Annotated in this window: 50 protein-coding genes (1 of these 50 running past the window's edge); 26 read left to right on the top strand and 24 right to left on the bottom strand. The window is 61.2% G+C overall.

Annotated features, from left to right (window positions below; all coding sequences use genetic code 11):
- Positions 1-92: the beginning of an ABC transporter ATP-binding protein gene (locus VIM98_RS01175; RefSeq protein ID WP_331991256.1), read on the bottom strand. It extends 724 nt beyond the left edge of the window; 92 of the gene's 816 nt are visible here — the first part of the coding sequence; it begins with the start codon at positions 90-92; its stop codon lies off the left edge, out of view.
- A complete protein-coding gene (locus VIM98_RS01170) occupies positions 89-301 on the bottom strand; it encodes a hypothetical protein (protein WP_331991255.1) in 213 nt (70 codons plus the stop codon). Before VIM98_RS01170 ends, VIM98_RS01175 begins: the two co-directional genes overlap by 4 nt.
- A 128-nt stretch (positions 302-429) precedes the next feature.
- On the opposite strand from VIM98_RS01170, the gene VIM98_RS01165 reads away from it, so the two are divergent.
- On the top strand, positions 430-1,212 hold the full coding sequence (locus tag VIM98_RS01165) for an SDR family oxidoreductase (RefSeq protein ID WP_331991254.1): 783 nt from the start codon (positions 430-432) through the stop codon (positions 1,210-1,212).
- Here VIM98_RS01165 and VIM98_RS01160 read toward each other — a convergent pair.
- A complete protein-coding gene (locus VIM98_RS01160) occupies positions 1,200-2,078 on the bottom strand; it encodes a LysR family transcriptional regulator (RefSeq protein ID WP_331991253.1) in 879 nt (292 codons plus the stop codon). The two genes, VIM98_RS01165 and VIM98_RS01160, sit on opposite strands and share 13 nt — an antisense overlap.
- Before the next feature lie 120 nt (positions 2,079-2,198).
- Here VIM98_RS01160 and VIM98_RS01155 point away from each other — a divergent pair, with 120 nt between their 5' ends.
- Positions 2,199-2,588 (top strand): carboxymuconolactone decarboxylase family protein, encoded by a 390-nt coding sequence (locus VIM98_RS01155; RefSeq protein ID WP_331991252.1) that lies wholly within the window; start codon positions 2,199-2,201, stop codon positions 2,586-2,588.
- Positions 2,589-3,013: 425 nt separating this feature from the next.
- On the opposite strand, the gene VIM98_RS01150 is transcribed toward VIM98_RS01155, so the two are convergent.
- Complete coding sequence (locus VIM98_RS01150; RefSeq protein ID WP_331991251.1) at positions 3,014-3,652, bottom strand: DUF4124 domain-containing protein; 639 nt, start codon at positions 3,650-3,652, stop codon at positions 3,014-3,016.
- Positions 3,652-4,596 carry a DegV family protein gene (locus VIM98_RS01145; protein WP_331991250.1) on the bottom strand — a complete coding sequence of 315 codons (945 nt, stop codon included), beginning with the start codon at positions 4,594-4,596 and terminating at the stop codon, positions 3,652-3,654. The genes VIM98_RS01150 and VIM98_RS01145 overlap by 1 nt, the downstream gene beginning before the upstream one ends.
- A gap of 199 nt (positions 4,597-4,795) precedes the next feature.
- Here VIM98_RS01145 and VIM98_RS01140 point away from each other — a divergent pair, with 199 nt between their 5' ends.
- Positions 4,796-5,587 carry an AMP nucleosidase gene (locus VIM98_RS01140; RefSeq protein ID WP_331991249.1) on the top strand — a complete coding sequence of 264 codons (792 nt, stop codon included), beginning with the start codon at positions 4,796-4,798 and terminating at the stop codon, positions 5,585-5,587.
- A 115-nt stretch (positions 5,588-5,702) separates the two neighbouring features.
- On the opposite strand, the gene VIM98_RS01135 is transcribed toward VIM98_RS01140, so the two are convergent.
- From VIM98_RS01135 to VIM98_RS01115, 5 genes are all read right to left on the bottom strand, one after another.
- A complete protein-coding gene (locus VIM98_RS01135) occupies positions 5,703-8,774 on the bottom strand; it encodes a TonB-dependent receptor (RefSeq protein WP_331991248.1) in 3,072 nt (1,023 codons plus the stop codon).
- Positions 8,775-9,316: 542 nt separating this feature from the next.
- Complete coding sequence (gene grxD / locus VIM98_RS01130) at positions 9,317-10,240, bottom strand: Grx4 family monothiol glutaredoxin (protein WP_331991247.1); 924 nt, start codon at positions 10,238-10,240, stop codon at positions 9,317-9,319.
- Between the two features lie 218 nt (positions 10,241-10,458).
- Positions 10,459-11,316: a UDP-2,3-diacylglucosamine diphosphatase gene (locus tag VIM98_RS01125; protein WP_331991246.1), complete on the bottom strand. Its 858-nt coding sequence runs from the start codon at positions 11,314-11,316 to the stop codon at positions 10,459-10,461.
- A gap of 250 nt (positions 11,317-11,566) precedes the next feature.
- On the bottom strand, positions 11,567-12,166 hold the full coding sequence (locus VIM98_RS01120) for an SGNH/GDSL hydrolase family protein (protein WP_331991245.1): 600 nt from the start codon (positions 12,164-12,166) through the stop codon (positions 11,567-11,569).
- An 8-nt stretch (positions 12,167-12,174) separates the two neighbouring features.
- Positions 12,175-13,422 carry an aminotransferase class I/II-fold pyridoxal phosphate-dependent enzyme gene (locus VIM98_RS01115; protein ID WP_331991244.1) on the bottom strand — a complete coding sequence of 416 codons (1,248 nt, stop codon included), beginning with the start codon at positions 13,420-13,422 and terminating at the stop codon, positions 12,175-12,177.
- Positions 13,423-13,588: 166 nt separating this feature from the next.
- Between VIM98_RS01115 and rsgA the strand changes: the two genes are divergently transcribed.
- The 3 genes from rsgA to VIM98_RS01100 all read left to right on the top strand — a co-directional run bounded on the left by rsgA (position 13,589) and on the right by VIM98_RS01100 (position 17,271).
- Positions 13,589-14,644 carry a ribosome small subunit-dependent GTPase A gene (gene rsgA, locus VIM98_RS01110; protein WP_331991243.1) on the top strand — a complete coding sequence of 352 codons (1,056 nt, stop codon included), beginning with the start codon at positions 13,589-13,591 and terminating at the stop codon, positions 14,642-14,644.
- Positions 14,645-14,793: 149 nt separating this feature from the next.
- A complete protein-coding gene (locus VIM98_RS01105) occupies positions 14,794-16,065 on the top strand; it encodes a flavohemoglobin expression-modulating QEGLA motif protein (protein WP_331991242.1) in 1,272 nt (423 codons plus the stop codon).
- Between the two features lie 786 nt (positions 16,066-16,851).
- A complete protein-coding gene (locus VIM98_RS01100; RefSeq protein ID WP_331991241.1) occupies positions 16,852-17,271 on the top strand; it encodes a hypothetical protein in 420 nt (139 codons plus the stop codon).
- 141 nt (positions 17,272-17,412) lie between these two features.
- On the opposite strand, the gene VIM98_RS01095 is transcribed toward VIM98_RS01100, so the two are convergent.
- On the bottom strand, positions 17,413-17,922 hold the full coding sequence (locus VIM98_RS01095; protein WP_331991240.1) for a DUF2165 domain-containing protein: 510 nt from the start codon (positions 17,920-17,922) through the stop codon (positions 17,413-17,415).
- 812 nt (positions 17,923-18,734) lie between these two features.
- On the opposite strand from VIM98_RS01095, the gene VIM98_RS01090 reads away from it, so the two are divergent.
- The 4 genes from VIM98_RS01090 (at position 18,735) to VIM98_RS01075 (ending at position 26,777) form a co-directional block, all read left to right on the top strand.
- A complete protein-coding gene (locus VIM98_RS01090) occupies positions 18,735-21,026 on the top strand; it encodes an NADP-dependent malic enzyme (RefSeq protein ID WP_331991239.1) in 2,292 nt (763 codons plus the stop codon).
- A gap of 590 nt (positions 21,027-21,616) precedes the next feature.
- Complete coding sequence (locus VIM98_RS01085; protein WP_331991238.1) at positions 21,617-23,215, top strand: RICIN domain-containing protein; 1,599 nt, start codon at positions 21,617-21,619, stop codon at positions 23,213-23,215.
- A 208-nt stretch (positions 23,216-23,423) separates the two neighbouring features.
- Positions 23,424-26,117 (top strand): pyruvate dehydrogenase (acetyl-transferring), homodimeric type, encoded by a 2,694-nt coding sequence (aceE, locus tag VIM98_RS01080; protein ID WP_331991237.1) that lies wholly within the window; start codon positions 23,424-23,426, stop codon positions 26,115-26,117.
- Positions 26,118-26,204: 87 nt separating this feature from the next.
- On the top strand, positions 26,205-26,777 hold the full coding sequence (locus VIM98_RS01075; protein ID WP_331991236.1) for a hypothetical protein: 573 nt from the start codon (positions 26,205-26,207) through the stop codon (positions 26,775-26,777).
- Between the two features lie 231 nt (positions 26,778-27,008).
- Here the strand turns inward: VIM98_RS01075 and VIM98_RS01070 are convergent, their stop codons facing one another.
- From VIM98_RS01070 to VIM98_RS01060, 3 genes are all read right to left on the bottom strand, one after another.
- A complete protein-coding gene (locus VIM98_RS01070; protein WP_331991235.1) occupies positions 27,009-27,341 on the bottom strand; it encodes a hypothetical protein in 333 nt (110 codons plus the stop codon).
- 76 nt (positions 27,342-27,417) lie between these two features.
- Positions 27,418-28,314, bottom strand: a complete 897-nt coding sequence (locus VIM98_RS01065; RefSeq protein ID WP_331991234.1) for a sulfotransferase — start codon at positions 28,312-28,314, stop codon at positions 27,418-27,420.
- Between the two features lie 151 nt (positions 28,315-28,465).
- Positions 28,466-29,386 carry a LysR family transcriptional regulator gene (locus tag VIM98_RS01060; protein ID WP_331991233.1) on the bottom strand — a complete coding sequence of 307 codons (921 nt, stop codon included), beginning with the start codon at positions 29,384-29,386 and terminating at the stop codon, positions 28,466-28,468.
- Positions 29,387-29,476: 90 nt separating this feature from the next.
- Between VIM98_RS01060 and VIM98_RS01055 the strand changes: the two genes are divergently transcribed.
- A complete protein-coding gene (locus tag VIM98_RS01055) occupies positions 29,477-30,715 on the top strand; it encodes an MFS transporter (RefSeq protein ID WP_331991257.1) in 1,239 nt (412 codons plus the stop codon).
- Between the two features lie 326 nt (positions 30,716-31,041).
- On the opposite strand, the gene VIM98_RS01050 is transcribed toward VIM98_RS01055, so the two are convergent.
- Positions 31,042-32,103 carry an NAD(P)-dependent alcohol dehydrogenase gene (locus VIM98_RS01050; RefSeq protein ID WP_331991232.1) on the bottom strand — a complete coding sequence of 354 codons (1,062 nt, stop codon included), beginning with the start codon at positions 32,101-32,103 and terminating at the stop codon, positions 31,042-31,044.
- A 233-nt stretch (positions 32,104-32,336) separates the two neighbouring features.
- Here VIM98_RS01050 and VIM98_RS01045 point away from each other — a divergent pair, with 233 nt between their 5' ends.
- Complete coding sequence (locus tag VIM98_RS01045) at positions 32,337-33,275, top strand: AraC family transcriptional regulator (protein WP_331991231.1); 939 nt, start codon at positions 32,337-32,339, stop codon at positions 33,273-33,275.
- Between the two features lie 77 nt (positions 33,276-33,352).
- Here the strand turns inward: VIM98_RS01045 and VIM98_RS01040 are convergent, their stop codons facing one another.
- Positions 33,353-34,615, bottom strand: a complete 1,263-nt coding sequence (locus VIM98_RS01040) for an MFS transporter (RefSeq protein ID WP_331991230.1) — start codon at positions 34,613-34,615, stop codon at positions 33,353-33,355.
- A gap of 147 nt (positions 34,616-34,762) precedes the next feature.
- On the opposite strand from VIM98_RS01040, the gene VIM98_RS01035 reads away from it, so the two are divergent.
- A complete protein-coding gene (locus tag VIM98_RS01035) occupies positions 34,763-35,065 on the top strand; it encodes a DUF3247 family protein (protein WP_331991229.1) in 303 nt (100 codons plus the stop codon).
- Positions 35,066-35,146: 81 nt separating this feature from the next.
- Here the strand turns inward: VIM98_RS01035 and VIM98_RS01030 are convergent, their stop codons facing one another.
- Positions 35,147-36,367, bottom strand: a complete 1,221-nt coding sequence (locus VIM98_RS01030; RefSeq protein WP_331991228.1) for an acyltransferase family protein — start codon at positions 36,365-36,367, stop codon at positions 35,147-35,149.
- Positions 36,368-36,566: 199 nt separating this feature from the next.
- Here VIM98_RS01030 and VIM98_RS01025 point away from each other — a divergent pair, with 199 nt between their 5' ends.
- The 3 genes from VIM98_RS01025 to VIM98_RS01015 are packed head-to-tail and all read left to right on the top strand — an operon-like array spanning position 36,567 to position 38,710.
- Complete coding sequence (locus tag VIM98_RS01025) at positions 36,567-37,451, top strand: LytTR family DNA-binding domain-containing protein (protein WP_331991227.1); 885 nt, start codon at positions 36,567-36,569, stop codon at positions 37,449-37,451.
- Positions 37,452-37,498: 47 nt separating this feature from the next.
- Positions 37,499-38,230 carry a hypothetical protein gene (locus VIM98_RS01020; protein ID WP_331991226.1) on the top strand — a complete coding sequence of 244 codons (732 nt, stop codon included), beginning with the start codon at positions 37,499-37,501 and terminating at the stop codon, positions 38,228-38,230.
- Positions 38,231-38,272: 42 nt separating this feature from the next.
- Complete coding sequence (locus VIM98_RS01015; RefSeq protein ID WP_331991225.1) at positions 38,273-38,710, top strand: DUF6491 family protein; 438 nt, start codon at positions 38,273-38,275, stop codon at positions 38,708-38,710.
- 101 nt (positions 38,711-38,811) lie between these two features.
- On the opposite strand, the gene VIM98_RS01010 is transcribed toward VIM98_RS01015, so the two are convergent.
- The 3 genes from VIM98_RS01010 to VIM98_RS01000 all read right to left on the bottom strand — a co-directional run bounded on the left by VIM98_RS01010 (position 38,812) and on the right by VIM98_RS01000 (position 40,638).
- Positions 38,812-39,633 (bottom strand): ferritin-like domain-containing protein, encoded by an 822-nt coding sequence (locus tag VIM98_RS01010; protein ID WP_331991224.1) that lies wholly within the window; start codon positions 39,631-39,633, stop codon positions 38,812-38,814.
- A gap of 212 nt (positions 39,634-39,845) precedes the next feature.
- Positions 39,846-40,262 carry a universal stress protein gene (locus VIM98_RS01005; RefSeq protein WP_331991223.1) on the bottom strand — a complete coding sequence of 139 codons (417 nt, stop codon included), beginning with the start codon at positions 40,260-40,262 and terminating at the stop codon, positions 39,846-39,848.
- A 52-nt stretch (positions 40,263-40,314) separates the two neighbouring features.
- Positions 40,315-40,638 (bottom strand): glycine zipper 2TM domain-containing protein, encoded by a 324-nt coding sequence (locus tag VIM98_RS01000; RefSeq protein WP_331991222.1) that lies wholly within the window; start codon positions 40,636-40,638, stop codon positions 40,315-40,317.
- A gap of 216 nt (positions 40,639-40,854) precedes the next feature.
- On the opposite strand from VIM98_RS01000, the gene VIM98_RS00995 reads away from it, so the two are divergent.
- The 7 genes from VIM98_RS00995 (at position 40,855) to VIM98_RS00965 (ending at position 45,708) form a co-directional block, all read left to right on the top strand.
- On the top strand, positions 40,855-41,316 hold the full coding sequence (locus VIM98_RS00995; protein WP_331991221.1) for a hypothetical protein: 462 nt from the start codon (positions 40,855-40,857) through the stop codon (positions 41,314-41,316).
- A 102-nt stretch (positions 41,317-41,418) separates the two neighbouring features.
- Positions 41,419-41,964: a peroxiredoxin gene (locus tag VIM98_RS00990; RefSeq protein ID WP_331991220.1), complete on the top strand. Its 546-nt coding sequence runs from the start codon at positions 41,419-41,421 to the stop codon at positions 41,962-41,964.
- Complete coding sequence (locus VIM98_RS00985; protein ID WP_331991219.1) at positions 41,964-42,455, top strand: hypothetical protein; 492 nt, start codon at positions 41,964-41,966, stop codon at positions 42,453-42,455. The genes VIM98_RS00990 and VIM98_RS00985 overlap by 1 nt, the downstream gene beginning before the upstream one ends.
- A 49-nt stretch (positions 42,456-42,504) precedes the next feature.
- Complete coding sequence (locus VIM98_RS00980) at positions 42,505-43,251, top strand: DUF2884 family protein (RefSeq protein WP_331991218.1); 747 nt, start codon at positions 42,505-42,507, stop codon at positions 43,249-43,251.
- Positions 43,252-43,368: 117 nt separating this feature from the next.
- Entirely contained in the window at positions 43,369-43,818 is a 450-nt protein-coding gene (locus VIM98_RS00975; RefSeq protein ID WP_331991217.1) for a PA2169 family four-helix-bundle protein, read from the top strand.
- Positions 43,819-43,966: 148 nt separating this feature from the next.
- Positions 43,967-44,377 (top strand): hypothetical protein, encoded by a 411-nt coding sequence (locus tag VIM98_RS00970; protein WP_331991216.1) that lies wholly within the window; start codon positions 43,967-43,969, stop codon positions 44,375-44,377.
- Between the two features lie 110 nt (positions 44,378-44,487).
- A complete protein-coding gene (locus tag VIM98_RS00965; RefSeq protein WP_331991215.1) occupies positions 44,488-45,708 on the top strand; it encodes a low temperature requirement protein A in 1,221 nt (406 codons plus the stop codon).
- A 15-nt stretch (positions 45,709-45,723) separates the two neighbouring features.
- Here the strand turns inward: VIM98_RS00965 and VIM98_RS00960 are convergent, their stop codons facing one another.
- Positions 45,724-46,761, bottom strand: coding sequence for a 2-dehydropantoate 2-reductase (locus VIM98_RS00960; RefSeq protein ID WP_331991214.1), 1,038 nt, complete (start codon positions 46,759-46,761; stop codon positions 45,724-45,726).
- A complete protein-coding gene (locus tag VIM98_RS00955) occupies positions 46,758-48,416 on the bottom strand; it encodes an FAD-binding dehydrogenase (protein WP_331991213.1) in 1,659 nt (552 codons plus the stop codon). The genes VIM98_RS00960 and VIM98_RS00955 overlap by 4 nt, the downstream gene beginning before the upstream one ends.
- Before the next feature lie 219 nt (positions 48,417-48,635).
- On the opposite strand from VIM98_RS00955, the gene VIM98_RS00950 reads away from it, so the two are divergent.
- Positions 48,636-49,439 carry a DUF2884 family protein gene (locus tag VIM98_RS00950; protein ID WP_331991212.1) on the top strand — a complete coding sequence of 268 codons (804 nt, stop codon included), beginning with the start codon at positions 48,636-48,638 and terminating at the stop codon, positions 49,437-49,439.
- A gap of 794 nt (positions 49,440-50,233) precedes the next feature.
- A complete protein-coding gene (locus VIM98_RS00945; protein ID WP_331991211.1) occupies positions 50,234-51,076 on the top strand; it encodes a mechanosensitive ion channel family protein in 843 nt (280 codons plus the stop codon).
- A 93-nt stretch (positions 51,077-51,169) separates the two neighbouring features.
- Here the strand turns inward: VIM98_RS00945 and VIM98_RS00940 are convergent, their stop codons facing one another.
- Both VIM98_RS00940 and VIM98_RS00935 read right to left on the bottom strand, forming a co-directional pair.
- Complete coding sequence (locus tag VIM98_RS00940; protein ID WP_331991210.1) at positions 51,170-54,748, bottom strand: ABC transporter permease/M1 family aminopeptidase; 3,579 nt, start codon at positions 54,746-54,748, stop codon at positions 51,170-51,172.
- A gap of 25 nt (positions 54,749-54,773) precedes the next feature.
- Positions 54,774-55,658, bottom strand: coding sequence for an ABC transporter ATP-binding protein (locus VIM98_RS00935; protein ID WP_331991209.1), 885 nt, complete (start codon positions 55,656-55,658; stop codon positions 54,774-54,776).
- A 428-nt stretch (positions 55,659-56,086) separates the two neighbouring features.
- Here VIM98_RS00935 and aceF point away from each other — a divergent pair.
- On the top strand, positions 56,087-57,671 hold a 1,585-nt coding region (gene aceF / locus VIM98_RS00930; RefSeq protein WP_331991208.1), incomplete at its 3' end, for a dihydrolipoyllysine-residue acetyltransferase.

Below are 57,671 nucleotides of genomic sequence, written 5' to 3'. Positions count from 1 at the left end.
GGCAAATCCAGCAGGATGCGTCCGCCGCGCAGCACAGTGGCATTGCGGATTTCCAGCAGCGGCGCAGCCGGCGCGATCGACAGCTGGTTCATTGGCCGGCCGCGTCCAGCGCTTTTTGCTCGCGCTCGGCTTGCTGGTCGCTGAGCTTCTGCACGTCCTTGGCTTTCTGTTCGGCTTTCTTCATGCCGTCCCATGGTGTGGTCGTGCGTGCCGCCGGGGCATCGGCGGCTTGCGGTTGCGGCGGTTTGCCCGAGCAGGCAGTCAGGGCGAGCATGCACAGCAACACAGCGAACTGTTTCATGAACGTTGCATCCTCGAGGGCGGCAGAAGATACAGTGTCCCGCTCTGCGGTCGCGGCGCGCAAGCGGAGGCGTTGGGGTTGTTAACGCGGACTACGCAAATCGCATGAACTGGCCTTAAGCTACGGCTATGAACAACCGCATCGATGCATGGCAACTGCAAGGCCATACCGCGCTGATTACCGGCGCAAGCAAGGGAATTGGCTACGCCACGGCGCGTGAACTGGCAGCGCTGGGCGCCAACCTCCTGCTGGTCGCGCGTGATGAGGATCAGCTCGAACAGGTCCGCGTGGATCTGGCGGACGATTTCGAGCATATCGATGTGCTCGCCTTCGGTGCCGATATCGGCGATCACGAGGATCGCATGGCGGTTTTCGACTGGATCGCCGATCTCGGTGCGCCGTTGTCGCTGCTGGTCAACAACGCCGGCGGCAACCGGCCCGATGCCACGCTCAACTACGACAGCCAGACCTATCGCGAGCTGTTCGAGCTGAACCTGTTTTCGGCTTTCGAGATGTGCCGTCTGGCGCATCCGCAATTAGTGCAGCATGCCAATGCGGCTATCGTGAATGTGGGCTCGGTATCGGGCATCACCCATGTACGTACCGGTTCGCCTTATGGCATGACCAAGGCGGCGCTGCATCAACTCACGCGCAATCTTGCGGTGGAATGGGCGGTCGACGGCATTCGCGTCAACGCCGTGGCGCCTTGGTACATCCGCACCCAGCGGTCGGAGCCTGCCTTGGCCGACGAGGATTACCTGGACGAAGTGCTGGACCGCACGCCGCTGCGGCGCATCGGCGAACCGGAAGAGGTCGCCGCAGCCATCGCTTTCCTCTGCTTGCCGGCTGCCAGCTACATCACCGGCCAAGTGCTTGCCGTCGATGGCGGTTTCCTCAATTACGGGTTCTGAACTGGCCCGAAGGTCTCAACGACAAAGTCGATAAAGCACCTCAGCTTGGCGGTGGGGCGGCGGTCGGCCGGATAGATCAGGTGCATCGGTCGCGACGGTGGCTCGCATGCTGGCAGGACGCGCGTCAGGCGTCCTGCGGCGACATCGTCGGCGAGCAGGACCTCGGGCTGCATGATGATGCCCAAGCCAGCCAGGGCGGCGCCGCGAAGCGCCTGGCCATTGTTGGCGACGAAGCGGCCATGGACCGGGACGTCTTCATTGTGGCCGTCATGGCGCAGGCGCCAGCTGTGCTTCGTGTGCCAATAGGCGAAGCCGAGGCATTCGTGCCGCGCAAGTTCCCCCGGCTCGCGCGGTATTCCGGCACGTGCGAGATAGTCTGGCGATGCGCACAGCCACATGCGATACGGTTGCAAAGGCACGGCGATCAGGCCCGAGTCGGCCAGCGGGCCGATACGAATCGCCGCTTCGTAGCCTTCCTCGATCAAGTCGATGACACGATCGCCTAGCGCAAGATCGACTTCGACGTCGGCGTAGCGCTTGAGAAAATCGGCCAGGGCAGGCGCCAGGCGCTGACTGCCGAACGATACGGGCGCATGGATGCGCAGCACGCCGCGCGGTGTGGCACGCAGGGCGTGGATGCAGGCATCGGCCGCTTCGGCATCGGCAAGCAATTGCCTGCAACGCTCGTAGTAGAGCTGGCCGGCTTCGGTCAGCGATTGGCGCCGTGTGGTGCGCTGGAGCAATCGTGCGCCGACGCGCTCTTCCAGAAAGCGAATGTGCTTGCCCACCATGGTCGGCGACATCCCGAACTGCTCGGCGGTAGCGGTGAAGCTGCGCTTTTCTGCGGTATGGACGAAGACGGCCATGCTGGTGAGGCGGTCCATCATTACGTACCTGAGGTTTTAAATAAAAGCACTGGAGGTGACTTTATCAAATAAGAGGCGCTTAACACACTTGCCGCCACCTTCATTCCTAAGGAACCCGCCATGTCCAACATCGATGCCACCGTTTCCTTGCGCGACCGTGGCCTTGCCTTGCTCGAACAGCTTCATGGCGGTCATGCCGGCGAGGCCATGGTCGAGGAGCTGCGCGATGTGTGTCCGGACTTTGCCGATATGACGATCGATTGGGCGATCGGCGGGATCATGGCGCGCCCCGGGCTGGACCTGGTCACGCGTGAGCTCGTCCTGGTCGCTTCCTGCGTGACGCTCGGCTATGCGACGCCGCAATTGCAGGCGCATGCAGAAGCGGCATTAAAGGTGGGAGCAAGCAAGGAGCAACTCGTGGAGACGGTGTTGCAGCTGACTTTCTATGCGGGCGGGCCGGCAGTGCGCAATGCGCTGGTATTGCTCAAGAAAGTCTTTGCGCAAGCATGAGGTTGGTTATCCACAGCCTGTGTGGATAGGAGATGGATAGGTCTGTGGATAGGGTTCGCAAGCGGTTGCTGCTGTTGAGGTTTCAGCGTGGTGACGAAATTTGCGCCTGGAGTGAGCACCCATTCCTAAGACCTTACCGTGAGGTACGCCTGTCGCGACTGAAGTCGCTCCCACAACACTAGGCGGTGCCTGGCCTACTTGTGTGGAGCGACTTCAGGGAACCTCTAAAAACCTCGCGGTCGCCCGAATATAGCGAAAGCGGATCCTATCGTTGTGGGAGCGACTTCAGTCGCGACAAGGACTTGCGGTGAGGCACGATTGTCGCGACTACAGTCGCTCCCACAGAAAGCAAGTTTTTCGAGGTTCCCTTCAGTCGCGACAGGCGCCACAAAAAATTCGCGCTCGCCGAGAAGCCAGGGCTGTGCTTATCCGTTGCAATTCCCCAACTGCCCAAGCAACTGCCGCTCTCTTCGTTCCAAGGGTGGCCGGTCGCTCTTGAACGCCCGGCGCAATTTACGTTCGACATCGTCGTATGCGTCGCGCAAGGCCTGGCAGGTTTCGCCGTAGCTCAACTGGCGGCAACGATCTTGCACCCACACGAAGTTGTTGCCGACCAGGTTGGGGTCGATCTTGCCCCGGTGCAACTCGGGCGCCGATGCGCCGCCTCCACCGCCCGGACCATAGACCTGCGATAGCGGGCGCGGCGCCGCGCCGAGCACGCCGAACGGCGCCAGATAAGGCTGCGGATCGCCGTTCTCGCTGAGGTAGCTCTTGCCGTCGGTAGCCTTGATGCAGGCGAACATGGTCGGCAGCGGGGCACCGGGCGCGGGAGGTGGGCTGGGCGGTTCAGGGGGGCTTGCCGCAGTCGGCGGCGGCGCAGTCGGCTGGACCTCGGGAGGCGGGCCGGTGTCGTCGCTCAGGTCCAGTCGCTCCTGCTTCAGGCCTTTCGCGCAAGGCGCATCCTGGTAGCTGATCGCCCCGTTGGGCGCAGTGCATTTGTAGGCTGCGCCAGCGAGTGCGGTTCCCGGCAGAAGCAATAACAGTAACCATCCAAGCCCGCGCATCAGAACTCCGCGACGTGTTCCTCGGCGGCGAACCCGAGCGCCACCGCTCCTTCACCGACATTGACCATGCCCGTGATGCTCATGGGCGACTCCATCAATGCGACACCGCATGCTTCGCAAGCTGCCTTGAGGACGTCATAGCCGGGCAACTTGGCCAGCTCCGCCGGGTCGCCGCCGAAGCTCAGGCTGACCGCGGGCACCAGCAGGCCCGCATGCACGCGTTGGGCAGCATAGTTGAAGAGCGTTTCGGCGCCGTGCTCGAAGCCGCGCACCTTGCCGACCGGGGTCGTGTCGCCGCGATAAGCCCGGATCAGGGGCTTGATATCCAGCGCTGAGCCGAGCACTGCGCTGACGAGTCCGACGCTGCGGTCGCCCTTCTTCTTGGCCCGCGCGCGCAGGTAATAAAGGTCGCGCGGCAGCATGTAGCCATAGGAGTTATTGGCGATATGCGTCAGGCGTTCGCGGATGGCCGCCGGGGTTTCTCCGGCGTCAATCAGGCGCGTGGCCTCGACAATGGTCGGTGCGGTGCCGACGAACAGATTGCGCGTATCGATGACCCGCATCAGGAACGGTCCGGTGAGCCCGGCTTTTTCGCGTACTTCGCGGTAATGCTTCAGTACCGCGAAGCTGGCTTTGATTACGTGCTCGTTGATCGGGCTGCGCGTGGCGGTAATGGTCAGGCAAAACACGCAGTCGCGTTCGAGTACCAGCTTGTCCAGAAACAGCCGTTGCACTTCCTCGACCGAGCAAGGTTCGGTTTCGGCCGAATGGCCACGGCTGCCTAACTTCTGCTGCAGGAATCGCGCCTGCTCGGCCGGGTTGCGGTCGTCCATGAACACCTTGTCGTCGATCCGTACCGTGATCGGCATGACAGTGATGTCGTGCTCTTCGAGAAACGCCTGCGGCAGATCGCAGGATGCATCGATCGCCAAGCCCATGCGCATCGGTCGTCCCCTCCCGTTTTGTGGCGGAACATAACACGTGGCGAGATTATTGCCGACTTGTTGCAGGGGCTGTGACGGGCGCTTGGGCTGGGTCGCTCCCGACGGTTATGATGGCAGGCACAAGTGGCTTATCGCCGGTGTGGCGTCACCGGTAATGCGCGCTCCCGCAGGGGGACCGTGCCCGACCCTGAAAGGGCCTATGAAAAGCAAACAGGACATCGTCAGCAACTGGCTGCCGCGTTATACCGGCACGTCGCTGGACCAGTTCGGCCAGCACATTCTCTTGACCAACTTCGGCCACTACGTGGATCTGTTTGCGCAGTGGCATGGAGTGGAAGTGCAAGGTCGGGACCGGCCCATGCCCAATGCCACGGCCGACGGCATCACCTTGATCAATTTCGGCATGGGCAGCCCGAACGCCGCGACCGTGATGGACCTGCTTGGCGCAGTCAAGCCGCAGGCCGCGTTGTTTCTCGGCAAATGCGGCGGTCTGAAAAAGAAAAACCAGATCGGCGACCTGGTGCTGCCGATCGCGGCGATCCGCGGCGAAGGTACGTCCAACGACTACCTGTTGCCTGAGGTGCCGGCGCTGCCGGCCTTCCAATTGCAACGCGCCGTTTCGACCATGATCCGCGATCTCGGCCACGACTATTGGACAGGTACCGTCTACACCACCAACCGCCGGGTCTGGGAGCACGACGACGCGTTCAAGGCGTATCTGCGCCGCACCCGTTCGATGGCTATCGACATGGAAACGGCAACGATCTTTGCCGCCGGCTTCGCCAATAGCATTCCCTGCGGTGCGCTGCTGCTGGTCTCGGACCAGCCGATGATTCCCGAAGGGGTCAAGACCGAACTCAGCGATCGGAGCGTAACGGCCAACTTCGTCGAGTCGCACATCCGCATCGGCATCGAGGCGCTCAAGCTGGTTCGTCGCAACGGACGCAGCGTCAAGCATCTGCGTTTCGAGGACGACGCTGGCGAGATCTGAAACAGTCAGTAAGTAAAGACTTTCTCCAAAGAAAAGGCCGCCGGAGGTCCGGCGGCCAAGGTTTGGGGAGTGCCCATCGCAGCCACCGTTCCAGGTGGCTGCGATGTCGAACGCTTTACAGGCTAAAGTCGTAACGCGCGCCGAGGCGGACGTAACGCGGATCCTGGTACGAACGCGGACGGAAGCAGTCGATGCTGGTCACGCCCGAAGCATTTTCGCAGGATTCGAAGTACTGCGTGACGCGCTGCTTGCCGAGCAGGTTGAATACGTCGGCAGACAGGGTGACCTTATGATCGAAGAAGGCCGGCTGCCATGCCGCGCTCACGTCGATCGTGTACGTCCACGGCGTACGACCATAGGAACCGCGAGGAGCGGGCTGGCCATTGCAGTAGAAGTATGCCGCGCCGTAGCCCACGGCGTCGCCACCGAAGGCCTGCGGGCGTGCACCGATACAGCTGATCGGGTAGCCCGAGGCAATACGCGTTACGGTCGAGAAACTCCACTCCTCAGTCGGCTTGTACGTGCCCAGGATGCGCAACTGGTGCTTCTGGTCGTTCGCCAACGGACCGTTGGTGTTCTCCATCAGCTCAGGCGAATCCCAGCTTTCCGTGGTGGACACGTCGGCCTGCACGATATCGGAGTCGAGCTGACCTTCCGAGTTACCGTAGCTGCGCGAGAAGGTGTACTCGATGCGGCCGTACCACTTTTCGCTGAACTGATGTTCCGCGTAGAGGTCGAGCATATAGTACGAACGCTTGGCCTTCGGCTCGCCGATCTGGGCAGCTGTGAGCGGCACGCTCAGATACTGGCCGGCAGCCGGCGACAGCGTAAAGGTGTTGGCCACACCCGGGTTGTACAGCCAGCAACCGGTACTACGCGCGATACCGTCACGGACCTGCTGACCCAGGCCGTTTGCATCGCCCCAGGCGATCAGCGGACGCGAATCGCAATCGTCGTCGATCAGGCTGCGCAGCTTGCGGTACATCGCCTTGACGCCGACAGTCCATTCCGGGGTCAGCTGCTTGTCAGCACCCAGGATGTATTCGTCCTGGTAGTACGTTTTCAGGTTCTGCGCCGACACCGTCTTGGCATCCGGCGGTACACCATTCTCACCATTGGCATAGAACAGGCCGGAGTACGGCGCGCCCGTGCTCAAGCCAGTCGGTATACCGGTGACCGGATCGATGCCGGTGAAGCTGTAGTACACGGTCGGGAAGGTCGACGGACCGGCGCCTCGGACGGCCACCGAGGTCGGCAGACCCAGGTGATAGCGACCGGCGTTGGCGTACACCTTCAAGGTGCTGTCGCCATACACGTCCCACACGATGCCCAGGCGCGGATCCAGCTGGTTACGCTCCTTGGCATAGGCCTGGCCGACACCGTTGTAGTTGGTGAACTGCTCGTTGCGCAGACCGATGTATGCCAGCCAGCGATCGGTGATCTGCCAATGATCTTCGGCGAATTCCGAACGCTGAGCCGTGCGCGCCGAGGTGCCGGTGGTCAAGCCGGTCGACTCGACGTAATAGCCATTGGCGAAGTCGGCGGGGTTGTACAGGCCCGGGTCGAGGCCGAGATTGATCAAACGCTGCTGGATGGCCGAACCATCGCCCAGGTCGTTGTAGCGCCACTGGGTGCCGCCGACCGGAGAACTGCCCCAGGTCGCGCGCAGCTGATAGTTGTCCATACCAGCGCGCAGGTCATGGCTGCCCAGGCGATATTCGACGTTGAAGCTCCAGCCGGTGGTGCTGTCCTTCGAGCCGGGGGCCAATACGGTTGCATTGCCGAACTGGCAGCTCGGTGCCGGGTCGGTCGCTGCGATAGCACGGTTGTCGGCGATCGACGGGCAAGCTGTGCCGCCTGCTGCAGACGTAACGTCCTGCTCGTGCTTGGCGTTGCTCTTGCCGTACATCGCATTGATGGTCAGGTCGTCGGTGATGTAGCCGGTGTAATGGCCTACATACACGTTACCGCCGGGCGTGCCGTTGGTTTGGGTGCCGTTGTAGTTCTTGGTGTACTGGTGACCGAGGTAGCTACCCACCTGACCGGTACCGTAGTTGTAACCATAGATCGACGAATCGGTGGTTTCATCGTCGCCGAGGGCGGTGAATTCGATGATGTTGTTGTCAGTGATGTTCCAGTCGAACTTGGTCAACCAACGCGTAATTTTGTTGCTGTCGTTCTGCACCGAATTGGTCGGCGGCGCGCCGGCCGACGGGGTGTAGAACTTGTCGGTGGAGTGGATCATGTCCGCTGCGCCGAAGAAGAACAGCTTGTCCTTGATCAGTGCGCCACCGATCGAGCCGGAGTACTGCAGGCTCTCGTTATCCTGCGGAGCGAACGCGTTGCCAATCTGGTACTGCGTGCCATTGCGACGGAACACATTACGCGGCGTCTGGGCGAGGCTATCCGGTGCCCACAACACCTGGAAATCACCCTTCCATTCGTTGGTACCGCGCTTGGTCACCACGTTGATCACGCCGCCGGTTGAGCGACCGTATTCAGCACCGTAACCGCCGATCAGCACCTGCTCCTGATCGATCGCGTCATACGGCAACTGGCGCGAGCTCACGCCGGTCAGCGGATTGGTGACGGAAAAGCCGTTGATGTAGTAGGCGTTTTCCGAGGCGGACGAACCGCCGAAGGAGAGTGCATTGCCGTAGCCGCGTGCTGCCGGCGTGGTACCGGGAGCCAGCAGCGCGACCGAGCTGATCGAGGTGCGGGCGATCGGCAGCTTGGCCAGCTGGTCGGCGTTGATCACGGCGCGCGAGTCGACCGACGAAACGTCGATCGAGGGCAGCGCATTGCCGACGACCTGCACCGCAGACAGATTCTGCGCATTGGCCGTGCTGGCTTCTGCGGCGAACGAGACCTCGGTACCCTGGCTGATCTGGGTCTGCACGTTGTCGCGTGAGGATACCGTCGAGCCATTCTTGACCAAGGATACCTTGTAGGTACCGATGGGCAGCGAAGCAGCGCGATAACGGCCGCTGGAATCGACGGTGATGTCACGCTTCAAACCGGTGCCGATGCTTTCGATATGAACGGTATCGCCGGCTTCGGCCGTACCGAAAATCGAGCCGGTAGCATTACTTTGTGCGATGGCGGTACCCGCCGACGCGCCGAGCGCGAGCGTCACCGCAAAGGCGATCGCTTGGCGCTTGATTGGAAAACCATTACGAAACTGCATCGACTCACCCTCCGAAATTTAGAGTGGTCAGCTCAGGCCTGTGCGACCTGGCCTCCCCAAAAGCTGCAAGTTTTTGTTTTTCCGCACTCATCCGCGCCACCTCAGCTCGCGCTGCGGTAACGGGAAAAGCTCGGCATTGAAAGAAGACTCCCCTGCGCCAGCGGACTTGTCCCCAAAATCGAAAGTTCTGGCGCGGATTCGACACTACGATGCGTGGAAAAGTTACGCAACGGTTATAACGACGACAAAAACTTGTCGAAAAGGCCCGTTGGCACTTTTCTTGCGTCGCAAATTTTTGAACGACATGCGACCGATTTGTGGGTGTGATGCGGGATTTAGTGCTGTTTTGTAAACGAGTGCCGCAATAAGGTTCGATTAACAGCAATTAATTACGCGCTTGGTTAAGAGGTGGCGCATTAGCTTGCGGTCTGTTTATGCGATTTATTAACCAATAGTGAACAAAAGGCGGGCGCCAAGGTAGGCAAATGAAAAAGCCCGCCGTGTGGCGGGCTTTCCTTGAGCTGACGGAAAGGCAGCCGGGCTCAGTAGCGTGGAACGGTAGGATCGATCTCACGAGACCAGGCGTCCATGCCGCCTTCGACGTTGTGCACCTGGCTGAAACCGTGAGCTGCGAATCGTTCGGCTACGCCCTGGCTGGAAATACCGTGGTGGCAGATAAAAGCCAGTGGCGTGTCCTTCGGCAGGGCAGCCAGTGCTTCGTAGCCTTCCTCTTCCAGCACACGCGCCTGTGGCAGCGCCGCCGCCGCGGCGAGCCCATGGGCCGGGCGCACATCGATCAAGGTGATGCTGCCTTCGGCCAGCCGTTGCTTGAGTTCTTGCACGGTGATCGAGCCGATGGTCTGTGCACCTGGGAATTTCAGGCTCAGGCCCTCCCCCTGCACGGTGGAAACCCAATCGATTACGATGCCCTTGGCGCGCTGCGCACTGCCGGGATCGAAATGCACCTCGATACCGTTGGACGTCACCACAATGTCGTGGTCGCCGGCCGGCGCCAGCTGGAAGCCGGCGCTATGGTCGGGGCCGATCTCCAAGTGCAGCGCCACACCCTGCGCGCTGGCCGTGCCCTGGCGGATCGCCTCGGCGGCCTTATCGGTAATCGTGATTTCCGGCGGAGTGCGGTCCGGCGGTGTTGCGCCAAACAGCTGATGCAGCTCGCCGCTGCCGTACATTTGCCGAATGATGTCGGCACCACCGACCAGTTCGCCTTCTACGTAAAGTTGCGGAATCGTCGGCCAGTCGCCGTAAGCCTTGATGCCCTCGCGGATCTCCGGATCCTCCAGCACATTGACCGTGTGGTAATCGGGCAGCAGCTCATTGAGGGTATTGGTCGCCGCAGCCGAGAAGCCGCACATCGGCTGTTGGCGAGTGCCCTTCATGAACAACACCACGCGGTGGTCTTTGAGCAGGGTTTCGATGCGGGCGCGGGTGGCGGTGTCGAGGGACATGGGGGCTTCCGGCAAGTTGGGCTGAAAAGAGGATGATACTCCTCATATGGGCACGAGGCGCCCATTGCAAGGCTATTTAGGGACAAGGGGTGAGTAGCGAGGGCGCACAGATGAGCACTGCTACGAGCTTTTGCTATACGACGGCGCTATCGCAGGTTTACAGCCTGGCGCCAGTCGTGCGGACTTGCGCCCTCGCTACTCGTCCCTCCCCCCTTTTGTCACGCCGCCGGTCGCAACTCCGACAAATCCCGGTACCGCCTTGCCAACGGGGCAAGGGCCAGCGCGGCGGCGGGCGAGGGTAGGACTAGCTCGCGGCTGGCCCGCCCCAGGGCCGCTGGCTGCTCGCTCCAGTGCAGCAGTTCCATCGCGCCGGTGTCGTCCTCGACCAGGGCAGTGCAGTGCTCGACCCAGTCGCCGTCGTTGAGATACAGCACTCCGTCGATCGCCCGCACATGACCGAAATGGATGTGTCCGCAGATATGCCCATCGAAACCCCGCTCGCGCGCGTCGGCCGCAACGCGCGCCTCGTAGGAGCGGATGTAGTCCAGCGCCTTGCCGATATGCGATTTGATGATGATCGATAGCGGCAGGTAAGGCAGTTCCATCCGCTGTCGCATCTTATGTACGCGGCGATTGGTCCAACAGATAAAGCGATGCATGACCTCGCCCAGATGGACCAGCCAGGTCCGGCCGACCTGCTCGGGGTCGAATTCGTCGCCATGGCTGACCCGGTAGCGGCGGCCATCGGCACCCTCGTGGACGGCATCCAGGGCGATCTTGACCCCGCCGAAGGTCTGGCCGGCCAAGCCACGCATAGGCGCATCATGGTTGCCGGGGATATAGGTAACGTCGACGCCACGACGCGCCATGTCGAAGATTTCCGCCAGCACCGCACTGTGATCGGCGTGCCACCACATGCGCTTGCCAAGGGCTTCCATATCGACGATGTCGCCGACGAGATAAAGCTTCTCGCAGCGCAGACTGCGCAGGAAATCGAGCAGGTAGCCCGCCTTGCAATCGGGCGTGCCCAAGTGAACGTCGGAAATAAAGGCGGCGCGGCAGCGATAGGTGATCATGGCGCTCGACTCCCGGTGGTTTACCCGGGATGCCAGACTGCCCGAATCACGTCTCCGTGCGATGGCGGGAAGGTTGCAGAGCTGTTGCGACGCATCACGGCTGCCTGTTCACTGCAGCCTCCGGCGGCAAACCCTGGGAGCAGGTTAGGCAAGTGCGAAGGGCCGCAACTTCCCTCAGCCAGGCTGTCTCTCCCGGGGCTTTGCCGGGGGAAAGGGCTGGGGTAGGGGGCGGCCAGCTGCGGCCGAGCGATCACATCTTTGCGAGAGCCTGCTTTGCCGCAGACATCGCCGCCTCGGTCCAGCGCGCATACTGTTGCGCCGAAGGATGCAGTCCATCCTCGACCACTTCACTCGGATGGGCGCGCGACAGCCCCGTTACATCGACCCAGGTCACGCCCCGTTCGGCGCAACATTGCTGCGCGGTCATATTGAACGCATCGATCTCGCGGGCGATGCGCTCGAGATCGCGTCCCGATTCCCGACCGAACGCGGTAACGCCCCAATCGGGAATAGACAGCACAAAAACGCGCTGCGGCCGATGGCCGGCCAGTTCGATGGTCCGTAGCAACAGTTGCTCGAACTCGACCCGGTAATTGTCGATACCGCGACCGCGGTACTGGTTGTTGACACCAATCAGCAGGCTGACCAGATCGTAAGTCGGCACCAGCGCCGCGGCGTCGATCGCCGCAGCGAGTTCGTCGGTCGCCCAGCCGGTCGTCGCGACGATCTGCGGATCGTCGAATCGAAAACCTTGCGTCCGCAAGCAGGTGCACAGTTGTGCCGGCCAGCGTCCCGTTTCGGGTACGCCCTCGCCAATCGTGTACGAATCGCCCAACGCCAGATAACGCATGCGGTACTTCAGGCTACCGCGGCAGCTGTACGCGGCGCTTGCTCGGCGGCCATGCGTGACAGCACTCGCTCGATGCGCACGAACACCTCACGCAACTGATCCGGCGGCGGCAGCAAGGTCAGGCGCAGGTGCCGGCTATGCGGCACGTTGAAGCTGCTGCCCGGTACCACCAGCACCGATTCTTCTTCCAGCAGCCGCAACGCGAAAGCGTTGTCGTCGAAATCGGCCAGGCGATCGGCGCGAACGCGCGGGAACGCATATAACGCCCCTGCCGGTGCGACCAGGTCGAGAAACTCGCTTGCCGCCACGCCTTCGAGCACGGCACGCCTTGCTTCATGCAAACGACCGCCGGGTGCGGTCAGCGCGCCGATGGTCGGCGCGCTCTCCAGCGCCGGCCGCACCGCCCACTGCGCCGTGACGTTGGCGCATAGGCGTAGGGCTGCAAGGAGCTGCAGGGCGTCGCGATAGTCCGCGCTGCGACTCGGGTCGCCGGAAAGACTCATCCAGCCTACGCGATAACCGCATGCGCGGTGCACTTTGGACAAACCGCCGAAGCTCACACACGGAATATCGCCGGCCACTTCGGCCAGTGGCTGGAAGACCGTACGGTCGTAGAGAATCTCGTCGTAGATCTCGTCGCTGAAAAGCAACAGCCCATGCCGTGCGGCGATCGCGACGATTTGCTCCAGCAATTCGCGCGGATAGACCGCGCCGGAGGGATTGTTCGGATTGATCAATACCAACGCGCGCGTGCGTGGCGTAACCAGCGATTCGATCTCGGCCGGGTCGGGCAGGTGGCCGTTTTCGGCCTGGCACCGATAGTAGCGCGGCTTGCCGTCATTAAGGATGGTCGCGGCGCTCCACAGCGGATAGTCCGGGCTGGGCAGCAGCACTTCGTCGCCGGGTTGCAGCAGGGCGCGCAGGCCGAGGTCGATCAGTTCGCTGACGCCGTTGCCGACGAATACGCGTTCCATATCCACGCCGCGCGCACCGCGAGCGCACTGTTGGTGCACGATGGCCTCACGGGCTTCCTCCTGGCCTTGTTCATGGCCGTAGGCTTCGCTGTCGCGCAGATGCGCGGCAATCGCCTCGCGCAGATGCGCGGGTGTTTCAAAACCGTAACGTCCGGGGTTGCCGATATTGAGCTTGATGATCGGCAGCCCCGCCGCTTCCAGTTCGCGCGAACGCCGAGTCAGCGCGCCGCGGATTTCATAGCGCACCTCCGCCAGGTGGGCGCTGGGTTTGATCGAAGCCACTGCTTGGGTCCTTTGGCAGGATTCTCGTTTGCGCTTTGGATGCTAGCAGCGTTGAGCGTCCTGGGGGAGCCGGGAACTATCTCCTCCGTCCTCACCTATACGCTGCCTTACCGCTGACGGCCAAAAAACAGCCACTCCCGGCGACCCGCAGGCATAATGCTCCCCCATGACTGACTCCCAAGCGATCGAGCGCCTGCGCCGGATCGGCTGGCGTGGCGACACGCTGCCGGGCGATGGACGACGACTGGCACGCGTGGTGGCGCAGCATCGCGCTGGCTATGAGTTGCACGACGGCAGCAACCTGTTCGGTGCGCAGCCGGCAGGGTACTTCCTCAAGCGTGGACTCGATCCGGCCGAACGGCCGTCGGTTGGTGACTTTGTGGAGTTGGAAGAAGGACGTCCGCCGCATATCGTCAAGGTGCTCCCGCGGCGTACCTTGCTGTCCAGGGCAGCGGCAGGCGAGCGCTACGAGCGCCAGATCATCGCCGCGAATATCGATTACGTACTGGTATTGACCGGTCTCGATGGCGATTTCAATCCCGCGCGGATCGAACGCTATCTGTCGCTGACCGAGGGTTCCGGTGCACAGCCAGTGGTGCTGCTGAGTAAACTCGATACACGTGAGGATGCCGACGCGGTCATGGCGGCCTTGCGCGAACGCCTGCCCCCGGGCACGCCGGTGCATGCGATCAACGGCAAGGATCCAGCCAGCGTGGCATTGCTGTTGCCGTACCTCAAGCCGGGCGATAGCGCGGTGCTGGTGGGATCGTCAGGCGCGGGCAAGTCGACCCTCACCAATACGTTGCTTGGCAGCGAACGTATGGCCACGGGCGCGGTGCGCGAACACGATAGCCGCGGCCGTCATACCACCACGCATCGCGCATTGCTTGAATTGCCCAGCGGCGGTTGCCTGATCGACACGCCAGGCATGCGCGAGCTGAAGCTGACTGGCGATGAAAATCTCGATCTGTTTGCCGACATCGAAGCGCTGGCCGAAGGTTGCCGCTTTGCCGATTGCGGTCATGGCAGCGAGCCGGGTTGTGCGGTGCAGGCGGCACTGGATCGCGGAGAATTATCGGCCGAACGCTGGCGCAATTACCTCAAGCTGCGCGACGAGCGCGAAGAGCAGGCCGCCACGCTCGAGGCACGACTGCGCCGCCAACGCGGCGGCCGCCCGCCGGCACGACCGCATTCGCCACGTGGTTCGCGTGAACGAGAATAGCCCCTCGTTATCCAGGGATTTTGGGAATAGTATCGCCGAATGGTTGCCAAGCAGCGTTTGTCCTCTCTCGGCAGAGGTAGGTACCGGCGAGCGGTCTCGCCGAGGATGGGGTATTCGATGCGGATCGAGCCGCATCGCAGGAGCGTAAAATGAGCGCGCAGCCTCAAGTCGTTCCCGAATTGCAGCGTTACGCGGATCTCGATCATCGCCTGCTCGGTGCGGTCCGCGGTATTCGCATCCTGCCGACGGTGGCATGGCCGGCCTCGTTGGAAGACCGCATGATCGAGGGCTATGCGAAGGGGCGCTATACGCTCCCTGAGGTGCAATATCAGCGTCCCGATTTGGCCGAGGCCCGCGCAGAGCTTGCGGCCATCGAGCGCGAGGCGGGCGACGACGACCCCCTCGGCGAATACCTCAAGCGCACCGCCGAATCCTGGCGAATTGCCGCTGAAATGCTCGAAGCCGTGGGAACCGACGGTGTGACCGCGCCGTCGATTGCCCTGTACGGCCGACCTGGAGACTCGATTCCCGGGAGTAGCCGAAGCAACCTCGATGCTGCACATTACTTTGTCGAATTGGCCGACGAACTCGGTGCCGACCTGGAAGACGACGATATAGGCGCGAATATCTCCGCCGAAGCTCTGCGCACCGACCTGGCACGCGTGCTCGACGAATTCTTCGGTGCAGGTGTGATCAGCGTAGAGGTCGACAGCGAATTGACCGCGAAGGCCGCGGCCGGTGCCACACGTGTGCGCCTGCGCGGTGGCACACGCTTCAGCGAATACGACCGGCATCAGCTGCTGGCCCACGAGGCCTTCGTGCATTCGCTTACCGCCCTCAACGGCCGGGCGCAGCCACTGCTCGCTTCGCTGGCACGTACATCGCCGCGTGTGACGGCAACGCAGGAAGGTCTTGCGGTATTTGCCGAGCTGATGGCCGGCGCGATCGACATCTCGCGCCTGAAGCGCATCAGCTTGCGCATCATCGCCATCGATATGGCGCTCAACGGCGCTGACTTCGTCGAGGTCTACAAGTACTTCAAGGACTGCGGACAGACGCCGGCTGACAGCTTTCATTCCGCGCAACGCGTGTTTCGTGGCGTACCGCTTACCGGCGGCGCGGCCTTTGCCAAGGACAACGTGTATCTGTCTGGCCTGTTGGCCGTGCATACCTTCTTCCGTTGGGCTCTGAAGCAGCGGCGCATGGATCTGCTGCGCCATCTGTTCGCCGGCAAATTGGCCTTGCACGACGTCATGAGCCTGGAGCCTTACTTCGCCTCTGGTGCCATCGTCGCCCCCCGTTGGCTGCCGCCGTGGATGCAGCATGTGCACGGACTAGCCGGAAAGTTGGCGTTCTCGCTGTTCATCAATCATGTGCGGATGTCGAAGGTGGATGCGGAGACGCTTTCGGTGGGCGTGTAATTTAAGACTGGCTGCGATTTCTCGTGGGTTTGCAGATCATGGACATGATTGGGGCCTCCAGCACTTGCGGGGTGGTTTCTTTTGCCGGAACGAGGAGCATTCCTTAGTTTGTTGGAGTGATTTCAGGGAGCTTTAAAAACACTTCTCAATGATTCGGATTATCGAGAAAGCGTGTCCTATTGCGGTAGGAGTGAGTCTCGCAAGAACTTGCCGCTTGTATTGGCAGTTTCCTGGCGTTAGCTTTCGCAAAACCTTGACGCAATGTCTGGGTTTAACGGATTAGGGGACAATTTATGTGGCTAGGGAACCGGCGCGGAATGCGCTTGGTATGGTGCGCGCTTGTCTTGAGTTCGGTCTGGACGCATGCGTGGTCGCAATCTGCTGCAGTGACACCTGAAAGCGAGTTCCAGAAGCGCATCAAGGTAAGCGAGGACATCCAGCCCCTGGGTGAAAACCCTTTTGGCGAACTGCGGACCGTTCAGCGGCGTTGGATCGATTGTCGTAGAGTATATCTGATGTTCTTTCTCAGGCTAGATCGCTGAGTAGCTATATAAATGATTTAAGCTTGCCATATCAAGGGCAGAGTAATAATTCGAATATGTATGCAAATACCGTTTATTGGTCGCTGACGGGTCAAGGTCCTCCGCATCAGGATGAGTTTTTTGGGGGGGCTGATCATGTGATTCCCACGGGAAATCAAGGAGGAGACGGTAAATCCGAACAAATAATAGACCCTCTAACTGGCAATCCGAAGGGCGGTCCTTACAGCTTGGGTGGGTTGGATAAATGAAAAAATTCGAAACAATTACTCCTATTTTACTTGCGTTGGCTTTCTTTTCGCATTCCGTGGACGCGCAGGTCTCTAGTGCGAAGGAGTTGAACTCCTTTAGAGGTTATGAGGGAGAGAAGACATTTGATCAGATGTATGCTCCAAGTTTCCGATTGCCTGTAACAGAGGCTACTTTTCTAGATTTTTTGAAGAAGAAGGGGATGAGTTACGAAGTCTACTCGGAGCGCGGGCACGGTTTTTTTCAATTACCACACTTGATTTCTGGTGTCCAAGAGTCTGATTTTTCCAGGGTGTATGATGCTTGGGATCCTTCTTTATCGACAAAGAAGCGATCTGTACATTTTTTTGTCTATCTTGATGATGGAGGTATGGTGGTCTACGTTGAAAATAATTTCCAATATGTTGAGCCATGGTAGTATAAATTTAAACTGATCGATATAAACAGTGATACGGGGACTGTCTAGCGTAGTGATCGACGTAAATAGTCGGCGTTTCCATAAGCGGGTGCGGTCTCGTCCTTGAAGGCTGCGTTGTCTCCTCGCCTCACCCCGCTTGGGTCAGCTCTGAGTCATTGCCCGCAGGTCGGCCTCCGGCTGGGCGACGAAAACCAGGACGCCGAGGACGGCCATGTAGAACATGAAGGCGGCGTTCTGCCCGTTCCAGGTCTTCGATTGCCACATAAGAAACCATTCGCCGCCGATCACCATGAAGCCGAAGAACCACAGCATGAAACCCGTGACGCATCCGGCGATGACCAGGCGCTTGGCTTCGTTGAAACGGGCGCTATCCTTCTTACGTGCTCGCCACAAGGCGATGGCGCCGCCAAGCCATAGCAGGCAGGCAAGGCTTTCGATGGCGATGATGATCCCGTAGCCGACATGCCACGCGATGGGGTGGGGTATCGCCCGGTTCATCAGTGCGTTACCGGGGAAAGTCGTGTCCATTGACAGGACATGCTGCACGAAGAGGAAATTCGAACCGTAATCGACGATGTTGTTGAGTGCGGCGCTGAAGGCGAACGCCGCCAGCATGAGCGGTAGCAGGATCTTGGCGGTGCGGGTCGTCATGGTGTCTTGGTCCTGGAGAATGGCGTAGCTCGGCGCGAAGCGGTGGGAGACTCCCTTCGATCGTGCGGATTGTGCCTCACCCTAAGTCTGCGTCGCGACTGAAGTTGCCCTGCGGAAGAGTAAGATCTTTACGTTGTCTTCAAGGCCGTATGGCAAAGTCCCGGGCGAAACGGCAGAAAATATGTTATCGATGCAGCCCAACCGGAGGCGCGCCTGCGCCGTTGCTCGGGAAAGAGTGGACAGCTTGATCGTTGCCGAGCATGCAATGGGGAGTCGTCTTGCAATGGGCCGGGCCTTGTATCGGTAACTGCCGTCGAATGACATGTATCGATCGCAGTGGCTATGGCGATGTCGTCGGGTGGCGACCGCAGCGAGCAATCCGGCCAGGCAAACGGTCAGCCGTTTCCGGTGGTGGGCCTGGGTAGCGATTCGAATCTAACTGCGATTACCTGTTCCATCAGGATTTTTCCATGTTCAAGGAATGCCGGTGCCGGCGTGTCGTGGCGCCTGAGAGGTTAGAGGGCACGCATGCCAAATGCATGTGGTCCCTTGCCGATTAATCGGGTGGGTCTTATCAGCGCGATATTTCGTAAGAGTTCGCTTGCCAAGTAGCTTTCCGATGGCACAAGACTGTCTTGTGCACAATGCATGGCCATGATGCATTGCAATAAAAGTGAGTCGGTCAATAGCGCCTGGGGTGGCGCTAAAGCGGATGCTACTTTCGGGCTAGGTGGACGGCTGGGGTGCTAAGATGTCTCGTCTGACGGCGATTGCCGTCGCTCCTTCTTTTTTCTCTTCATAGCTGGACATTCATGGCCATTCCCGAGGATTTCAGGCAGGCAGCACTCGAGTACCACCGCCTTCCGCGCCCAGGCAAAATCAAAGTCACCGCGACCAAGCCCATGGTTACCCAGCGCGACCTGTCGCTGGCGTATTCGCCTGGTGTGGCGTATGCCTGCGAGGCCATCGTGGAAGACCCGCAGCAGGCCAGCGAGCTGACCGCGCGCGGCAATCTTGTCGCGGTGATCACCAACGGTACGGCGGTACTCGGCCTAGGCAATATCGGTCCGCTCGCCGGTAAACCGGTGATGGAAGGCAAGGGGGTGCTGTTCCAGAAATTCGCTGGCATCGATGTGTTCGACATCGAGATCGACGAAAAAGACCCGGACAAGCTCGTCGACATCATTGCCAGCCTGGAGCCGACCTTCGGCGGCATCAATCTGGAAGACATCAAGGCACCGGAGTGCTTCATCGTCGAGCGCAAGCTGCGCGAGCGCATGAAGATACCTGTATTCCACGATGACCAGCACGGCACTGCGATTATCGTCGGCGCAGCGGTGGTCAATGCGCTGGAAGTGGTTGGAAAGAAGATCAGCGACGTCAAGCTTGCCACGACCGGCGTCGGCGCGGCCGGCATTGCCTGCCTGGACATGCTGGTGGCGCTGGGCCTGAAGCCGGAGAACATCCTCGGTTTCGACCGCGACGGTGTGCTCTACACGGGTCGCGATAATATGGACCCGGATAAGCAGCGCTATGCGCGCGATACCGGCAAGCGCACGCTGGCGGAGATTGTCGAAGGCGCGGATATCTTCCTGGGCCTATCCGCGGGCGGCATCCTCAAGCCGGAAATGGTCGCGAGCATGGCCGAGCGCCCGATCATCCTGGCGCTGGCGAATCCGTCGCCGGAAATCCTCCCTGAGGATGCCAAGAAGGTGCGCCCGGATTGCATCATCGCCACGGGCAGGTCGGATTATCCGAATCAAGTCAACAATGCGCTGTGCTTCCCGTACCTGTTCCGCGGTGCGCTCGATGTCGGCGCAACCGTCATCAACGAGGCGATGAAGCTGGCGTGCGTGCGCGCCATCGCCGAGCTGGCGCGCATGGAGGCCGGCGATCTGGCAGGCGCCTACGGCGGCGATGTGCCGACCTTCGGCGCGGATTACCTGATTCCGCGTCCTTTCGATCCGCGCCTGCTGGTCATGTTGGCACCGGCGATTGCCCGCGCAGCGATGGATTCGGGTGTGGCCACCCGTCCGATCGTGGACATGGAAGGCTATGTCGAGAAACTCGACCAGTTCATTTACCGCACCGGCTTGATCATGAAGCCGGTGTACGAACGCGCCCGTGCCGACCGCAAGCGTGTGGTCTACGCCGAAGGCGAGGAAGAAACCGTGCTGCGTGCCGTGCAGACGGTGATCGACGAGAAGCTTGCTTTTCCGATCCTGATCGGTCGTCCGGATGTTATCGAGACCCGCATCAAGCGTCTGGGCCTGCGCATGCGCGAGGGCGTGGATTTCGAGCTGACCAATATCAACGACGATCCGCGTTTCAACGACTATTGGCAGCAATACCATGCCATGACCGAGCGTCGCGGCGTTTCCCCGGCGGCGGCAAAAAACCTGGTGCGTTCGCGTCCGTCCTTGATCGCCTCGATCATGGTTCAGCGCGGCGAAGCCGATGCCATGATCTGCGGCCTGGTCGGGCGCTATCACAAGAAACTGGGTTATATGCGCAGCGTGTTCGGGTTGGATCCGGGCGTCAGCTGCACTTCGGCGATGACCGGCGTGATCAACGACAAGGGCGCCTGGTTCTTCCTCGATACGCATGTGCAGATCGATCCGACGGCCGAGCAGATTGCCGAGGCGACGATGCAGGCGAGTTATCGCCTCAAGCTGTTCGGTATCGAGCCGAAGGTAGCATTGCTGTCGCACTCGAACTTCGGCAGTCACGACAATCCCAGTGCTGCCAAGATGCGCAAGGTCTACCAGATCCTGCGCCAGCGGCTGCCCAAGCTGGAAGTGGATGGCGAGATGCAGGCAGACAGCGCCTGGGACCAGAATGTGCGCAGCCTGATTTTCCCTAACAGCACGCTTTCCGGTCGCGCCAATTTGTTCGTGATGCCTAATCTCGATGCCGCCAACATCGCTTACAACATGGTTAGGGTGATGACCGATGGTGTGGCGATCGGTCCGATCCTGATGGGCGTGGATAAAGCTGCGCATATCCTCACGCCAGCCTCGACGCCTCGCCGCGTGGTCAACATGACCGCAATCGCCGCGGTCGATGCGCAGATTCGCGCGGCACAAAGCGAAAGCCGCCGTTGATGGAGATCGAGCCGAGGGCGTGCGCCCTCGGTTATCGCTGTACGCCGCCACATTTTGACACGGCTCTTTTTTGAGTCGTCCTTTGTGGTTGGCGACGCGGGTCTGACGTTATCGCTGATGCACACCGTCGGATTTGTAGGATGCTTACATAGAGATAGCGCTACAGCTCAACGCCATATGACAGCCTATTCTGCTGACTTCTTCGATTACTTCATGGAAGTCTCAGTATGTGGAAGCTTTCCACGGCTATTGGATGCGTACTCTGCTTTTCTTCGATAGCGTCATCGGCTAGTGCGCCACAGTTCAATCGACCATTGCCCGGTTGGGCGTTGCACGACCAGGTAGGCAGCGCGCTCCTCGACGCCCTCCCGGATGTTTTGAGTTCAGGGGTTTTGCAAGCCGGTGCTCAACTGGCCCGGCTTTCCCACGTCGAGCGTACGAATAGCGGTCACGACATGGGGTGGGTGTGGGCGGAGGCACTCAGCGATGCTGGCAATCGGCAGCAAGTGAAGGCCATGTTCGATGCGCATATCCCGGTGCTCGTATTGGGTGTAGGGTCGAACGAATCGGCATTGCGTGCTGTCTCGAATGTGTTTGGCTTTGCCTCGAATGCTGCCGCTGCGGTATACGTCCGAACCGGAAACCAGTGGCGCGTGTTTTCTCTCGATATTCCGAGTGCTTCGCATGACGTGCATGTGGCGGCTCGCCAGTTGGTGAGCGATGTTCATGAAATAATGGGCAAGCGCCAAGAGGCTCCTCGCGGTGTTTCCAGGGGCGGGTCAGAGCATGACAACCGCGCCGATGCGGATATCGGGGAGCGCCATGCATTGCCACGGATGGATCTTTCCGAAACCAGATATGCGTCGAGCGGAAACGGCAGCTCCGCGACGCTCAATATGACGGTAATTCGTGATTCCACGACGAGCAAAGACAAGTTCGTTGTTGTAGCCAAGTCGAGTTACAACATGATTCCCCACGATAACGGCCTCTCCGGAGGCACGCTGACTGTTCCTTATCGCTATAAGCTCAGTCAGAACTTCAGATCGGCGGATGCGACTATTGCGCCGAGTTTAGTGGAGCAATTCCCTCTGTCGGATAACCGCACAGATATCAATATCAGCGATACGCGCGTCAAAGAAACAACCTATGGCTTCAATATTTCGCGCGAAATAAGCGGTGGCTTGCAAGGGAGGGTGCCTGACGCGTCGACGAAACTGAAGTTCCGCTTTGATTTTTCGCGGACATACAAGGAAGAGAAAGCCATCGCCTTCAGTGTCAAGGATTATTTCCTGATCTCGTCGTCTCAGCCGGCAAGCGGAGGTGTGGCGGCTCAATGGAGCATAGAGCTGGCGCCGGCTATTTTTGGCAACAAGGAATATTTCGGCAAGAAGCCGACGATCGAACGCGTTACGCCGACCATGCGCGCGGCTTCGCCGCAAACGTTTGCCATATGGGAGTTCGACGCGGCTTATCAGGGAACGATTTCCCTGGATGCTCAGTCGACGATCGAAAATGCAAAGTACGACGGCTCCAAGGTAGAAGTCACCCCCGATAGCCGATATCAGGCTGCCGCCGGTCTGACCGTCGATCTGGGGTCGGCTTATCTGACTCGCGAAACGGCCGTGTTCATTCGATCGGAAAAGGACAATGGCGGCTGCCTTTGGGACGATGGCGGCAATGTCGTCCTGCGTACTTGTCCAGACACCGGACGCCCGACGTTCCTCGACGAGAAGCATGCGCAATGGCGTTTCGATGGCGAAGGGCGCTACATCAATCGCGGCTCGGGTCAATGTATGCAGATGCTGCCGAGCGGTTTGTCGCCGGGAGGGCATCAAGTCATCACGGCGCGCTGCACCCTCAATAACGATCAGCACTGGGAGTGGCGCGCAGACAGGATTTATTCGTTGTACAACGGCGCTGCCGACGATTGGCGTTTACACGTCAGTCCAGGCGGATTGGTCGATGTACGTACCGAGGACAAGGACAGGTATCAGGATCTCCCGAAGAATCCGTTCCACGATTTGTTGATCCCCTGGTCCAACTATCCGTCGCAGCCGGTGCCGGGTGTTTTCGTGCCGGTTCTCACCGGCAATCAGCCGCCCATTCCTGAGGATTGGTTACGCTTCAAAGCGGTGGGGCCGGACCAGACCTGGAAGATAACGGCGTTGCGCCAATCTCTGATGCCCTGACAGGCCTCTGTAAGGCCGGCTGGGGAGAGGTATATCTCGCGACTCGCAAGCGCATTGCTGCAACGCAGCAATGCGCTTGCGTATTGGCAGTTATGAATTGGCGCGGCGCCGCATCGGAGCTAAACTCAGACAGTTCCCCGCCTTCTTCGCGCAGGCGATTCACCTATAGCGGCCCGGCCCCTTCGGCGCCGCGGAGATACGCATCCCCATGGATCAGCTCGACGACATCCTGCACCAGGACCTCGACCCCACCGAAACTCAGGAATGGATCGAATCGCTCAACGCGGTGATCAGCCATGACGGCACCGAACGAGCGCACTACCTCCTGGAGCGCATGGTCGATTCGACCCGTCGTGCAGGCGGCTACCTGCCGTTCGATCCAACCACTGAATACATCAACACCATCTCGCCCAATACCGAGGCCAAGAGCCCTGGCGATGCGGCGCTGGAATGGCGTATCCGCACGCTGATCCGCTGGAACGCGATGGCGATGGTAGTACGCGCCAACCGCAAGCCGGGCGAGCTGGGCGGCCATATCGCCAGTTTCGCCTCGTCGGCCACGTTGTACGACGTCGGTTTCAACCATTTCTGGCGCGCACCCAGCGCCGAGCATCCGGGCGACCTGGTGTTCCACCAGGGCCATTCCAGCCCGGGCGTGTATGCGCGCTCGTTCCTCGAAGGCCGCCTGAGCGAAGAGCAGCTCGATCTGTTCCGCATGGAAGTGGTCGGCAAGGGCCGTGGCCTGTCCTCCTACCCGCACCCCTGGCTGATGCCCGACTACTGGCAGGTGCCGACGGTGTCCATGGGCCTGGGGCCCATCCAGGCGATCTACCAGGCACAGTTCTGGAAGTATCTGGAGCATCGTGGCCTGATCCCCAAGAGCGACCGCAAGGTGTGGTGCTTCCTGGGTGACGGCGAGACGGACGAGCCGGAGTCGCTCGGCGCCATCTCGCTGGCCGGCCGCGAAGGGCTGGACAACCTGATCTTCGTGATCAACTGCAACCTGCAGCGCCTGGACGGTCCGGTGCGCGGCAACGGCAAGATCATCCAGGAACTCGAAGGCGTCTTCCGCGGTGCCGGCTGGAACGCCATCAAGTTGATCTGGGGCAGCTACTGGGATCCACTTCTGGCGCGCGATTCCAAGGGCGTGCTGCGCAAGCTGATGATGGAAACCGTCGATGGTGAGTATCAGGCATGCAAGGCCTTCGGCGGCGCTTACACGCGCGAGCACTTCTTCAATAAGTATCCGGAAACGGCCGCGTTGGTCGCCAACCTGTCCGATGACGATATCTGGCGCCTGAACCGCGGCGGTCACGATCCGCACAAGGTCTATGCGGCTTATCACGCGGCAGTGAACACCAAGGGCATGCCCACGGTGATCCTGGCCAAGACGGTCAAGGGTTACGGCATGGGTGCGGCCGGCGAATCGCAGAACCCGACGCATCAGCAGAAAAAGCTGGACGCGGAGGCCGTGCGTCATTTCCGCGACCGTTTCAATATTCCGGTGCCGGACGACAAGCTGGCCGACGTGCCGTACTTTCACCCGGGCAAAGATTCGCCGGAAGTGCAGTACATGCTCGAGCGTCGCCGCCAGCTCGGCGGAGCGCTGCCGCAGCGTCGCCGTCATGCCGACGTCAAGCTCAAGGCTCCGGAACTGCCGGCCTTCGAGCAGATTACCAAGGGCACGGGCGACCGCGAAATCTCCACCACGATGGCGCTGGTGCGCGGCATGAACCTCATGCTGCGCGACAAGCAGATCGGCGAGCGTATTGTGCCGATCGTCGCCGACGAGGCGCGTACCTTCGGTATGGAGGGCATGTTCCGCCAGATCGGTATCTACGCGCCGTTCGGTCAGAAGTACCGTCCGCAGGATGCCGACCAGCTGTTGTATTACCGCGAGGATCAGAAGGGCCAGGTGCTGCAGCAAGGTATTTCCGAGGCCGGTGGCATGGCTTCCTGGATGGCCGCAGCCAGCAGCTACAGCATCAGCAACCAGCCGATGCTGCCATTCTTCATCTACTACTCGATGTTCGGTTTCCAGCGTATCGGCGATTTGGCGTGGGCGGCTGGCGACATGCGTGCGCGCGGCTTCCTGATCGGCGGTACGTCGGGTCGCACCACGCTCAACGGTGAGGGCCTGCAGCACGAGGACGGCCATTCGCACCTGCTGTCCGGATCCATTCCGAACGTGAAGTCGTATGACCCGACGTTCTCTTATGAAGTGGCTGTGATCCTGCAGGACGGTACGCGTCGCATGCTCGAAGAGCAGGAAGACGTGTACTACTACATCACCGTGATGAACGAGAATTACAGCCATCCCGATCTGCCGCAGGACGTCGAGGAAGGCATCATCAAGGGCATGTACCTGTTCAAGGATGGCGGCAAGCCGAAGAAGGGCGAGCCGCGCGTGCAGCTTCTGGGCTCGGGTACGATCCTGCGCGAAGTGATCGCGGCGGCCGAATTGCTGGAGAAGGATTTCGGCGTCACCGCCGACATCTGGTCGGTGCCGAGCTTCAGCGAAGTGCGTCGCGAAGGCTTCGACGCCGAACGCTGGAACCGCCTGCATCCGGAAGCCGAGCAGCGCGTGCCGTACGTCACCGGCCTGCTGCAGGGTCATCAAGGTCCGGCGATCGCCGCGACCGACTACGTACGCGAATACGCCGATCAGATCCGCGCGTTCATGCCCGATGGCATGCGCTACACGGTGCTGGGTACGGACGGTTACGGTCGTTCGGATACCCGTGACCATCTGCGTGGTTTCTTCGAGGTCGATCGTTACTGGATTGCCCATGCGGCGCTGGCGGCGCTGGCGAAGGATGGCAAGGTCAACGCGAAGGATGTCGCGCGTGCGATCAAGACGTACAAGCTCGATCCGGAAAAGCCGAATCCGTTGACGGTTTGATAGGATCGCTTTTGGGAAAGAAGGCCCGCCGCAAGGCGGGCTTTTTCTTGGCGGATGCTGCTGGAGCCATCCACAGGGGGAAGCGCAATGTATTCGAAGGAAGACTACCTGCGGAATTTCTGCAGGACGGAAAGCCAGGTCTTGCTTGACCGACTTGCGAAGAATGAGCTTACCGATGACGCGCGCGCTGCGATTCGCGAGTTGCTGACGGAGCGCGGTGTCAGTCTGCCGTACCTCGAAACCGTCGACATGACTGATGAAAAGGTTCATGCCCATGCCATGGCTTTGCGTAATGGAGCTTGTCCGCGTTGCCGTCGGCATCGCGGCATTGTCGAATTGCGTAGTTCGCATTGGGTATGGTCAGCATTAGTATTCACGCGCTTTAAAACGGAAAAGCATCTGTGCTGCCACAAATGCGGAAATCGGGAAAATTTCAAGGCAGCGGGGTTTTGCCTTCTGCTGGGCTGGTGGGGGTTTCCATTTGGCTTGCTCGGCACGCCATACATGGTGCTGGCGAATTTCTTTCAGATAGTTGGCCGAGATCGGCTTGAGCCATCCGATGCATTGCGCGATCTAGTCAGGAGGCATCTTGGCGGCATGGCTCGCAGCAGGCCGGTGCAACTCTTGGATCCGGTCGAATTGGAGAAGTCCGTGTCGTAGTGGCGTTTTTTTTTGTGCCGCGCGCAGCCCCACCCCAGCGCCGGGGGAGAGGGAGCTGTCCACGCAAGTGCGAAACCATGAGACCTGCCCCAGTCGGCTCCCTCTCCCCTGGTTTTGCCGGGGGAGAGGGTCGGGGTGAGGGGCGGCCCTACAACGCGTTAGCATCAATTTCATTTGCACAAAAAAGCCCGCCAATCGGCGGGCTTTTTTGCTCAATAACTCTCGTTGACATCAATCGTCGTCGCTGCGAAAGATATGCCGCAGCAACAAAAAAGCTCCCACGGTGCCGGCAACGATCGCCACTGTGGCCGTCGGGTGCCGCTTCACCTGCCTGCGCAGCCGGCGATACTGATAGTTCGCCTCATCGGCCAGGTCCTCGGCCGCATGTGCAATGCGCCGGCCATACTGACCCTGCCGCTGCCCGAAGCGCTCGCGCAGGCGCTGGCCGCGCTCGGTCAGCGAGCCGGCCCGTTCGGCCGCTTCGTCGGCATAGTGACGCACGCGTTCGCTGACGCGCTCGCCAATGCCGTTGATGCTGTCCTGTATATCGCGCTGTCTGCTCATGGCGGCCTCCTCCAGAATCGTTCTGAAAAATTGCCAGTGCTGCCGTGAGCGAGGCGTAAACAACCCGTGCCGTCGTTCAGGCAGGCGCAGAGCGGGTGCGCCGCACAGTCGGTGCGGGGACGTCGCCACCTGCTGCGTGAAGCGCCTCGTAAGAGACCAGCTTGCGTGCCAGCCATTCGCGTAGGCGCGGGCCAAACACATCGTTGACCTTGCTTGCGGCAAGGCGCGGTTGCCCGCTGAGCGCCGCATGCTTCCAGGGTTCCAGTTCCGGATGGCTGATGACCTGGCGGCAGGCAGCATCGATAGCTGCGTCGACCGGCAATTCCAGAAAGCGGCACAACCGAGCCCATTGCCCGTCGGGATCGCGGGCGAGATCTTCCAGAAAGACAAAATGGTGTCGCGGCAGGCCGATATGCGCGCGATGAATCTCGGCCGCGCGGTTCCAGCGTAAAGCCCAGCGCGCCAGATCGCCGCCGAAGGCGTTGCTGGCGTCGTAGCGCAGATTCGCGTCGACCAGCGAGGCGAGCACGTCGATACCGGGACGGATCACGTGCACGAAACGGGCATCCGGCGAATAGCGCTCGATCTCGTCCAGATAAAGCAAGTGCGCGGGGGTTTTCTCCAGCCATGTCGAGCAACCCTGCTCCGTCGCCAACCGATCGAGCAGCGCGAGAAAGCGTCCGGCACAGGCCGCTTCGCTCCACGGCACCCGGACCGGGCCGTTCGGTATCAGGCTGTGTTGGAGATCGCGGAACTGACTTCGTCCGTATCGGCGAGCGAGTCCGAGCCGGCGTGCCAACCGGCGACGCGGCGCCTTGGCGTCGCTGTCGCCCCAGCGATAGTTCATGCCGCCGATCAGGCGCATGAAAAAGCCGGTTTCCGGCAAGGTGAACACTTCGGGATGACGGGCCAACATGGCTTGGACGACCGTCGTACCGGAGCGCGGGCATCCAATAACGAAAATACGGCGCATGGCCTGACGTTCGCTCCCCCTTGGCGGACTGATAAACCACCCGCGAAAGCGGGTTCCGGGGACAAACGTGTCAGGTTCGTGAAAGGTTGACGCCGGACGTAACAGGAGGCCCGACTTTACACTTCGACACGGTCGAGCCTGCTTTCCCGACTTAAGCCGCAGCTTCTTCTTTCCACGGAGGCACCGACGCGAGGTGCTCAACCAGGAAATCCACAAACGCCGTTACCCGCTGGGGGACCAGCCGCCTCTGAGGGGTCACTGCATGAATGCCCGAATCGGGCAGCGTGTAGTCGGGCATCACCGTGCGCAGCCGGCCCGCGCGCAGGTCGTCATGGATATGCCAAAGCGAATGGGTGGCGATGCCCATCCCGGCCACAGCCGCATCGCGCAGCAGTTCGCCGAAATTGGTTTCGACTCGGCCATCGACACGTACCGTGTGGGTTTCGCCCTGGCTGTCGCGCAATTCCCAGGTGTCATGACGGCCCTGGCCGCCAAACTGCACCAGGCACGCATGCTGCGCCAGTTCGCCGGGATGACGGGGCGTGCCGTACTTTTTCAGATAGGCCGGCGATGCGCACAGTACCCGGCGATTGGAAGCGATTCGCCGTGCGACCAGGTTGGAATCGGTCAGCTGCCCGATGCGGATCGCCAGATCCAGGCCGGAGCCGATCAGATCCACCATCTGGTCGGTCAGGTGCACGCTGACTTTTATCGCGGGGTGTCTTTCAAGAAATTGCGGTAGCAACGGCGATACATATAGACGGCCAAACGTGGCCGACATCGTCACGCGCAAGGTACCGCTGACGCCGTGGCTGGCGTCGCGCAGGTTGGAGGTTAGCGCATCGAGATCTTCGATCAGCGTGCGGCCCTGTTCCGCCAGCAGCGTGCCTTCGGGCGTGGCGTGCAGCTGTCGGGTGGTCCGATGCAATAGACGCACGCCTAGATCGCGCTCAAGCCGTTTGATGCGCTGGCTGGCCACGGCAATGGAAAGATCCAGGCTACGGGCTGCGGCGCTGATGGAGCCTGTGTCCAACACCTTGATAAATAGAAGGATATCGTCGATGCGGTCCATGATTATCAAAAAATATTTGAAACTGATTATCCAGTTTGATAGTTGTTGAAGAATATGCCGATTCCTAAGCTGCCGCATCTTCTCTAAGGAATTGCCGGCATGGCATCGGCTCAACCCTCCCGCTCCGGTATCCCATGGGGCCTGTACTCGCTGACTGCCGGGGCGTTCGGCATTGGCACGACCGAGTTCGTCATCATGGGCCTGCTCTTGCAGGTTGCCGGCGATCTACATGTCAGCATCGCCGCTGCGGGCCTGTTGATTTCGGGCTACGCGCTAGGTGTTTTTGTCGGCGCACCGCTGTTGACCGTGGCGACCAGCCGCATGCCGCGCAAGGCCGCGCTGGTGGCGCTGATGATCATCTTTACGCTTGGCAACCTGGCCTGCGCGCTGGCACCGAACTACGAGTTGCTGATGGCTGCGCGCGTGCTGACCTCGCTTGCGCATGGCACCTTTTTCGGCATCGGATCGGTAGTCGCCACCGGCATGGTGCCGGCCGATCGCAAGGCATCGGCGATTTCGATCATGTTTACCGGATTGACGGTGGCCACCTTGCTCGGCGTGCCGGCAGGTGCCTGGCTTGGCCTGCATTTAGGGTGGCGTGCGACCTTCTGGGCGGTAGCCGGTATCGGTGTACTGGCGACGCTGATCATTGCGGCGCTGGTGCCGGCCGATCACGGTTCGCGTGAGCGCATCGCTTTTGCCGATGAACTACGTGCTATCGCTCGTCCGCAGGTGCTGCTCGGCCTGCTGATGACTGTGCTGGGTTTTGCCGGCGTGTTTACCGTGTTCACTTATATCCAGCCGCTGCTGACTCGTGTCACCGGTTTCAGCGAAGGAGCGGTCTCGCCGATCTTGCTGGTGTTCGGCGTCGGCTTGATCGTAGGTAACCTGTTGGGTGGACGCCTGGCCGATCGTCGCCTGGTGTCGACGTTGCTTGGGTCGCTGGTGGCCCTGGCCTTGGTGTTGGCCGCAATGACCTTCGCCTTGCACAGCAAGCCCGCAGCGATCGTATTCGCCGGCCTGCTCGGTGTTGCCGCGTTCGCTACGGTATCGCCGCTGCAATTGCGTGTACTGCAAAAAGCCGAAGGTGCTGGGCAGAATCTTGCATCGAGCTTCAATATTGCCGCGTTTAATCTCGGCAATGCCCTGGGTGCGTGGCTGGGTGGTGCGGTAATCGATCGCGGCCCGGGTTTTGGGGCTGTGACGTGGGCTGCTGCGCTGGTCACCGTGCTGGGTTTGTTTGTAGCTCTGTGGAGCGTGCGTTTGGATCGCGTACGTCATGCCGCGCAAACGCGGATGCCTGCCCACACGGTTGGCCAGGAGCTGTAAGAGCGTCCGGTGTGCGGGTTTGGAGCGCGGCGCCAAGTTGTTACCTGGCGCTTGCTAGTCATGTGGGAGTGACTTTAGGGAACCTCTAAAAACTGGCTCTTCTGTGGGAGCGACTTTCGTCGCGACGATCGTGCCTTATCGCAAGTCCTTGTCGCGACTGAAGTCGCTCCTACAACGATAGGATCCGCTTTCGCTATATTTGGGCGATTGAGAGGTTTTTAGACGTTCCCTGAAGTCGCTCCCACAGAAGAGCCGGCTATTCGAGGTTGCCTGAAATCCCAAAAAAGCCCGGCCATGCCGGGCCTTTTCTACAGCTTTCAGCGATCTCAGGCGGCTTTGTTCAACGACGCCAGATCGATCACGAAGCGATAGCGCACGTCGCTCTTGAGCATGCGGGTGTAAGCATCGTTGATGTACTGGATATCGATCATCTCGATATCGCTGACGATGCCGGTCTTGCCGCAGTAGTCAAGCATTTCCTGCGTTTCGGCGATGCCGCCGATGGCCGAGCCGGCGATCGAGCGACGACCGATCACCACGTTGGCGGCGGCCACTTCCGGTGCGATCGGTTCGAGCAAGCCGACCAGGCACAGCGTGCCGTTCATCGCCAGCGTGGTCAGGTACGGGTTCAGATCGTGCGGGCTCGGCACCGTGTCGAGGATGAAGTCGAACTGGCGTGCCACAGCTGCCATCTGCTTTTCGTCGGTCGACAGCACCACATGGTCGGCGCCCAGGCGGCGTGCCTCGGCTTCCTTGTCCGGCGTACGGGTGAACAGCGTCACGTCGGCACCCATGGCCTTGGCGAACTTCAGGCCCATGTGGCCCAGGCCGCCCAAGCCGACTACTGCTACCTTGCTGCCCTTGCCGATCTTCCAGTACTTCAGGGGCGAGTAGGTGGTGATACCTGCGCACAGCAGCGGTGCGGCAGCCTTGGGGTCGAGCGAATCGGGAATGCGCACGACGAACTTGTCGTCGACCACGATCTTTTCAGAATAACCGCCAAAGGTCGGCATCTGATCGCGACGGTCGGTACCGTTATAGGTCCACACTGCGCCTTCGCGGCAGTACTGCTCCAGGCCTTGGCCGCAGGCATCGCAATGCTGGCAGGAGTCGACCATGCAGCCGACGCCGACCATGTCGCCAACCTTGAATTTGCTGACATTGGCGCCGACCGAAGCGACCCGGCCGATGATTTCATGGCCCGGCACCATCGGGTAAATGCTGTTCTTCCACTCGTTGCGGGCCTGGTGGATGTCCGAGTGGCATACGCCGCAGTAAAGGATGTCGATCACCACGTCGGTCGGACGCGGATCGCGGCGCTGGACCGTCAGTGGCGCCAGCGGAGTGGTGGCGTTCTGGGCGGCAAAGCTGCGAATGTCGAGAGTCATAAAAAAGCTCCGGGTTGATGACAGGGCGAACGGCGGTGACGAAGGGCGGGCAGCGCCGCCTCCTCGAGAGAAGGCGGCGCCTTCGGTGGTCGTCGAACGTCGGTAAGTATGCAAACCCCGGCCCGGCGGCGGTAGCTCGATCCTGCGAAATCGTTGCTCGATCCTGCACCGTATACTCTGAGTGCTCGCACGTTGCCGCAGAAACAGGCAAGCTGGATGTTCGTGGTTTTTACATGGAAATCATGCAAATGCTGGAAAAGCACATTGCCTCGTCAGGCGACGGGCTGGAGCGTAAACGGCAGGATCTGGCAGCCTTGGTTGAACGATTGACCGGCAGGGACGGAGACCATTCGACGTCAGTTCCTGGCTTGTCCCTGTTTCGCTCCAGCCATCCCACCGGTCCGGTGTGCGGCTTGTACACCTCGGCGTTGACCCTGGTCGCGCAGGGCGGCAAGCAGCTGATGCTGGCCGGCGAGCGTTATCGCTACGACCAGGCCAACTATCTGGTGACCTCGATCGACCTGCCCGTGCTGTCCAACGTACTGGAAGCTTCGCCGGAGTCGCCGTGCCTATGCGTCGTGCTGCGGCTCGATGCGGTGCGTATCGCCGAGATGATGGCCGGCGAGTTGCCGCCGCCCAACGCCGCGCCCGGCCGTGGCATGTCCGTTAGCCCCTTAACGGACGATCTGCTCGACGCGATGCTGCGCATGGTGCGCTTGCTCGACGCGCCGGCGGATATTCCCGTGCTGGCGCCCCTGATCGAGCGCGAAGTGATGTATCGCCTGCTGATCGGCGAGCAGGGCATGCGGCTTCGCCAGATTGCTATGAACGGTAGCCAGACCCAGCAGATCTCGCGTGCCGTCGAATGGCTCAAACACCATTTCCATCTGCCGCTGCGCATCCAGGAGCTGGCGCAGACGGTGAACATGAGCGTTTCTTCGCTGCACCACCATTTCAAGGCGATCACGGCAATGAGCCCGCTGCAGTACCAAAAGCTGTTGCGCTTGCAGGAGGCGCGTCGCTTGCTGTTGACCGAACAATGCGATGCCGCCCACGCGGCCCATCGCGTCGGCTACGAAAGTCCCTCGCAGTTCAGCCGCGAATACAGCCGCTTCTATGGGGCGCCGCCATTGCGCGATGTGGCGCAGTTGCGGGAAATGGCTTCTGTATGAGAAGGAGTGAGTGGAGAGGCGTGAGGAGTCAGAGAGAGCCGAGGCCAGACGCTTATTCACTCCTCATCACTCGCTTCTCAAAGGGTCCCTTCAGCGACTTGTGCCTGCTCCGGTGCCGACTGCAGCCTTTGGCGACGACGCAGCGTCGGGAACAGGAACATCCAGATGCCGACAACGGCCAGCGTTCCGATACCGCCAATCAACGTAGCATTGACCGCACCGATCCATGCGGCCAGCATGCCCGATTCGAATTCGCCCAATTGATTTGACGTGTTGACGAAGATGGCATTGACTGCCGCGACGCGGCCGCGCATCTCATCGGGCGTATCGAGCTGCACCAGCGAGCCGCGAATCACGACGCTGACCATGTCGAAGGCGCCGAGCGCGAATAGCGCGGCCAGCGACAGCCACAGCACTTTCGATACGGCGAATACCAGAGTCGCGACGCCGAAACCCGCAACCGCGGCGAACATGGTGATGCCCACGTGTCGCTGCATGCTATGGCGTGCCAACCAGATCGACATCAGCAAGGCACCTGCTGCTGGAGCAGCACGCAGCAGGCCCATGCCCCAGGGCCCGGTATGCAAGATGTCCTTGGCGAAGATCGGCAACAATGCAGTGGCGCCGCCGAGCAGCACCGCGAACAGATCGAGCGAGATCACCCCGAGCACGTCCGGGCGATGACGGATGAAATGCACGCCGGCGAACACCGTATGCAAGGTGGCCGGCTCGCGTCGCGGCGGTGCTTGCTCGTAGCGCAGCAGGGCCAGCATGCTGACCGCGACGACATACAGCACCCCGGCCAGCGCATAGACCGCACCGGGGCCGGCAACATACAAAAGACCGCCCAATGCGGGACCGAGAATCGTGGCCGCTTGACCGGCCGAACTGCTTGCCGCCATCGCGCGCGGCAGGATCGGTGCAGGTACCAGTGCGGGCAGCATCGATTGCAGCGCGGGAAATTCGAATGCCTTGGCGATGCCGATCAGGAAGACCAGTGCCAGGATGCCGGCTTCGTGTACCGCATGCAGCAGGCTCAACGTAGCCAGTACCGCAATAGCGATCAGCTCGATGGTCAATCCGTAGCGTACGATTTTTCGACGCTCGAATTGATCGGCGACGTGGCCGGCGGGCAGCGCGAGCAGGAACGACGGCACGAATTGCGCAAGCCCGATCAGGCCCAGGTCGAAGGCGCGTCCGGTCACTTCATAGATCTGCCAGCCCACGGCCACCGACAGCATCTGAAAACCGAAGCTCGATGCGATGCGTGCAAACCAGAACTGAACGAAAGCTGGGTGTTTTAGCAGGGAATCCGCTGGGGGCAGCGCGGAATCGGCCATGAGATGTCCTCTTGGAAGTGCGCATTATCCGCACCGGGCCAGCCCACGGCAAAGCATTAACGATAGCCTGTCACTCCATTGACCCGCATTTTTCTGCGTCTACGCTAAGTTGATAGTCCCAGTAAGGTAGCCGAAGCGGAGTGAGCCATGGGCAGATTGGCCGAACATGTCTACAACGATCAGGCGCGTATTCAGCGTCTGGAGGCCTTGGTCAGCCAGTTGCCGACCAACGGCCATGTCGTGTTGCAACTGCGCGACGGTACCGTTTGCGATGGTGTGATCTGCGAGCGTCCAAACGTGCAGGTATTCCTCGATCCCCAGCATCATGAAGGTTTCAATGGCGTAGTTCGGTTAGAGCGCCCCGACGTGCCTGCATGGACGCGATCGATCTGGCTGGACGACATACGGCACATCGAGCATCTGGATTCGACATTGGGTGCGGAGAGCTGAGAGGAGCGAGGAGTAAGTGAAGAGGAGTGGGGAGTTATGGCTCGGCTCTCGCTCACTCCCCATCGCTCACTCCGTGCTCTTTCACGTCAGATCGTCAGCCAAGCGCGATATCCGGGGCATCGATGGCTCGATCTTGCCGATACGCTCGAGCCCGAACAGCGGGCGTAGCCAGGCAACGCGTCGGATGATCTCGTGTCCGATCGCGCAGCCGGCGACAGTGCCGACGAGCAGGGCCAGCGGTTCGCCGATCGGGCCCAGACCCAGCGGCAGCAACTGCCACGCCAGCGCCAGCATCACGCTCTGATGCAGGATGTACCAGGGATAGACCGCCTCGCGTGCATAGGGTAGCCAGCGGAAAGGGCGGTTGAGATAGGTATGGCCGAAGCCCAGCACCGTGGCGATGGCGGTCCACATGTACAGGTATTGTGCAGCGCGGACCAGCGGAATCCCGATCGCCAGGTCCAGCGCGGTCGGCGCGTGACCGAGCCATCGGTCGCCGAAGTGATCCAGGCCGATAAAGACTGCAAACGAAGCGAGCGCGATGATCAGCGAGACGCGGCGCAGGCGTGCCAGTTCGTCCCAGGCGTGTGTCCCCGTGCCGAGCAAATAACCATAGATAAAGCAGGTGCCGTACAACGCATGTGCGTACCAGTCACCGATCAGGGCATGCGTCATCGGATAGCGGTCGGCAAGCTGGCCGGCGACGAACAGCGGCAGCGCGGGCAGTAGCAACAAGGCGGCACCGCGCAAGGCGGGCAGGCGCTCGCGCAGGCGGCGAGCGACGGGCGACTCGATGAGTGGCATCGCGATCAGCAACACCATGGTGTAGCACCACAAATATGGCAGGTACCACAGGTGGTTCCAGGTCACGCCGAACTGCCAGCCGTCGAAGGCATGCGCCGGCCAGGGGCCGCCGGTCCAGTAGCGTAGGAGGAAGGTGCCGAAACCGGGTTGCACCAGGCCGTTGGACAAGCCCTGCACATAGGGCTGGATCGGGACGATCACGGCCATGCCGACCAGCAGCGGCAACATCAACCGGACCGTGCGCTTCCAGGCCAGGCGGGGCAGAGCGGTCTTGCCGCGCAGGAAGTGCACCGCCAGGCCGGAAATCACGAAGAGCAATTCCATGCGCCAGCGGTTGAGAAACATCATCGGGTATTGCAGCCATTCGGCGGTGTGCGAGCTCTTCAGGTGGAAATCCCAGTCGGCGACATAGAGCATGCCGAGGTGGAAAAAGATCAGCAGGCCAAAGGCCAGGACGCGCAGGGCGTCGATGTCGTGGCGTCGGGTAGAGGCGCTCATGGCGTGGGCTCCCAGGTGGAAAGTGGCAGGGATGCTGGTCGTGGGAGGCCTGCGTGTCTCGCGCCAGGTGATTGATTGCGGGCCACCAGGGACGAGTGGTGGGATGGCGGGGATGAGGTGGGGTGGAGCTTTACGGTGGCTCGCCCCTCGTCCCTGCTTCAAGCGCACCGCACCGAGCCAACTCGCCTAAACTCCCTCTATGCCCACCGCCTCCTCCTTCGACTACCGTTCCTTCGACCGCTGGCGTCGCCCCTTCGAGGTCGGCTTCTGGATCGCCTTCTTCGTTCTCAATGCCACCTTCAACAGCGTGACCTCGACCATGGACCACCCTGGCCTGGCCCCGTGGGAGCCCTGGTGTTGGGAGTGGTCAAGCGCGATGGTGATGCTGGCCTTGATCCCGGCGGTCGTCGCCGGCCAACGGCGCTGGCCGATCCGCTTCGAGACCTGGCGCACCAGCCTGCCCTGGCTTTTACTGGGCAGCGTGCTCTTCAGCCTGGTGCACGTTGGCGGCATGGTGCTGCTGCGCACCCTGGTCTATACCGCGATGGGCCGACGCTACGAGTTCGGCTCCTGGGAGGTGTGGGGTTACGAATACCTCAAGGATGTCCGCTCTTACGCCGGCATCGTCGCGCTGATTGCGCTCTACCAGCTGTGGCGCACCCGTTTCCAAGGCGAAGCGCGCCTGTTGGCCGAGCCGGACGAAGGCCCGCCGGTGGAGCCGGTGGAACGACCGGAGCGTTTTCTGGTGCGCAAGCTGGGCAAGGAGTTTCTGATCAATGCGCGCGAGATCGAATGGCTCCAGGCGTCGGGCAACTATGTGAACCTGCATGTGCGCGGCAGGGATTACCCATTGCGGGCGACGATGGCCAGCATCGAGGAAAAGCTCGACCCCACGCGCTTTGTGCGCGTGCAGCGCAGCTATTTCATCAATCTGGACTACCTGGCCGAAATCGAGCCGCTGGAAACCGGCGATGCGCGGCTGACCATGCAGGGCAGCATGAAGATTCCGTGCAGCCGCCGCTATCGCGCGCAGTTGCGCGAACGCTTCGGCGAGGCCGGGCGCGCCGAGGTTGCGCGAGGCTGAGGGCCCGTTACTCTACACGCTCGAATATCTGCGACGAGGTTGCCTGCATGAATCCGATCCGCCTTCCGCTGTTGACCTTGATGGCCGCCGCCATGCTCGCCGGCTGCTCGCAGCAGGCCGACCAGCAACCGTCGGCCGCCGAACAGGCGCAGTCCGAGGCCGCGCAGAAGCAGGCCGATGCCGCCCGGAAGCTCGATTCCTACCGCCAACTGCTCAAGCAGGGCAATGACGAGATGACGGTGCTGATGGGGCAGGATATCGTCCAGCGCTTTGCCGATACCGATGCGGCCAAGGAAGTTCAACAGACCTTGCCGGCCATCGAGCAGCGCTTCAAGGAAAACCGCGAAAAGGCGCGCCTGTCGGCCTTGTGGCTCTACCAGGTATCGCCAATGGCCGGTGGCACGCAGTCGACCGCAACGATCTATTCGACGCTGCCTTCGGGCAACGACCGCGTCCGCCTGGTGCTGCGCCGCCATACCGAATGGGGCCAGAACGCCTTCCTGTATGGGAGCGGCCGCGGTTTCGTCTGCAAGGGCAATTGCACGATCAACGCCACGGTCGATGGCAAGGCCAGCGGCATCAAGGGCTTTGCGCCCACCACCGGCGAGCCGGCCATCATGATCCGCGACGACAAGGCGTTCATCGCCACGTTGCAGAAGGCCAAGAAGATCACGCTGGATGTCACCACCAAGGACGACAACAAAAAAGAGACCCTGGTGTACGAAGTCGGCGGCTTCGACCCCACCAAGTGGCAGCCTGTCAGCGGCAAGAAGAAGTAGCGCGTTCTTTCACGTCACGACCCTATCGAGGAGGTTGTCGTCATGAAATACCTTCGCTCCATGCTTGTCGCGCTGGTCGTGGCCGCGCTGGCCGCCTGCGCCAGTGCACCGGACAAACCCAGCCATCGGCTGCTTGCCTATGAGGCCGCCAGCGGTGCGCCGGTCAACAGTTTCCGCTACTTCTCGCTATGGTCGTGGGAGCCGCTGGATCGCGATCGCCTGGCGATCTATACGCGCGGCAACGAGGCCTATCTGCTTACCGTCGATGGCGGTTGCCGGAATCTTCTATTTGCTACTGCGATCGGTCTGACCTCGCTCATGCACGAGGTTACTATTCGTTTCGACAAGGTGCTGGCCGGTGGAAACTACCCCTGCACGATCATGGAAATCCGTCCGGTCGATGTGCAGAAGCTCAAGGCCGAGGAGCGCTTGCAGAAAGAACGCAAGATCGACGAGAAGGAGCGCGCGGCTTCGCCGTAATCAAAGTGTCAGGCTCTGGACTGCACTAGGCAATCGGCATCGAGACCCGATCGCCCTTTCCTGACCGCCGCCCAGCGAATGCTGGGCCCAGCGTCTTCCCATCACTGCAGGAACAACTTCTCCGCAATCTTCGCCAGTGGCTTCTCGATCGCATTTTGCACGCGTGTCGGCAAGTCCAGCGGTTTGAGCAACATCTTCACCGTCATCTCGGCCGGAATGTTCCGTTTGAGCAGATCCTGTGCGCGCCCGGTTACCTCGCGGAACTTCGCGCGGTCGCCGATATGCTGCGGATAGCATTGATTGAACACATGTCGCAGGGCGATATCGCTGTCTTCGCTCTTGATCTCGTTGACCCGGCGCAGCACCGCGCGAAACACCTTGTAGCGGCCGAAACCTTCCTTCTCGCGATAGCGTCGGTAGTGCTGGTAGAAGTTCTTGTAGTGGCGAACTTCATCGCTCTTGATATGGTTGGTCAGCTGCTTGAGTACCGGCTCGTCGGTGATGTCGTTGAGCGCGCGATAGAGGCTCGCCGTGCCCGTTTCCACCACGCAGCGCGCGGCCAGTTCCAATCCGCGACTGGATTCGAGCTGTTCGGAGGTACATACCGCGCCGTAGTCGTCCCAGAACGCCTTGAAGCCACGTTCCCAATCGAACTCCGGCCACACCTTGCGCACGTAGGCCGCCAGCGCGCGCCCGTGCTGCAATTCCTCGTGCTCCCAATGCTGGCTGAGCCAAGTTTGCAGTTCCTCGTCGCCAGCAAAATGGTCGACCAGGTTATGGGTGTACAGATCCGACCCGCTTTCGACGAAGGATGCGCTGCAGAGCAGAAAGAAAAGGTCTTCGTTGTGGCGAATCCGCTCGATGTCGATGCGATCGAGGTCCAGACTTTCCAGCGTCCAGGGCAACGATGTGGTGTAGCTCACGCGGTGGTTCCTGTTATCGGGCAGCCCCCGGGAGTTCCCCTGGGCATGACTATATTATGACAAGAGGATACGACGCCTTGGCGCCGTAGGGGATTAACGATTGTTCACCGAGGCGCCGTAATGCGGGGCGGCTCGCGAAAACTTGCGCGAGCGGACACAAAAAAGCCGCGAAAACGAAGATTCTCGCGGCTTTGCCAGGAGGCTAGGGGGGCTTAGCGGACAACCGTCACCGGTACGTGCGCCCGCGCCAGAATGTCATCGGAGACCGAGCCGACCAGCCAGCGCGCCAGGGCGCCGCGCTCCGTGTGGCCGATGACGATATGGTCGATCCCATGCGCCTGCACTTGGCCGAGCAACACGTCGCCCGGGCTGCCGTGCAGCACTTCCAGGTCGACCATGCCTTCGCAGCCCGGTGCCAGCGCCTGAAGTTCGGCTTTCAGTTCGGCCGCCCGCTGGCCGGACGTGTCAGTCATCACCAGGGAGGTCGTATCCACGCCTCCTTCGACCACCGGCAAGGCGGAGACCACGCGCACACGTCCCTTGGACAGCCGGGCAAGCTCGATGGCAAACCGGAAAGCCTGTTGCGAAGACGACGAGCTGTCGTAACCGACCAGCGAATAATTGAACATGCTGCCTCCATGGCAGGGTGGATCGTGCGCACAGCGATGCGCCAACTATGGGTCAGTCCTCGACCTTATGGCAACGGCGCTCGATATGCGTGTGCTTGGCTTGCTGGTTTTCCTGGATCTTCTTGCCGGCATAACCACCGGCGACCGCACCGCCGACCGTCGCCAGCGTTTTGCCCTTGCCGCCACCGATCTGGTGACCTAGCAGACCGCCACCGACCGCGCCGATCGCCATACCGGCGATCTGGTGTTGATCCTTCGGTTGATCTTGCACCTCGACATCACGGCACACTGTATGCGATGCCCAAGCGGATGCCGGGCCAAGTGCCAGCGCGACCGCACAAGCGGCAACACATGTTTTTAGCGAACGAGTAGTCATGGCAGTACCTCGGAGTCTCGGTCGGTGTAACCAGTCTGCGCGGGAGTTTGTTAGGGAAAGATCAAAAAAATCAATTGCAATGCGATCTCCACGTTGTCATCACCTGCGCCGGGTTTCGCTATACGCGCTTCGAGCACCACGGCCGCCGGCCGAACGCAACTTTCATTTCATTTAGCGGCGGCTCACTTTGAAGTCATGCGATAAAGGAGAGGTTTCATGAGCAAGCGTCATTTCGGTTTGGCAGCACTGCTTCTGTTTTCTACGATGGGTCTGTCCGCCCTGCCGGCGACGCCTGTCCATGCGGCCGACGCCAACGTGGATTGCGACTTGCGTTTCTCGCTGAAAGGCTGGTCGATTCTCTACAAGCATGCCGAAGGCCTGGGTACGATCGTCTGCAATAACGGCCAGCGTGCCAACGTGAAGATCAGTGTCGTCGGGGGCGGCCTGACAGCCGGCAAATACCGCATCGACGACGGCAAGGGCGCGATCTCGCACGTACGCACCATCGACGATGTCTTTGGCGACTATGCGCAGGCAGGCGCAGAGGCCGGCGTGGTCAAGAGCGGTCAGGCCCAGGTGTTGACCAAGGGCACCACATCGCTGGCTTTGTCGGGTACGGGCGAAGGTGTCAACCTCGGCATTTCGGTGGGCAAGTTCACTATCGAACGGGTTCGCTGAAAACCGGTATTCACCGGATGCGTGTGCAAGGGCGCCCTCGTGGCGCCCTTGTTTTTTAAGCGTACACTTGTCCAGTTCCCCGGCCACTTCAGGAGTCGCCCCATGCGTCGCAACGTCTTGCTCTTTTTGCTTTCTCTTTTTGTGGGGGCCGCCACGCCGGCGTTTGCCGCCGACACCCCGGCCAACATGCCTCAGGTGGGCCAGGTCGCTCCGGATTTCCGCCTGCAGGATCAGAATGGCCACTGGCACACTCCGGCCGACCACAAGGGACGTTGGCTGGTGATGTACTTCTATCCGAAGGATTTCACCGTCGGTTGCACCACGCAGGTCTGCACGTTCCGCGACGATATCGCCAAGCTGCGCAAGGCCGGTGCCGACGTCGTCGGCGTGAGTCTGGATAATGTCAAGTCGCACCAGGAATTTGCCGAGAAATATCACGTCCCGTTCCCGTTGCTGTCCGATGCCGATAGCAAGGTGGCCTCGACCTATGGCGTGCTGACGTCGCATGGCGATATGCACTATGCCAAGCGCACCACTTTCCTGATCGATCCGAACGGCAAGATTGCCAAGGTCTACACCGACGTCGACCCGGAAAAGAATTCGTCGCAGGTGCTGGCTGACCTGGGCACGCTGAAGGCTTCGTCCTGATGGCGGTAATCAAGGTTCGAAACGACGCGGCAAGGCCGCGTCGTTTCTCCGCCTGGAGTCTCTCGCTGTGGGTCCTGCTGCTGCTGCTGGCCTATGCCGGCCTGCAATACCTGCAACATGGCGATTTTGTTTACCTGGCGGTGTCCTTTGCCGCCATCGTCGTCTGCGTAGGTGCGATCTTGCGCCAGAAGTGGGCGCATGGCGCGATACGCATCGTCCTGCTTTTGCTTGCCGCCTATGCGTTGGCCAGCGGCATCGTCATGCTGCTGCACTGGGGCGATTTCGAAACCGCGCGCCAGACCGCGTTGGCCAATCCGCAGTTCGCCGATGTCTTGCTGGCGCTCAATGAGCAGGCCAAGCGGGTATACACGATCGCGCTCGCACTGAAGGTCATCGCATTGCCGTGGCTGTTGTGGCTGGCCTGGATGCTGGGTCGCCCCGAGGTCGCCGAGCAATTCCGGCACTCGCGACGGCGATTCAGCGCCCGTTGATGCGGCGGCGGTTATCGCTGCGCTTCGTTCAAGGCGTGGTGGAGACTGTATGCGTCGCTTGGCATGGTTCGTTTTCGCATCGGCGTGTGCCGCCAGTGCTCAGGCACAGAATCTGGCCACCACCTGCCAGGCCAGCAGCAGCTATGACCTGACCCTGCGGCCGCAAAGCCTGTTGTTCGATCGGCCCCAGCCGGCGCCCTATCGGGTAGAGCTGCAGGATGGCACCCTGCAGACCGATGGCCGCACCGTGGCGTTGCGCATGGACGAACAGGATCGCCTGGCCATGTTCGAGCGCCGGCTGCGTGCGCTGGAGCCACGTGCCAAGGCGGTAGCCCGCAATGGGGTGGACATGCTGGCGCGCGCCATGCATGACGAAGCCGCACAACTATCGCTGAGTGCCGAAACCCAGGCGGAACTCGATCGTCGGCTCAGTGCCAGGGCGCAGGAGCTCAAGCAGCGCATCGCCGCCAGCGAAAGTACCCACGACTGGCAGGGCGACATCGCTACCGGCTATGCCAATCAGATAGCCGGCGACATCCTGCCGTTGCTCGCCAGCGAGCTCAGTCAGCAGGCGGTCGCCGCGGCGGTCAGCGGCGACCTGCAAGGCGCAGCCGACCTGCGCGACCGCGCCACCGATCTGGCCACCGAGCTTCGCCCTCGGCTTGAGCGGCGCATGCAGGCGCTTCGGCCGCAGATCCAGGCGCTTTGTCCGGAACTGCGCGAACTGGCCGAGCTACAGGAGGGCATTCGCGGGGCCGACGGCCGCCCACTGAATCTGCTGCATGTCGGACCATGAGTGCCACATAAGTGAACGCCACCCAACCATGACAGGTTAATCCGCCGCTAAGTGCCGGAGGACCAGCATTGGCCCCGTCTTTTGGAGTTCGTTGTAGCCGCCGAGGAGGCGGATGTCGTGCCCCAGGCCGCCCACCCCTTCAATGTATTGATTCGCCGCGGTATCGACGACCGGGCGATGTATCGCCATGCCTTGGCCCAGGTGCGCGAACCGGGGCTACGCGATCTATTGAATGAAAACGCCCAGGCCCTCGATCTACTGATCGACGATTTACAGAAGCACCTGCGTGCGCACGGCAGGACTCCTGCTACCCACGGCACGTTCTTCGGCGCGTTGCGCGCCGCATTCGCCGATGCGGCGATGGCTCGCGTGGATCAGGCCGGGCGCGATACCGCCTGGGTACGTTGCCTTGCCCGCTGCGAATGCGCGCTGCTGGATCGGTTCGAACAGCAGGTACATCGACATTCCGACAGCGACACTGCTTGTGTGCTGCATAGGCAATTGCATCGTTTACATCGCATCCATCTGGACATGCACTGCCTGGCAGGTACAACCCACAGCGGATAACGCCGGTCCTGTCGCTGGCGCTCACTTCTACACCTACAAGCCCGTTCGCCCTGCGCGTTATGAAATCGCGCGGGATGCCGATAGGTCGTGGCCGCATGCCGGGTTAGCTTGTACCCGACACAGCGGTTGATGGAGAAGATCGCCAAGGATGGCACCTGTCACCGACAAACGGGAGCAAAAACGGGAGCGGAGGGAATTTCAGGGCGGGCGCAGCCGCGGCAGGATTGCCGCGGCTGCGTTTTCGGTATGCCTGATCTGCGTCTTGTGGGTGCCGGGCTGGGCATCCGCTGCGGCGACCTATCGCATCGGCCATCGCGTGCTTACGGCAGGAGACGATGCTGCGCGTGTGCGTGCCTTGCTGGGGGCACCTATTGCGATATCCGGCACTGTCCATCGAGGCCCGATCGACCGGAGGTCGCCACGCCGCCACCGGGGTGGCAAGGATCGCCACGGTCCACAGGCTCGTCGCGCGACGCAATGGCACTATCGGGTGGGCCGTGGCAGCGTCAGGGTGACGCTGGTCGCCGGCAAAGTGGTCGACATTGCCACTGAGCGTTGAGGACGCAAGGATGGAGCAAGGGTTGAAGAACCAGCCATCAAGCAGACTTGACCTGCGACGGTCGAACACGGTTATGTAGCCCTTGGATCCATGGCTCCAGGGGTTATGTCATGTCGCGCGACACTGTTGCCGGTCCCAGCGATGGGACACGTGGGTTACTGCGAGATCGCGGTCGCGATGCGAACGGACGTGTCACCAATATCGAGCTGTTCTTCGATCTGGTGTTCGTTTATGCGGTAACCCAGCTATCGCACACCTTACTGGGCCATTTGAGCATTGCCGGCGCTTTCGAAGTGCTGCTGCTGTTCCTGGCGGTATGGTGGGTATGGATATTCACCGGATGGATCACCAATTGGCTGGACCCGGAGCGATTGGCCGTACGCATCATGCTGCTGGTGCTGATGCTGGCCGGATTGCTGCTATCCACGGCGTTGCCCGACGCCTTCGGCGAATACGGTGCGGTCTTCGCCTGTGCTTATGTACTGATGCAGGTGGGGCGCACTTTTTTCATGTTGTGGGCACTGGGGCGCGACTCGCCAGCCAATACGCGTAACTTCCAGCGAATCGCGGTGTGGTTTTGCCTTGCAGGCGTGTGCTGGCTGATCGGCGGCTTCAGCGATCTACAGATGCGGTGGATGTGGTGGGTGACGGCCCTGGCGATCGAATATATCGGACCGGCAGCCTTGTTCTATGTTCCGGGTCTTGGCCGCTCCAGCACGACCGATTGGGATATCGAAGGCGGGCATCTTGCCGAACGTTGCAGTTTGTTCGTGTTGATTGCGTTGGGCGAATCGATTGTCGTCACCGGTTCGACGTTTGCCGAAACGGCGCGCGATCCCTCCGCATCGGCTGCGTTGGTCACCGCTTTCATCGGCAGCGTAGCGATGTGGTGGATCTATTTCGACCTGGGCGCCGAACGCGGTAGCCGTGCCATTCGCCGATCGTCCGATCCCGGTCGCTACGGGCGCCTGGCCTATACCTACCTGCATCTGTTGATTGTCGCAGGCATCGTGGTTTGTGCGGTGGGCGATGAAACCAGTATCGCCCACCCGGCGGCTCGCGTCGATGCGACACAGGCGATGGTGCTGATCGGTGGACCGATGCTTTACCTGTTGGGTAGCGCGTTGTTCAAGAAGACCGTCAATCGCGTACCGTTTCCGCTGTCGCACCTGGTGGGTTTGGGTTTACTGGTCGTTCTGGTCGTTCCGTCGCTGGTGATCGGCTGTCTATGGTTGTCGGTGTTGACGAGCATGGTGCTGGTGGTCGTCGCGGCCTGGGAGACGTGGGCGCTACGCGGACTGAGGGCGACAATCGAAGAGGACAAGGCGTGAGCTTGTTTGTCGCTCTTACCGGCTAGCGGTGTCCGGAGACGTTTGCGCAGCATGCAGGGTCTCCAGAAGAGCGGCTGCATTCCATGGCACATACGCCTTTTCAGCCTCATGCACCCATCGCTGCAAACAGGCATTAACCGGTGCATCTACGCCGTATTCGCGCGCCAGCGTAACCACCGCGCCCTGCAACGCATCCACTTCTGTCGGCCGACCCGTCCGCAGATCTTCCCACGTGGACGAACGCGCTTTCGGATCGATCGCCAAAATCTTTGGCGCGAGTGTCAGGAACAGCGCATCGGGCAATTCCAGTACATGCGGTAGCCACGTAGCAGGCAAGGGCGTGAGCCTGGCTACCGGCATCTTCGCGGTGCGAAACACGTGCAAGGCTTCGCGCTGCACGATAGCCAGACAACGGCGCCAATCGCGATGCGAAAGCTCCTGCTTCAACGGCAGATCCGACAGCGCATTGATGGCGTTGTTGAGGTTGAACAGCAGCTTGGCGCGCAATACGGCATCCATGTCATTGCGTAGCCGTAGCGGTAGACCGGCTTGCTCGAAGGTTGGCGTATAGGCCGCCAGGGCAGGGTGATTCTCGGCCATCAGCTCGCCGCCGGAACCTTGATGCAAGGACATCGGCATGCCACGCAAGACATTGAACGGCACCATGCCGGCTAACACCGTCTGCTGCGGCAACGCCGCGTGTAGGCGACTGGTGTTATCCAGCCCGTTCTGGCAGCTCAGCACCACGCAACCTGGCGCTAATACTCGCGCCAGCTCGCGGGCTACCGAATCGGTGGCCACCGATTTGACGCAGACCAGGACCAGCGTGGCGTCGGCGGCTGCATCGGGGGCGATGTGAAAATCCACCTTGTCGGCAGCGCTATGCTGTTGCCAGCCTTGCCAGTCGCTGAGCGAAAGGCCGTGTTCGGCCAAGGCCACGGCCAGCGATGGACGCCCGATGAAGCGTACCGATGCATGCTCGAGCAGACGACCGCCGAGGTACAGGCCGATATTGCCCGCACCGTAGACGACGATGCGTCCCGGTGCGGTCATACGATCGCCGCTGCCGCCGCGCGCCCGGCGATGCGGCCGGAGAACAAGCAGCCGCCGAGGAAGCTGCCTTCGAGTGCACGGTAGCCGTGTACGCCGCCCCCGCCGAAGCCGGCAGCCTCGCCCGCGGCGTAGAGCCCAGGCAACGGGGCGCTGGAGGATGCCAGCACGCGTGCCTGCAAATCGGTATGCAAACCGCCGAGCGTCTTGCGCGTAAGAATATTGAGCCGCACGGCGATCAATGGCCCGTTGGCCGGATCGAGGATGCGATGCGGCTTGGCCACGCGCACCAGCTTGTCGCCCCGGTATCGGCGTGCGTTGTGGATCGCCATGATCTGCCCGTCCTTGGCATAAGGATTATCCAGTTGCAGGTCGCGTGCTTCGATTTCGCGACGCAGCGCGGCGGCATCCAGCAGGGCATCGCCGCTGAGTCGATTCATGGCCGCCACCAGCTCGTCGAGCGTGTCGCGTACGATGAAATCGCGACCGTGTCGCTTGAACGCCTCGACGGGGGCGGGCGCATGCTTGCCCACCGCGCGTTTGGCTACCTGGCGCCAGCTCTTGCCCGTGAGATCGGGGTTCTGCTCCGAGCCCGATAGCGCGAATTCCTTGCGGATAATCTGCTGGTCGAGAATAAACCAGCTGTAGTCATAGCCGGTGCCACGCAGGTACTCCAAGGTGCCGAGCGTATCGAAGCCGGGCCAGAACGGACCCGGCAAGCGCTTGCCAGTCGCGTCGAACCATAGGGATGACGGTCCGGGGAGGATGCGGATTGCATGCCGCGGCCAGATAGGATTCCAGTTTTCGATGCCCTCGACGTAGTGCCACATGCGATCGCGATTGATCAGCTGTGCGCCTGCCGTCTCGGCGATATCGAGCATGCGCCCGTCGACGTGTGCCGGTACGCCGGACAACATGTGCGCGGGCGCTGTACCGAGCCGCTCGGGCCAATACTTGCGTACCAGATCGTGATTCGCGCCGATGCCGCCGGAAGCGAGAACCACTGCTTGCGCACGCCATTCGAAATCGCCGACGACATCGCGTGAACTCGGCTTGCCGCGTTCGGTCGTGTCGGCGGCCAGCACAGTGCCGCTAACGCCGATGACGGTGCCGGCCTCGACGATCAACGCATCCACGCGATGGCGAAAGCCGAACTGCAGCCGGCCGCTCGCCTGCGCTTCGCGAGCGCGCTGCAAGAACGGCTCGAGTACACCGGGCCCCGTCCCCCAGGTGACGTGAAAACGCGGCACGGAATTGCCGTGCCCCACCGAGCCATGTCCACCACGCTCGGCCCAGCCGACCACCGGAAACCAGCGCATGCCCATGTCATAGAGCCAGCGCCGTTTCTCGCTGGCCGCGAAATCCACATAAGCCTCGGCCCAGCGGCGCGGCCAGTGATCCTCAGGGCGATCGAAGGCCGCTGTGCCCATCCAGTCGGCGAGTGCCAGCGCGTGCGAATCGCGTACGCCCATGCGGCGTTGCTCGGGCGAGTCGACAAAGAACAGGCCGCCGAACGACCAGTGCGCTTGCCCGCCCAGGCTCTGCTCCGGCTCCTGGTCCAGCACGAGCACGCGCTTGCCCAGGGCGGTCGCCTCGGTCGCCGCGACCAGCCCGCCCAGGCCGGCTCCCACCACGATGATGTCGAACGACTCGGCCATGCGTGCCTTCCTGCGGTTGTCCCCGGAGGACGGTAGCGTGCCGAACGCTCGTTTGACTATCGGCGGTGCAACAAGGCCCATGACCGATGGCACCTCATGACGCCTGGCCCATGTTCCGGACGGCCTGCGGATTAAACCTAGTGGCCGGATACTGCATCGAAAGCGGTGCAAAGGGGCCGATGGCCGGCACCTGAAGTTTCACGGGGAGATAAGGACAGTATGCGCACGAAAGCGAGCATGATGGTGTTGGCCTTGGGGCTGGGTTGCGCCTGGCAGGCGCAGGCGCTGGATTTTCACTTCAGCAACGACGATAGCTGCGGCTATCGCACCGACTACGGGGTACACATCACTGCCGAAGGCATTGCCTTCGACCGCGATAATGCCCCCGCCAAGCACGTTTTCATGCACGACGGCGGGATCGAGGTCGATGGTCATGCGCTCAAGGTTTCCAGCGCAGACGCCGAACGGCTGCGCGAATACGAGACACAGGTACGCGCCTTGCTGCCCGAAGTGGCGCGCATCGCCCGCGAGGGCCTGGATATCGGTTTCGATGCGGTCACCACCGTGGCCGCGACCTTCTCCGAAGATCCGGCCGACCGCAGGCACATGCTGGACAAGATCAATGCCAAGCGCGCGTCTGCCATGCGCGAGATCGATCAGGGCATCTCCAGTGGCGTATGGAGGCAGCAGGAGTTGCAGAACACGGTCGAAGAAGGCGTCGGTACCGCGGTTGCCGAATTGGTCGGCAGTGTCACTAGCGGTGCGGTGTCGGCGGCGCTGAGCGGCGACCAGAGCAAGATCAGCGCGCTTGAAGCGCGAGCCAATTCGCTCGATGCGGCGCTCGACAAAGAAGTCAATGCGCGCGCCGAGAAGCTCGGAAAGGACGCCGAGGCCTTGTGCCCGCGCCTGAACTCGCTCGATACGCTGCAGAATTCATTTACGTTCCGCTTGCAGGATGGTTCGGCCTTGCGCCTGATGGCGGCCGATCCGGATCATCGCCGCAAGGTCATAGCCAAATCCTAAGAACCCCACGAAGTATAAGCGGCACCCCAAGCCGCGGTTGTACCGAGGATCCACGTCTCCTCACAGCGTCGATCCATCGCCGCGCTCCGCCACTCTTCTCCCCGGCGGGCGCGGTTTTTTTTGTGCGTATATTTCGTGCGTTACGTGTCTTGTGCGAAAAAGTACTGCACGTCATGAATTCATATCGCAGCTAACGCGCTGTTTCGCCTACTGAAATTTGCGGCGATTTATGCCACTGTGTGAACTGTCGTTCGTCGCTGGCTGGACAAGCGGTTCGACGAACGACAGTGCTGCGAAGGCAGTGAAAGCGCGGATCGCATGGGCTGGACCCCCAAGCGACCCGCTGACCACAAATCAACTTACAAGGAGTTGTCATGGCTACCGCCGATGATACGGCATGCGCTCGCCCCAAGTTTTACCGTGGGGCCATTTCTGGTCTCTTCCCCGTGAACCCTCCTGCAGAATCGAACCGCGACGATGTCGTTCGCGCAACGATGGCCGTCGTGGAGGTACTCGCCCAGGCCCTGGCCGCCCGACGGCGGCGTCAGGAAGGTGGCTGTCAATGCTTTCACCTCGAAGACCGGGTCATCGGGGGCTTGAACACGGTGCTCTCGATCCTGGGCGAACGAGACCGGGCGCTAAGCCGTGGGGAGGGCCGAAGCGCCTGACGGTCAGCGCGACGAATCAGCGAAAAGGGAGTGGGGCCCTACCGAAGTGTGGCCCCATTCCTGACAGCACCGGTCGTCGCAAATGGTAGGCTTACCTGTGTTTTCCCCGTCCGGAACGAAAGACGTATGCACGACTATCTCAAGCGCCTCGATCTTTCCGAGAGCAGCATTGCGCTGATTCTCAACCTGGTTGCCGCGCTGGTCATTCTGGTCGTGGGTCTGTGGGCGGCCGGGCGCGTCACCAACTTTGCCAGCCGCGCGATGACGCGTGCGCGCTTCGACCCGACCTTGATCGGCTTCCTGCGCAATCTGGCCCATGGCGCCTTGATCGCCATGTTGATCGTGGCGGCGTTGACGAAGGCCGGCGTGCCGTTTGCGCCGATGGCAGCCGCCCTGGGCGCGGCCAGTTTGGCGATCGGGCTGTCGTTACAGGGCTCGTTGAGCAACTTGGCTTGGGGCGTGTTGCTGATTCTGTTTCGTCCGTTCCGCGTCGGCGATTTCATTCGTGCTGGTGGCATCGACGGTACGGTGGAGAGCATCAACCTGATGCATACCGTTCTGGTGTTGGCGGATAACCGCGAGGCGGTAGTACCGAATGCGAAAGTCGGCAGCGATGCGATCATCAATTTCAATCGTCGCGGCACGCGCCGTTTCGAGCTCAGGGTCGGCATCGGTTACGACGACGATATCGGTAAGGCGATGGCACTGGTGGACGCTCTGTTCCAGGCCGACGAGCGAATCCTCAAGAGCCCGGCGCCGGGTGTGTTTACCGAGGCGCTTGCCGACAGCTCGGTGACCTTGCTGATTCGCGCCTTTGTGCGCACGGATGAGTTCTGGGCGGTGCAAACGGATATGTTGCGCAAGGTGAAAGAGCGCTTCCTCGCCGAGGGCATCACTATCCCCTTCCCGCAGCGGGAACTGCGCGTGGTGCAGGGAGTAGCTGTCATGGGGGACGAGCGCGGCAGTTAATGAAGCTGCGCGCGTTGTAAGGCTGCTCCCTCAGCCCAATACTCCCCCTGGGAAAATCCAGGGCAGAGGGTTGGATGAGGGGGCTCTTGGTCCTTACTGCAAACTCACCGCCTGTCGATTATCGCCGGACACCCGATCGATCAACTTGTTGTACGGATCGATGCCCGCTTCTGCAGGCAACCCATCGACAGTGACGGTAATCGTGCTATCGCCCTTAGGCACCATCCGCTTTTCCATGAACAACGGCTTGCCTTCCTGGCCCTTGCCAGGCGAGGCGGCAAATACTCCGATGTCGACAGGAATATCCGGATTGGCATCGGTTTCCTTGCCAGTCCCGTTCACATACACCTTCCCGGCATGTACCTTCATCGTCACCTCATACTTGCCATTTGGCAACTTGCGCGCGGTAGCCGAGGTCATGCGGTCGTCGTATAGCGTGATCTTCCAGAAGAAGTCGTCCAGCATCGGCTTCCACTTCGGATCGACCGACGCAGTCAGCATATCCATGAACTCCTGCGAAGTCGTGTACGGCGGTTGCTGGTACTGCTTGGCCTCGAGGAAGCGCTTGAGCATGCCGTTGAACGTATCCTCGCCGATGTAATCCTTCAGCGCGTAAAAGATCAGCGAGCCCTTGCGATAGTGGATGTACTGCTGGTTCTCCACTTTCGCCAGCGGTTCCTCGGCCACGGTTTCCCCCGCGCGGCTGGATAGGTATTGATCCAGCTCGTACTTGAGGAACTTGCGCATCTGATTGGCGCCGTAGCGATGCTCCATCACCATCAGCGCGGAATACTGCGCCAGCGATTCGCTCATCATGGTCGAGCCCTGCATGTTGGCACCGATCACCTGATGCGCCCACCACTGGTGGGCCACTTCGTGCGCGGTGACGTAGTAGGGGTAGTCGATCTTGGACGAATCGCGCAGGTCGGCAATAAAGCCGATCGATTCGGAGAAGGGGATGGTATTGGCGAACGACTGGGCGATGCTGGCGTAGTTCGGAAACTCCAGGATGCGTATCTGCCGGAACTGGTACGGCGTGTAATGCGCGTCGTAATAAGCCAGCGAATCCTTCACGCCCTGGATCATCCGGTCGACGTTCCAGCTGTGCACCGGGTTGTAGTAAACCTCTATAGCCGTGCCGTTCCAGGTGTCGCGCTTGACTGCGTAACGCGCAGATAGCCACGCCGCGAAAGGCAGCATCGGCTTATCCATCACGTAGTGGAAATAGCGTCGGCCGTTGGCGGTCCATTCCTTTTGCAGGTAGCCCGGCGCCAAAGCGATCTGGTCGGCCGAAGTGGAAACCGTGGTATCGAAGTCCAGCCAGTCCGCATCGTTGGCGATATAGGTATTGGCGCGAGCTTTCTCGTCGCCCAGCTTGGGCATGCGCGGTACCTCGGTCGATAGCCCGTACTTGCGGCGATCGTTGCGGTCGGTGATTTGTTCGCTGTCCTGATAGCCAAAGCTCGGTAGCACGCCGCTGTTGACGAAGGTGCCATTGGCAGCCAGGAAGTGACCTTCCGGCTCGTTGGTAAAGCCTTTGGGTGCATACTCCATCGAAAAATCGAAACTCATCGATGCGCCCGGTGCAAGCGGTGTCTTCAAGCGATAGATGGTGTAGCCAAGCTCCTTGTCCTGGATGACCGTGTCGTGCGGCGCAAACTCGAGCGATGTCAGCGTGAACCGATTATTGGTATTGACGTGAAGGTCGCTGATCGGTTTGTCATGCCGGTTGACTAATGTGTAGTGCACGCGCATGACCAGCTTCTGGTCCGGATAGATGTCCACATCGGATTTCATCGCGGCGATGCGTGGCTGCGGAATATCCTTGTATTTGGCGTAACGCTTTTCGTACTCGGCGTGCTCGCGCTTAGTCTCTTCGCCGTTCTTGTAGGTGTTGAGAACATTCGTGTTGTAGAAGATCCATGCACCACTGAGGACGAAGGCGCCGATGCAGGCGAACAGGGCCGCCTTCATCGGGGCGCGTAGCCTCCGGCGGGCTTCACGTACACGATGACGCCAGGTCTGGTCTGTGCCACGCACCCAGAACAAGGCAGCTGTGACAAGCAACGCCGCGGCGCAGCAGCTCCAGTAAAGCGTGAACCACAAAGTGCCCTTCAGGTAGCGGCCATAGCCGTTCATATCCGAATAAGAAGCATCCGGCCGCGCAGCATACGTATAGAGATTGTGGTCCCAATGCAGCAGGCCGGCGCCGATGATCCAGACGAACCAGAGGATCGTCAGCAAGTAGCCGAAGAACTTGTTGTTCGACATCACTTGCAGGAACAACGCGAGCGCCGCCAGCAGCAAGGGAGGCGTTGCGCTAAGCGCTAGCTGGCTGGCGTAAAGTCCCGGCTCCAGGTGGAAAAAGCCATTGCTGACCTGCCACAGCATATCGATCAGCACGCCGATGCCCAGGAAGACGGCGATGACCACGATCAGCGCCAGCAGCTTGGCCAGTAGTGGTATCCAGTCGGGCAGGGGGTAAGTATCGCTCACTTCGGCGGTACGCAGGCTGCGCTCGCGCCATACCAGTTCGCCGGCGTAGAAAGTAACGATGATGTAGAGCAGCCAGTGATAGGCGCTGGCGGTGATCGTCGTGACCTGCTGGGTGACCGGATAGGTGGAGGTGCCGTAGATCTGTCCGCTGAAGATCAGCGAAGGCACCAGGTTGGCGATGCCCAATGCCAGCATGATCAGAAAAGGTGCGCCGGTCAGCACGCTTTTCGTATCGAAGGCGAAAAGCTTGCCTAACTGGGTCAGATGCGCGCGCGTATCGTCGCGCAGCGGCACCTTAGGCAGGCTGATTTCGCCGCTCTTGCCTGCCAGGGCAGGAGGTTCGCTGCGCGATTTCACGCGACGCGGCAATTGCACGCCTTCGCGATCGGCGCGGAACAAACGTAAAGCAATGCCGAACAACCCCAGTCCGACGCCGGACCAGATGGCACGATTGAGAAGCAACAAGCCATCGAGCGGCGGCAGTTGATGATTGAACTGATCGGCGGACCAGTAGCGCGTCGCCAGGCCGATGGTACGTACGGCGAAGGGATCGATCAGCGCAGCGACGGTATGGTTGTTGACATCCTGGGTCAGGCGGCCGGAGACGACAAACAGCACGAAGAAGGCGATAACGCCGATGTACGTCGCCAGCAGCGAGCGCGTCATGACCGCCAGCAAAAAGAACAGGCCCGATAGCAGCAGCATATCCGGCAGCACGATCACGCCCATACCCCAGCCGTAGCCGGCGAAGCTGAAAGCTCCGAATCGCGCCGAATCGACCCAGGGCATCACACCGCCCAGCATGATGCCGATCACGCAGAACAGCATGACGCACACAGTGGTCACGTAGCCCGCGGCGAAGCGGCCGCCAAGATAGGCGCCACGGCTGACTGGTGTAGTGAAGACCAGCTCCGATGTGCGCATATCGAAATCGCGCAATGCGGCGGTGACCACGAAAGCGGTCACCAGGAACATGCTCAAGACCGAGAGGGTGCCCAGCAGCCTGACGATGACCATGGGTGCGTTACGCAGCACGTTGCCACTGGCACCTGCAATGATCACCGCGTCGGTACTGGCAATCATGAAGGCGATCGTGCCGAAGGCCAGCGCGATAATCCAGAACAGCGGTGCTTTCAGCTGCTGGCGTAGCTCGAAGCGGAAAATTTCCCAGAGCATCGAATGCGTCCTTGTCGTGGCGTCGTCAGGCGGTCTTGGCCGAGGCTTGCTTGCGCAGCTCGCCGAAATAGACGTCTTCGAGGTCGGGCGATACGGTGTCGAAGCCTTCGCCCGGCGAGCTGTCGGCCAGCACATGGATCTGCGTGCGGCCACCGGTAAGGCGGGTGGAGAGAATGTTCATGCGAGCGCGATAACCGTCGAGCTCGGACTTGTCGATCGAGCGACGCCAGACGCGCCCTTCGAGTGCACGGATGGTTTCTTTCGGCTCGCCATGGAGCAGCACCTGACCCTGGCCGATGATCGCCATGCGCGGGCACAGATCGGTCACGTCTTCGACGATGTGCGTGGACAGGATCACCACGACGCGCTCGCCGATTTCCGCCAGCAGGTTGAGAAAGCGATTGCGCTCTTCCGGATCGAGACCGGCGGTCGGCTCGTCGACGATCACCAGGCGCGGATCGCCGATCAATGCCTGCGCGATGCCGAAGCGCTGGCGCATGCCTCCCGAAAAGGTGCCGAGCTTGCGTTTGCGCACATCCCACAGGTTGACTTGACGCAACAGCGATTCGACGAGTTCGCGTCTTTCGCGTTTGTTTGTCACGCCCTTGAGTACAGCGAAGTGGTCGAGCATCGCGTCGGCGGCCACCTTTGGGTACACGCCGAATTCCTGCGGTAGATAACCGAGCAGGCGGCGGGTGGCTTGCTTGTCGGTCAGCAGGTCCTGGCCGTTCAAGGTGACGCTGCCTTCGTCCGGGTCCTGCAAGGTGGCGATGGTGCGCATCAGCGAGGACTTGCCCGCGCCGTTGGGCCCCAACAGGCCGAACATGCCCTGCGGAATGTCCAAGGAAACCTCACGTAACGCCTTGACTCCATTGGCATATGTCTTGGACAGATCGCGGATGTTGAGCATGGCACCACCTGGCTGGCCGCGGCCGCGGCATTCGGGTCAGCTTAAGAGGGGGCGAGGGACGCGGCATGCGCTTAAGGTCATGGGCGAGTAGGGCCATTTCATTCGTGCCTTGGGATGGGAGATGGGTAGCGGGGTCGCAAGTCCGACCGACCGGTGCCGGCTTTCAGGCTTCGAGAGCGCTTTCGTGCACTTGGGACCAGCCATGACATCGCATCTTTGGGCCTCCGCTATCCGTCTCCCATCTCCCGACACAGCACCAAACAGCGGACCTCGCCGTTTTCTTCCACCCTACGCTGTCGAATGGCAGCTATACGGTCGATGAGATCGATCCAAGCCGCCCGGAACCCCCGCCTGTTCGCTATCATGTAGGGCCTTGCGGCCGTCGATCCCCAGGCGGCGCGCCATATGAGAATTCCGCAGGAGAAATCATGGCCGACCTGAAAGAAGCGCGTGTCCCCGATATCGGCCAGTCCGATGTCCCGGTGATCGAGGTGATGATCAAGCCGGGCGATAAGGTCGCCAAGGAGCAGAGTCTGATCACCCTGGAGTCGGACAAGGCCACGATGGAGGTGCCCGCGCCGTTCGCCGGTACGGTCAAGGAAGTGAAGTTGAAGGTGGGCGACGAGGTGTCCGAAGGCACGGTGATCGCGATCATCGAAGCCGAAGACGGCGCCGCAGCGCCTGCTCCGCAAGCCGCGGCTCCCGCGCCGGCCCCCGCCCCTGCGCCGGCTCCCGCCAAGGCGGCTGAGCCAGCCAGGAGCGCCCCGGCGCCTGCCGGCGGTGGCGCAGTGCGCGAGGCGAAAGTGCCCGATATCGGCAGCACGGGCGTGCCGGTGATCGAGGTATTGGTCAAGGTCGGCGACACCGTCGCCAAGGACCAGGGCCTGATTACCCTGGAGTCGGACAAGGCCACGATGGAAGTGCCTGCACCGTTCGCTGGCGTGGTGAAGGAACTGAAGGTCAAGCTCGGCGACGAACTGTCCGAAGGCGATGTGATCGCCCTGATCGAATCGTCCGATGGCGCTGCCGCGCCCGCACCGGCTCCGGCGACACCGGCGCCCGCTGCTCCTGCAGCGCCGCAGGTGCAGGAAAAGCCGGCGCCGATCGGCGGCCGCAGCGTGCTGCCCGGTAATGCGCCCGAAGGCGATGTACCGCCCCAGGCGCGTCCCCCGTTCGATGCCGGCATCGTCATGCCGGGCGATGCTCCCTACGCCAGCCCGGCGATTCGTTCCTTCGCCCGCGAACTGGGCGTGGACGTACATCAGGTAAAGGGTTCGGGTCGCAGTGGCCGCATCGTGCGCGAGGACATCACCGCGTACGTGAAGCATGCGCTGGCCTCGGGCGCACGTCCGATCGGCGGCAGCGCGCCGGCGGCGGGCGGCGGTCTCAACCTGTTGCCGTGGCCGAAGGTCGATTTCGCCAAGTTCGGCGAGATCGAGGAAAAGCAGCTCTCGCGCATCCAGAAGATCTCCGGCGCCAACTTGGCGCGTAACTGGGCGATGATCCCGCATGTCACCCAGCACGAAGATGCCGACATCACCGAGCTGGAGGCGTTCCGCAAGAAGCTCGGCGAAGAGAACAAGGATCTGAAGATCACGCCGCTGGTGTTCCAGATCAAGGCAGTGGTGGCCGCGCTGAAGAAATTCCCGCAGTTCAATGCCTCGCTCGATGAGAGCGGCGAGAAGCTGATCCTCAAGAAGTACTTCCATATCGGCATCGCGGTGGACACGCCCGATGGCCTGGTGGTGCCGGTGATCCGCGACTGCGACAAGAAGGGCCTGCTCGATCTGGCGATCGAACTGGGCGAGATTTCCAAGAAAGCCCGCGACAAGAAGCTCGGTCCGGCGGATATGTCCGGCGGCTGCTTCTCGATCTCCTCGCTCGGCGGCATCGGCGGCACGGCATTCACGCCGATCGTCAACGCTCCCGAGGTGGCGATCCTTGGCGTGTCCAAGGCGCGCATGCAGCCGGTGTGGAACGGCAAGGAATTCGCGCCGAGGCTGATGCTGCCGC

The organism is Dyella sp. (assembly GCF_036568765.1).
Taxonomy (GTDB): Bacteria; Pseudomonadota; Gammaproteobacteria; order Xanthomonadales; family Rhodanobacteraceae; genus GSA-30.
The sequence above is the reverse complement of the archived record's forward strand: the minus strand, read 5'-3'. Positions and strand labels throughout refer to the sequence as shown.

Bases quoted from the DNA above. Each gene is read 5' to 3' on its own strand.
- VIM98_RS01170 (WP_331991255.1), bottom strand. From the start codon at position 301: ATGAAACAGTTCGCTGTGTTGCTGTGCATGCTCGCCCTGACTGCCTGC.
- VIM98_RS01165 (WP_331991254.1), top strand. From the start codon at position 430: ATGAACAACCGCATCGATGCATGGCAACTGCAAGGCCATACCGCGCTG.
- VIM98_RS01160 (WP_331991253.1), bottom strand. From the start codon at position 2,078: ATGGCCGTCTTCGTCCATACCGCAGAAAAGCGCAGCTTCACCGCTACC.
- VIM98_RS01155 (WP_331991252.1), top strand. From the start codon at position 2,199: ATGTCCAACATCGATGCCACCGTTTCCTTGCGCGACCGTGGCCTTGCC.
- VIM98_RS01150 (WP_331991251.1), bottom strand. From the start codon at position 3,652: ATGCGCGGGCTTGGATGGTTACTGTTATTGCTTCTGCCGGGAACCGCA.
- VIM98_RS01145 (WP_331991250.1), bottom strand. From the start codon at position 4,596: ATGCGCATGGGCTTGGCGATCGATGCATCCTGCGATCTGCCGCAGGCG.
- VIM98_RS01140 (WP_331991249.1), top strand. From the start codon at position 4,796: ATGAAAAGCAAACAGGACATCGTCAGCAACTGGCTGCCGCGTTATACC.
- VIM98_RS01135 (WP_331991248.1), bottom strand. From the start codon at position 8,774: ATGCAGTTTCGTAATGGTTTTCCAATCAAGCGCCAAGCGATCGCCTTT.
- grxD (WP_331991247.1), bottom strand. From the start codon at position 10,240: ATGTCCCTCGACACCGCCACCCGCGCCCGCATCGAAACCCTGCTCAAA.
- VIM98_RS01125 (WP_331991246.1), bottom strand. From the start codon at position 11,316: ATGATCACCTATCGCTGCCGCGCCGCCTTTATTTCCGACGTTCACTTG.
- VIM98_RS01120 (WP_331991245.1), bottom strand. From the start codon at position 12,166: ATGCGTTATCTGGCGTTGGGCGATTCGTACACGATTGGCGAGGGCGTA.
- rsgA (WP_331991243.1), top strand. From the start codon at position 13,589: ATGACTGACTCCCAAGCGATCGAGCGCCTGCGCCGGATCGGCTGGCGT.
- VIM98_RS01105 (WP_331991242.1), top strand. From the start codon at position 14,794: ATGAGCGCGCAGCCTCAAGTCGTTCCCGAATTGCAGCGTTACGCGGAT.
- VIM98_RS01100 (WP_331991241.1), top strand. From the start codon at position 16,852: ATGAAAAAATTCGAAACAATTACTCCTATTTTACTTGCGTTGGCTTTC.
- VIM98_RS01095 (WP_331991240.1), bottom strand. From the start codon at position 17,922: ATGACGACCCGCACCGCCAAGATCCTGCTACCGCTCATGCTGGCGGCG.
- VIM98_RS01090 (WP_331991239.1), top strand. From the start codon at position 18,735: ATGGCCATTCCCGAGGATTTCAGGCAGGCAGCACTCGAGTACCACCGC.
- aceE (WP_331991237.1), top strand. From the start codon at position 23,424: ATGGATCAGCTCGACGACATCCTGCACCAGGACCTCGACCCCACCGAA.
- VIM98_RS01075 (WP_331991236.1), top strand. From the start codon at position 26,205: ATGTATTCGAAGGAAGACTACCTGCGGAATTTCTGCAGGACGGAAAGC.
- VIM98_RS01070 (WP_331991235.1), bottom strand. From the start codon at position 27,341: ATGAGCAGACAGCGCGATATACAGGACAGCATCAACGGCATTGGCGAG.
- VIM98_RS01065 (WP_331991234.1), bottom strand. From the start codon at position 28,314: ATGCGCCGTATTTTCGTTATTGGATGCCCGCGCTCCGGTACGACGGTC.
- VIM98_RS01060 (WP_331991233.1), bottom strand. From the start codon at position 29,386: ATGGACCGCATCGACGATATCCTTCTATTTATCAAGGTGTTGGACACA.
- VIM98_RS01050 (WP_331991232.1), bottom strand. From the start codon at position 32,103: ATGACTCTCGACATTCGCAGCTTTGCCGCCCAGAACGCCACCACTCCG.
- VIM98_RS01045 (WP_331991231.1), top strand. From the start codon at position 32,337: ATGGAAATCATGCAAATGCTGGAAAAGCACATTGCCTCGTCAGGCGAC.
- VIM98_RS01040 (WP_331991230.1), bottom strand. From the start codon at position 34,615: ATGGCCGATTCCGCGCTGCCCCCAGCGGATTCCCTGCTAAAACACCCA.
- VIM98_RS01035 (WP_331991229.1), top strand. From the start codon at position 34,763: ATGGGCAGATTGGCCGAACATGTCTACAACGATCAGGCGCGTATTCAG.
- VIM98_RS01030 (WP_331991228.1), bottom strand. From the start codon at position 36,367: ATGAGCGCCTCTACCCGACGCCACGACATCGACGCCCTGCGCGTCCTG.
- VIM98_RS01025 (WP_331991227.1), top strand. From the start codon at position 36,567: ATGCCCACCGCCTCCTCCTTCGACTACCGTTCCTTCGACCGCTGGCGT.
- VIM98_RS01020 (WP_331991226.1), top strand. From the start codon at position 37,499: ATGAATCCGATCCGCCTTCCGCTGTTGACCTTGATGGCCGCCGCCATG.
- VIM98_RS01015 (WP_331991225.1), top strand. From the start codon at position 38,273: ATGAAATACCTTCGCTCCATGCTTGTCGCGCTGGTCGTGGCCGCGCTG.
- VIM98_RS01005 (WP_331991223.1), bottom strand. From the start codon at position 40,262: ATGTTCAATTATTCGCTGGTCGGTTACGACAGCTCGTCGTCTTCGCAA.
- VIM98_RS01000 (WP_331991222.1), bottom strand. From the start codon at position 40,638: ATGACTACTCGTTCGCTAAAAACATGTGTTGCCGCTTGTGCGGTCGCG.
- VIM98_RS00995 (WP_331991221.1), top strand. From the start codon at position 40,855: ATGAGCAAGCGTCATTTCGGTTTGGCAGCACTGCTTCTGTTTTCTACG.
- VIM98_RS00990 (WP_331991220.1), top strand. From the start codon at position 41,419: ATGCGTCGCAACGTCTTGCTCTTTTTGCTTTCTCTTTTTGTGGGGGCC.
- VIM98_RS00985 (WP_331991219.1), top strand. From the start codon at position 41,964: ATGGCGGTAATCAAGGTTCGAAACGACGCGGCAAGGCCGCGTCGTTTC.
- VIM98_RS00980 (WP_331991218.1), top strand. From the start codon at position 42,505: ATGCGTCGCTTGGCATGGTTCGTTTTCGCATCGGCGTGTGCCGCCAGT.
- VIM98_RS00970 (WP_331991216.1), top strand. From the start codon at position 43,967: ATGGCACCTGTCACCGACAAACGGGAGCAAAAACGGGAGCGGAGGGAA.
- VIM98_RS00965 (WP_331991215.1), top strand. From the start codon at position 44,488: ATGTCGCGCGACACTGTTGCCGGTCCCAGCGATGGGACACGTGGGTTA.
- VIM98_RS00960 (WP_331991214.1), bottom strand. From the start codon at position 46,761: ATGACCGCACCGGGACGCATCGTCGTCTACGGTGCGGGCAATATCGGC.
- VIM98_RS00955 (WP_331991213.1), bottom strand. From the start codon at position 48,416: ATGGCCGAGTCGTTCGACATCATCGTGGTGGGAGCCGGCCTGGGCGGG.
- VIM98_RS00950 (WP_331991212.1), top strand. From the start codon at position 48,636: ATGCGCACGAAAGCGAGCATGATGGTGTTGGCCTTGGGGCTGGGTTGC.
- VIM98_RS00945 (WP_331991211.1), top strand. From the start codon at position 50,234: ATGCACGACTATCTCAAGCGCCTCGATCTTTCCGAGAGCAGCATTGCG.
- VIM98_RS00940 (WP_331991210.1), bottom strand. From the start codon at position 54,748: ATGCTCTGGGAAATTTTCCGCTTCGAGCTACGCCAGCAGCTGAAAGCA.
- VIM98_RS00935 (WP_331991209.1), bottom strand. From the start codon at position 55,658: ATGCTCAACATCCGCGATCTGTCCAAGACATATGCCAATGGAGTCAAG.